The following is a 53,367-nucleotide window of genomic DNA, read 5'->3' as shown; positions in this document are numbered from 1 at the left end:
CGCAAGGGCACTTCTGTATCAAGGGTCCATTCACGGATTGTTTGTGACATCAAAGCAAGGGAAGGCACCAAAAACAACACACGCTTGCCTTTTCCTGCTATGGTCTCTGCTATCTTCAAACTGGTGAAAGTCTTGCCCGTACCACATGCCATAATCAGCTTGCCACGGTCTGTTTCTTGCAAACCTTCACAGACTTTCTCAAGGGCTTCTTTTTGATGATCTAAAAGCTTTTTTTTGGGTTGCTCTTTAAGAACGGCTTGTCCTTGTTCTTTATACGACCCCCAATCTATTTGACTGTTCTCTAAATCAAAAAGGTTTATGCGTTGAATACGAACCTCTTGCCCCTCACAAGTCAGTTCAACATTGTCACTCCAATCTGTTTCAGTGCTATCAACCAGAATACGACGGGTGAAGATCTTTTTGCCAGAAGCTGCTATAAAGCTATCAATATCCTCTTTTTTAATACAATGAGAAGCATCATAGCATTTACATTGAATAGCCGCATATCCTCCTTGATCACGGATTGTAGCGATCAGATCAATACCAATATCCGTTCCATCTTCATTACGCTCTTGCGCCCATTCACAATAGGTTTGAACCTTTTCGTATTCCTGCTTTTGTAAAGGGTCTTCAGATAAATAAGCTTTTACAAGGTTTTCAAACAGCGTTCCCAATTCACGGGGTGATTTTGCTTGTTGACGATAATATTCTAAGAGAGAGCGTAAAGAGACATGTTCATTATCGGAATGATGAGGGCGAAGCATAAAGAATAAACTCCATAACAATATATTCTATTGATTAATTCTCTTCAAAAGAATCGAAATGAAGTTAATTAAATCCATTTAGGACAAATAGCGAGTATCAGAAGAGGTAAAGTTATTCAAAAGCGGATAAATTTTTTTCAAAAGGTTTTTTGAAGGCTGTTTATCCACAGCCCATGAGAGAGGTCAGATCAGCAAAATAGTGAAATTTGCTGTTCGTTTCACGTATTCATCAAGACAAATGCACCATGGGCTTTAAAATATCAGAATGAGTATTTTGATAAGTTTTATGAATTATTTTATAGATAGGTTTTGAAGGTATAAAAATCGTCAAAACCCCCTCAAAACGTATATTATTAGTTGAATTTATAGGTTGTAATGTCAATATAGGTTGTTTTTTGAAGATCTGTAAAATACTAACCACTTGAAATATAAAGTTTTTATTTTTTGCTATTTTTTTATATAAAAGCAGCAACCGTCAAAACTCAAAACCTCTTCAAAACTTATAGAGATTAATTTTGGATAGTGTTGACACAAGGTTTAAACGTTACTTTATAAAACAAAAACCCTCAAAGATCATTCGTGATATGTTGATACGATAAGATCTTTGAAGGTTTTAAGGATAACAAAAAATTATCAGCGTTTCATTGTTTTATGCTGTTGTTTTTAACGAAAGGGTGCCATTCATAGCGTATGGTAGGACGACCGCCTTGAGAGCTATTTTCGCTTGCTATTTGACGAATATGATTGGAGCGACATAAGAGCTCTAAAGCTTGCTTAACGGCTCTATTATCTGTTAAACTGGTCCAACTTCTTTGATGAATATCACGTAAAGTAAAAACATCGGGTAAATGATCACAGCGCTCGACAATCAATTTTGCCCCCTCTGTTGCTAAGCTATCCGCTGCCGCATAGAGCCTTTTGACATGACTTAACAAATATTTTTCCCAACGCAACGCTGTTTGAAGGGCATCTTTATTGATTTCAAAACGCCCCCCTTCGGTCAATTCAAAAATCAACGCAAGACTTACTATGGTTTTGGGCATTTTCAAAAGATGCGCTTGTAAACTTTCAGAAAGGTTATTCTCTTTGGCTTCTTTAAAAATCTTTTGCATCCATTCACGAAAGATCTCTTGCGCTTCAGCAGAAAAGCGCATCACAAGCGGGTGTTCTGGTGAACCAAGGGGTTTATCATAAAGAGAATGAAATACCCCTTCATAAGTTTTCCATGCCTCTTGATTAGGAGGTCTATCAACCCATTTCCAATCTTTTGTCTCATCGGGAAAGACAAGCATTTGAAAGCGTTGTAAGAAACCATCATTGCCTTTGCCATATAAAACATTGCGTATAAAGGGCAGAATGCGAGAGGGTTGAATGCCTCCTATAATTGAAAGAGTTGCATTGGGAATAAAAATGGTTCCCCGCCCGATACGGTCATAAGTAAATTGACCATCTCCATTAAAAGCTTCCAAATAAAAGGCACGGTCTGTTTGATATTCCTTGCGTTCCATATCTGTTAAGAAACCAGATAACTCATCACGCACCATTAAGAGACCACGGGGGGTTTCTTTTAACAATTCCCCAAGCTTTTCAACCGTCACATCATTGACAATAAGACGTCGTTTATGAAGCGTGTCATCTTCATTTTACGAGTAGAAACTAAGCTGTGTGCAAAGTGATTATGCTAATCATATTCGCAATATTAGAAAAATAATAATTTATCATTATTTACTGATACGGAGCGCAGTATTGTAGAAAATAATTTGCTTCAATTACTAAATAAATAAAAATACCGTTGATTAAGGAAATTTTTGCTTTGTATGAAGCACACGTAAAATACGCACAACGCCATTTGAAATATCATAAATCATGATATAATTTGAATGTACAATAAGTTCACGTGTATTTACAATTCGTCCTAAACGACCAAGAGTAGGAAATTTAACAAGTTTTTCTACTTTTTCAGATAAAAGTTGATCAAACTTTAAGGCAGCAGAAGGATTATCTTGTGATATGTATTCACGGATCTTTTTGCGGTCAACGTGTGCTACTTGTGTCCAAATTAGCTTCATAAAGTTGATCTATCGAGTTTACTTTGTGTTTTTAAGCGCCATTCCTTTGCTTCTGCTTCGATTTCTTCAGAAGATATTATATCACCTGCATTAGCAGAATTTATCCCTAATTGAACTTGTTCCCGAAACCATAAATCGTGTGCATTTTTTTCTTTTTGTTCTTTTACGATATCGCGCATATAATCCCGCAATAATTGTGCACCAGATCTATCGCACGCCTTTGCTGCTTTGGAAAATTCATTTTTTAATACATTATCGACGCGAAAGGTAAATGTTGTCTCAGCCATTTTACGACCACTTAATGTGTTACAAAGTAGTTCTAATATAATGCATTTTTACTGTTTCTTCAATAGGTACTATGAGAATAGATATTTTATATCTATTTTGCATTTTCATAGGGTTGAAAGTGACGCCCATAAATCAACGGGCTCTGATAACAACCCAGACAGAAGAGACAGACCCGTTTCAATGCCTTCACAAATGACCAGATGTTTTGGATTGGCTTGACTTAAATGCACCCCACCGCCCATGACAGACCCCAACATGGCTTTTGCTGGTTTTTGATCTGTTTTACAGCCATTGGCTTGTAAAAAGGTTCTATGAATAGCAAAGGAGCCAACACCCTTAACAAGAGCCACCAACGCGGGCAGTGTAATCCCTAATGGGTGTGGACACTTGCTATGAAAGCGTAAATCAGCAGGCAAATCACATGTAATACCCCGCATACGTAAATAGGTTTCTGCTAAAGTATTTTTGATTGGTTGGCATTGTTGCCAAATTGCTTTTGCTCTCTCTGTTTTCTGTTTGGATAAAGAAAGCGTCTGATCATAAGCTTTATCAAAAAAGGCTTGTTTTCCAAGCAAGCCAATTCTGATGAGCGCTTGTATGATCTCTCTAAAAGAGCAGCCAGCATAACAAGTGAGTAAGAGACGCCCATCATGTCCATGAGAAAGGGATAAGCTAGGCAGCCTATCATCATGAGCAGGACAACGGGCTATCCCATAATATCCATGCCAAACTCCACGTAATGCACAAGTAATTTTTTGAGCTGTTGTATGCAATGCATAAGCATTGCTTGTTGTAGCATTTGTAAAATGCATAAAATCCCTTCCTGCTACTTGCATTACAGGACAGATTCTGTTATTTCGGGATTTGCGAAAGTCGAAATACTTTGTCTGTCCTATAAGGCGAAGTTTTCTTTAGGCGGTGTCGTTGCCACGTTGGTTTTTTGCTTTTTCGATTACATCGCAAAGGTCAGATTGTAACCAGCGCGCTAAGGAACCAATCTTTAAAGGCTTTGGTACCGAGCCATCAGCGACCCGCCGCCAAAGTGTTGAAACGCTTATATTAAGTAGTTTTGCACTCTCACGTACTGTGAGGAGTGGTTCATTTGGAATCATGAAATCCCCTCTATATTAAATGATAGAATCACTGTTTATTAACTATATATAAATAGCAATTCGTAGCAAACTTTTCCAGCAAAAAAACAATATCTTGTGATTTTTTATCAAGATAAGCAATAATTTGTGATTGTATTATCCGTTATGGATAAAACAAGGAAAATGGAGACATAGAGCTATCCACAACTTTTATTGTTTTGACCAGTGATATAAGAAGCCCATCTATCCATAAAAATACGACGCTGTTCTAAATAGTCTGTACGACGATAAGCACGCTCCACTTTTCCCCCTACCGTATGACCTAGAATGGTTTCAGCGACCTCATAAGGGGCATTGGTTGTTTCTGCGAGCCAATCACGTAAACTAGAGCGAAAACCATGGGGGCAAGCTTCCAGAGCAGTTTTTTTCATGTATTGTAGCATGCTGTTTTGTGCAAGAGGACCGCGACCGGTTGCAGAAAAAAGAAATCCATTGCGAGATAAAAGGCGTGCTTGTTTAATCACTTCTAGTGCTTCTGATGATAAAGGAACGCGAAATTCTTCTGTAGCATCGCGTCGTCCTTTCATACTTTCAGCAGGGATAGTCCATATATCCCCATCAATCTGATCTTCACGCATATAACGCAAAGGGCGTGTACGAACACCTGTCAAAATAAGTAAACGCAAAGCCAGTTGTGTCATGGTTGTTGTTTTGCAGAGTGACTGATAAAAGGAAGGCACATCTTTCCAATCCATTGCAGGTAAATTTTGTGCTTTATGGCGTTGCTTCCCTAAAAGAGCGCGTGCTTTTATTGTTGCTTGTAAATCAACATCCAATCCTAATGCAGCCGCATGTTTAAGACAAAGATTAAGACGATTTATTGCTTTCTCTGCTGTTGCAGCTTTTGTATGCCATATGGGAGCAAGAACATTACGTATCTCTGTTTGTGTAATTTCTGAAATAGGAATACAGCCTAATTTGGGGAGAATATAAAGTTGTAAAGGTAGAAACCAATTCCCAGCCTTGCCATCTCCTTTTAATTCAGCTTTACGACTTTCAAAAGCATCTAAGGCAATGTCTTTTAGGTAATGGAGATTACTTATTGCCTCACGCTTTTGTTTCTCACGTTCTTTAATGGGGTCACGCCCCTCATGCAAAACAGAACGCCATTGATTTGCTAATTCACGGGCTTTTTTTAAAGAAACATTTCGCAACGCACCCAAGCCCATTTCGCGGCGCCGACCATGAATGGTATAACGATAAAGCCATTGAGCACCACCATCTTTACGCTTATGGAGAAGCAAGCCGGCACCATCATTATATTTGCCAGCCCCCAATGTTGCGACAGCCCTTGCATTAAGACGGTTCATAAGAGGCATTTTTACTCCTTTCTTTCCTCATTTTTACCCACACACCAGCCCCGCTTTTGACGTGCAAGCAAGTGATATTAATTGATTCAATCTGAGAGGGTTTGTGATGAGAAAATCTTACTATATTCGGAGTTATGATTCAAGTTGAAAAAGGATGATTTATTATTATAAATCAATGTGTTGCCAGACACCGGAATACTAATGCGAGGGCGCTCGCAACCGGAGGGGGCATCAAGTGCAAGCCAAAAATCTACATTTTTACGACATTTCTTTAGGCAAAAAAATTCGCTTTAGAAGAAACGTCATGGTTTTTTCTCAAAAACAATTAGGGAGTCATTTGGGCGTAACGTTTCAACAAATTCAAAAGTATGAAAAAGGCTTAAATCGCGTAAGTGCAAGACGTTTACAAGAAATTGCTCATATATTAGATGTTCCCGTTTTCTTCTTTTATGCTGATAACACGAAAAAAGAAGGCACCCTCTATCATTGTAATGACAGAATAGAAAGCAAAGCAGAATATTTACTTTTGAAAAGTTTCAGAATGCTGACCCGCAAAAAACAAAGAGCTATTTTGCAGTTGATTTCTGGTGAAAAAAATGATCCCTTATTTTCATAAATTCACTGCAAATATAATAAAAGTCCTCAATAATATTGACAAGAACATTGACAAGAATTGTAACTGTCTTCCCACACCTCATGAGAACGAAAGTTCTTAAATCTAATCTGGTCTGTAAATAGTCCGAATTCTAACAAGTTTAACTTAGCAATAGCGCGTTGATTTATAATGATAATCTAACCGTTATATATATATATTGAATAAGTATCCAAAATATCGTAAATCTCTTTCATTTCAAACTTGTTCTATATTGAATCAATCAAAATCACTTGTTTGCACATTACAAGCAGAGTTGGCGTATGAGTAAAAATGTACAAAAAGGCATACTCTTATTGAATTATCTCACATACCAAGAGCTGTAGCAACATTGGGTACTGGAAAAATGTATGATGGTGCTAACTTTCTCTTTTATTAAACATAAATATGGGGATGTTCAACGGCTTTCCACTCATATGATTCACTTGAAGCCAAAGGCTCACCAAACAAGTCTACGAATATTCCCACACACTAAAAAACACTTAAATATATCAAGAAAGCTTAAAGATCTTATACCACCATACTTCAAATGAAGATATTTTATAGCATAACAGGATTAAAGTAAAAAACAGACACGAAAAAACTATATGTATAACTTTCATAAGAATTTATTTATATAATGGATACTTAAGTTTATCTTGTTATGCCATAAATTCTATCATTTAAGGTATAAGGATATGAAGCACGCATACCTCCTTGAAACATTCAAATGTTTTTAGATGTTAAATGTCTTTTTTAATATTTTTAGGCTTGCTTGTTAAGCCTTAAGTTTCAAGTGAAAAATGGGAAGCCGCTAAAAGTAACCGCTAGAATCTGGCTGTTTACAGACTGAATAGGAAGCTTCGCTTTTAAAGGCGTAGGGAGAAGATCAAATAATTCAACACTTAACAGATAAAGTATTAAAAGATTCCACCAACGCGATACATCATATTATCCTTAAAAAATTCAAAAGTGTGAAGGTAAACATTGACAGAAGATAAGGAATTCACTTAATGAAAGTGCTCTCTAACGAGCTAATAGTTTAGCGTACAATATTCAATTTTTCAATTCTGAAAGATTAAAAAAACGTATCATTTGAAATAAAACAATTTATTGTGCTGACGATGATGATTGGTGTACACAAAATTGAGTTGTTGAAAATCAAAAATATAATTTAATGATGTTCCTTGACCAACTCACTCTCTCCTGAGTATAGCACGAGGAATAAAAGTGGAGAGACATGAGGAGTATATAGAAAATGAGTTTTAAAGTTGCAATTGTCGGCGCAACCGGAAATGTTGGTCGTGAAATGCTTACAATTTTAGAGGAACGTGGTTTTCCTGCGCATGAAATTGTCCCTCTAGCATCACGACGCTCATTAGGACAAGAAGTTTCTTATGGAGATAAAACTTTAAAAGTAAAAGCATTGGATACTTACGATTTTTCTGACACAGATTTTTGTCTTATGTCTGCGGGAGGAAGCATTTCCAAAGAATACGCCCCTAAAATCGCTGCTGCCGGCTGTGTTGTCATCGATAATTCCTCCACGTGGCGCTATGATGCCAATGTTCCGTTGATCGTCCCTGAAGTCAATGCCGAAGCTATAAATGCCTTTTCTAAACGTAACATTATAGCAAATCCTAATTGTTCGACAATTCAACTGGTCTTAGCTTTAAAACCACTCCATGATGCTGCAATCATTAAACGTGTTGTTGTCTCTACATATCAATCTGTTTCTGGAGCTGGTAAAGAAGGAATGGATGAACTTTTCGAACAATCACGTGCAGTTTTTGTTGCTGACCCAATTACATCAAAAAAATTCACTAAACGCATTGCCTTTAATGTCATTCCTCATATCGATGTTTTCATGGAAGATGGTTATACAAAAGAAGAATGGAAAATGACTGCTGAGACGAAGAAAATTCTCGATCCGAAGATTAAGTTAACGGCCACTGCTGTTCGGGTCCCTGTCTTTATCGGTCATGCCGAAGCTGTTCATGTTGAATTTGAAAAACCACTAAGCGTATCTGAAGCACAAGCGCTTCTGCGCGATGCTCCCGGTTGTCAGCTTATCGATAAACACGAAGATGGTGGCTATACCACACCTTATGAATGTACAGGAGAAGATGATACCTTTATTAGCCGTGTTCGTGAAGATATCACCGTTGAAAATGGTTTAGCTTTCTGGGTTGTCGCCGATAATTTAAGAAAAGGAGCAGCATTGAATGCCGTTCAAATTGCTGAATTGCTCATTTCTCGCAATTTGATAAAGCCTAAGTCCGTAAATTAATGCCCTATCTGAAAGGATGAAGAGCCCTAGCCGGTCTGTCAAAAGTCCGGCTTCTCTTCAGTAAAATCTTCCCTGCTGAGGATTCATATCGCCCTTTTAAAGGACTGTAATTCGGGGTATTGACAATACTCTGAATATCCATGAATACCTCGCTGCCTTAAGTTAAGCATTGCCGCCTTAATGCCATTTTACGGTACAATAGGATCAGCAGCATAAGCATTTTTTGCTTCATGTTGCTAATCCTTTTTGTCATTCCGGTTGTGAAATTAACTCTACCCTTATCGAGCAGGATAGGTCACAACACGGTAACGCGTTTCATTGCGTTCAAAATTTTTGTAATTGACATTATCCGGAAACAAGGGGTTATAAGCATTCACGCGCTTTACAGAGACTTCTTGTGCTTTTGGCGACGGATTTAAAATTGTTCGTTCATCCCTTTTTTTGACACCTGTAGAATCGATAATCACATCTGTTCTGTAAAATTTTTGCATATTGTTCCGTGTTTTTTGAATCGCCGGAAGAGCTCTAAAATCGGAAACAACTTGTTTTACTTTTTCTTTTTTTACTTTTGGCGATTTTATCCTAGCATTTGGCTTTACTGGCATCTTTTTAAAAGCAATGGTAGGAACATCGTTGACATTGACATAACGTGCCGATGCCCAACCAACTTTTCCATGATAACCAAGAGAACACCAAGTTTTATTGGATAGGCAGCCATAAATTTGCACTTTTGCTCCCATTGGAACCATTGTGATAACTTTATAAGCTGTCGCAGGACCTGTGCGTAAAGATACCTGACCTGATGCAACACGAGCAACTGTTCCTGCAATGGTTCCAGCTTCCGCGTGAAAAGCAGTCACTGCCACCCCTGACGCTCCTAAAGCCCATAAAATCATTGTTGTTGATAAAAATTTCTTTCTTAACATTATTTTTCTTCCTCTCTAAAATATGTGAAGGGCAAAATTTCGCCTTTGCAAAAATTTGCCGCGTTTAAATCCAGTGATCAGCAACCTTTATTTCCCACCAAAAAGACCACACAACCTTGCAACAAAATCTCTCTTTATCGCCTACACGAACACGAATTTTTGATCTTGATTGCGCAGTATGTTCCTCATGAATTTACGGCTCAAGCATCATCTGATTGTCCGGTTCTTCAACCAATCGTCTCTTAAAGAAGTTTTTTAAGTGTCATTGGTTCCCTAAACAAATGATTGCAATAGAAGAATTGATTGCCTGAATTTCTGAGAATGAATGATGATAAGCCCCCAAAACTACTAAAAATAGAAAGAAAAATAATACTCTTTTAAAATAAAAGTGATTGAATATTCTATAAAGCTTGTATAACTTTAAATCTGCCTAAAAAATACAGAGCATATTGAAACTTTCCTCAAAAAATCTCCTAGAAAAGAAAGTTAAAAGTACATGACATTAAAAATTTTTTCTCGTAGTCGGATTATAGGATTATTCCTCTCTCTCTTTGCACTTTTTTTATCTACGGTTTTTGTCATGGCTACAGACAAATCAAAAATCAAACTTGGTATTATGGAAGGGCGGGATGCGATTATTTGGAAAACTGCTGCTGAACAGGCTAAAAAAGCCGGTTTAGATATTGAACTCGTTTATTTTTCTGATTACGCTTTGCCTAATGACGCTGTTAACGCAGGAGAGATCGATGCGAATGCTTTTCAGCACGCCCCTTATCTTAATGAACAAATGAAACAACGTGGCTATAAACTTTCAATTGTCGGCTATACATTTATTGCTCCAATCGGTGTTTATTCACACAAAATAAAAGACTTAAAAGATCTTCGTGATGGTGCACATGTTGGTATTCCGAATGACCCATCTAATGGTGGAAGAGCCTTACTTCTTCTCAATTCTTTAGGTCTCATTAAGTTAAAAGATCCTCATAATATTCTTGCATCTCCACTTGATATTATCGAAAATCCTAAAAATCTGCAAATTCGTGAGCTCGATGCCGGCATGTTAGGGCGAGCTATTGACGATTTTGATCTTGCAATTATAAACACAAACTGGGCTATTGTTTCTGGATTAAACTTCGAAAAAGATGTGGTCGCATGGGAGAGCGCAAAAAATAATCCTTATGATAATATCATCGTTGTACGCACGAGCGAAAAAGATGAGCCATGGGTAAAAAAATTAGTCGCCGCTTACAACAACGATCTTATCCGCGCAAAAATCAAAGAGATTTTTGGCAAAACCGCCCAAACATCTTGGTAATTGTGCCAAATATCCGAGTAATTGTGAATGGAAAAACCTACTCTTATCTCCTTAAAAAACATCAGCCGTTGTTTTAACAAAACGGCTGGTGTTCCGGTAATTAATAATCTCTCTTTAAATATCCATGCTGGTGAAATCCTTGGCATTATTGGGCGCAGTGGAGCAGGAAAATCAACACTTATCCGCTGCTTAAATGGGTTAGAGAAGATTGATGCAGGGTCCATTTTTTTTGAAGGTGTTGATATTTCAAATCTATCAGAGATAGAATGGGCGCCTTACCGTCAACGAATTGGGATGATTTTTCAACATTTCAATCTTCTCTCATCGCAAAATATTCTTGATAACATTGCATTGCCGCTTAAATTAAGTGGTGTAAGTAAAAAACAACGCCACAAACGTGCCCTTGAACTGATTGAATTGGTTGGGTTATCTGGGAAAGAATATTGCTATCCGGCACAATTGTCTGGGGGGCAGAAACAACGCGTTGGCATTGCTCGTGCGCTCGCGGCTAATCCTAAAATATTGTTATCAGATGAAGCCACCTCTGCTCTTGATCCTGAAACAACACAATCTATTCTAGAGCTCCTTGCCGATATTAATAAACACCTCAATCTTACGATTGTGCTCATCACTCATGAAATGGAAGTTGTGCGCACCATAGCGCATCGCGTTGTTGTTCTTAATCAGGGGAACATTGTGGAAGAAGGACGTGTGAAAGACATCTTTACATCACCGCAAGACGATACAACCATAGCCATGCTCAAGCTTGTCACCCCGCAACTTCCTGAAAAATTTGCGAAAAATCTCAAACCAATCGGGCGAGAAGCTGTCATTGAAATCAATATTGCCGGTGAAATTGCTCAGCAACCTTTTCTTCATCTTCTAGAAAATGAGAGTGGTTTAAAAGCACGTATTTTGCATGGTGGCATTGATACAGTTCAGGATGAAACCATCGGGCGACTCTTCTTGGCTCTTCCTGGAGAAGATAAAGAAGCTTTAGAAAAAGCTGTTCAATGGTTAACGAAAAAAGGACGATATTGTGAGGTCTTAGGCTATGTTTAATGTTTTGTCTCATGAACTTCCCCAAGCTGTTATTGATACAATATTGATGACACTTAGTGCTTCTTTTATGGCATTTATTATAGGGCTTCCCCTTGGTCTTCTTCTTCACACAACAGCACGTGGAGGAATTTTTGCTTCATCTCTCATCAATCGCCCTTTAAGCATCATCATTGACAGTATTCGTGCCATTCCCTTTATTATTCTTGCATTTTATCTTCTTCCCGTTACGCGTATCGTTGTAGGAAGAGGGATAGGAATGCCTGCTGTAATTTTTATACTGACCATTTCAGCTATTCCCTTTTATGCACGCATGGCGGAACTCTCTTTTAAAACAGTTGAAAACGGTCTCATTGAAGCGATCCGCTCTATGGGTGCAAGCCGTCTTCAAATTATCAGACATGTTCTTATTCCTGAAGCTCTCCCTAGCCTGATTACAGGTTTTACAGTCATGGTTATTTCTCTCATAGGAGCCACCTCACTTGCTGGATATCTTGGTGGAGGCGGTTTAGGGGATATGGCAATCCGCTATGGCTATCAACGCTATAATACCTTCATCATGACCATTGTCATCATTCTTTTGATCATGCTCAATATTATAACCCAATGGACTTCTGATAAAATCGTACACAAACTTGATAAAACAAAACATTAAAAGATTTAGAATTTCACATGCCGGTACAATCATCCTCTTTGCCACTTTCCAAAGTACTCCCCCCTTGCCTATCGAAAACGCTCATAGAGAAATTAGGAACTTTTTTCTTAAACAGTTTCTATCTCTCCCCATCCGCTTGTAACATGAAAGAAAATAGTTTTAATGGCTTTAATATAAAAGGGGTAAAATAAGAGATCTCACAGCATGTGAGACTCTCTCTTAACATAAAAATGATAAACTATTATGTTAAAATAAGACATTGGTCACGACCTTTCCCAGTCTCAGATAACATATTGAATTTATAATGATAATATGGCGTTATTCATATTGAATGAGAACTCTGAATACCGTACGATCCTCTCATTCCAAATTTGTTCCATATCAAATCAACCAAAACCTCTCGCTTGCGCGTTACAAGCGGGAAGAGCCGTATGAGTAAAAACGATACAAACAAACAAACAAGCAAGCAAGGAAGGCATGCCCTCTTATGAATTATCTCAAACGCCAAGACCTGTCTTAGCATTGGGGCTAGTATAATATGATGGTATCGGCTTTCTTCTTCACAAGCATAAGATAGGGGTGCTCAATGGTTTTATCATTATACCATTCACAAGGCGCCATTGCGAAATGGGTGTAACGAGCGTTGAGAGATGTTGCGTTAAAATAAGCCCGTGAATTTGCAACGCAAGTATATTCCATTTGAAGCATTCTGTTTTATGTAAGGACTGTGATCCCATAAAAAAACGCTATCAACAAAAGCGTGAAGCAATGCACAATCTTCATTAGAAAACTCCTCTTCAAAACGATCTAGGAAAGATAGCAATTTGCTATGGCTATCAACGCTATGATAGCTCCACTACATCTATCATCCTATAGATTATTCTCAATATTACCATTGAAAAAACTTCTCATAAAATTGTATAAAAATTTTATAAAATAAAGTACTCAAATAATCTAGATATTGGAAGGTTTTTCTTCCACAACAGCAACAATAAGCCATTGAGCTGTAAGAGCTGGTTTTTTTAACTTTTCAATTTCCACCGTAACCCCATAATGGAAAACCACTCGACCAGAAGGGCGAATTTCTGCGTCGTCTAACACAAAACGCGCACGTATCCGTACCCCTGTTTTCACAGGACTCATGAAGCGTACTTTATCAAAACCATAATTAATCCCCATTGTGCTTCCCTCCAACTCTGGAAGAGCCTCATAAGCGAGCGTAGACAAAAGCGATAATGTCAAAAACCCATGAGCAATTGTGCCCCCAAAAGACGTCTTTTTAGCCTTTTCCTCATCAACGTGTATCCATTGATGATCATCTGTAGCACATGCAAACTGATTAATCATATCCTGTGTAACAAGACGCCACTCCGATAATCCCACTTCTTTCCCAATAAAACTGGTGACATCTTGTACTGTTATTTTTTTCTGCATAACACTATTCCTATTTTATTTGATAAAAGCAACCACCCCTCTTGCTTTTATAAAATCCATTGATTAGAGCATCAAGAATAAAAGATTAATTGTCTTAAAAACAAATGCACCTTATGAATGAGAAAGATTTTTAAGCAGAATATTTTTCAAATGGGAAAAAAGAATGGCAAGCAATGTGAACCTAACAGGTTTAGCGCATGATTTGAAACAACGTGCAGAAAAACATCCCCCCATCCGTATTGGATTGATTGGTTGTGGTGAAATGGGCACAGATTTATTATCAAGTATTGCGCATATGGACGGTATAACAGTCGCCGCAGTAGCCACTAGGACGCCCTCACGTATTTTTGATGCCGCTACAATAGCCTATGGCGAGGATGGACATGTCTGTGAAGTTGAAAATACTTATGCTCTCACGCGAAGCATTGAAAAAAATTTGATTGCAGCAACAGATGATATTAACCTTGTTTTACGTCATGAACAAATTGATATTATCGTTGACGCAACAGGCTATCCCGAAGCAGGAGCAGAAATTGGTATCAAAGCGCTTAAGAATAACAAACATCTTGTCATGATGAATGTTGAAGCAGATGTTACAATTGGCGCTTATCTCAAACATGAAGCAGAAAAACGAGGGCTCATTTATACACTTGGTGCTGGAGATGAACCAACTTCTTGTATGGAACTCATAGAATTTGTTTCAGCCCTTGGACATAAGATTGTCGCAGCGGGTAAAGGAAAAAATAATCCTCTGCTCTTTGATGCTACACCTGATGCTTACGAAGAAGAAGCATTCCGGCGTAATATGAATGTGCGCATGTTGGTTGAATTTATTGATGGTTCCAAAACGATGGTTGAAATGGCCGCTATTGCCAATGCCACTGGACTTCTCCCCGATTGCCCAGGAATGCATGGACCACAAGCGACGTTACAAGATTTAAACAAAGTGCTTATCCCCAAACAAGATGGAGGCATTTTGCAGCAATATGGTGTTGTGGATTATTCAACAGGTCAAGGTGTTTCCCCAGGTGTCTTTGTCATTGCAGAAATAGCACACCCACGTTTACGCGAACGTATGGAAGATTTAAAAATTGGTCAGGGGCCTTACTTCACCTTTCACCGCCCCTATCATTTAACAGCAATGGAAGTTCCCCTCACCTGCGCACGCGTTATGCTTTATGGCAAAAAAGATATGGCTCCTCTTAGCCATCCCGTAGTAGAAGTCTGTGCTGTTGCTAAAAAAGATTTACATCCAGGTGATCAGCTAGACTTTATCGGTCTTTATACTTATCGCGCTTGGATAATGAACATCGCAGAAGCACGCACTCACCATGCCATTCCTTGTGGTCTTTTAGAAAAAGCAACAGTCACAGCTGAAATTAAAAAAAACGAACTCATTACACTACATAATACTGCTATTCGTGAAGATCAATGGATTGCACGTCTTCGTGCTAAACAAGACCTTTTACTTCATTGCCCTTCTTCCGCTAAGCTATAAACACTCCTTAATTACCTTACTTAACAATATCCCTTCCTGACACGACAGAACAACCAGAATACACTTGTATGACAAATTCAGGTTTGCTGTTTTAATAAAGGCATTTTCCAACGATGCATATCACCACTTCTCTCTCACAATATGGCCCGTAAATGCTACAATATAAACCGCCCCATGAGATGGTATAAGCTTCATTGTGTATCACTATCTTTACTCTATAAGGATACAAACCGGATCATCATTTTATTTGCCAATATTACAACAGCCCTTGAGCCTTAGAGATAATTCATTGAGAAGAATTTTTACTCTTTTTTAAATAATTTTATCCATACACGAACACAACTTGTTATACGTAAAAAATACTTTTAATGGATTTAACATCAACAAATTTGAAATGATAAATAATAATTTCTCATTTTTCTTATTGCATGAGAGCCATGAATACAGGGATATTTTTATTTTATCCCCTTATGAAAGATAAAAAAATTTAAAAAGGATCAAAGATACCTTTGATGAATAATCTTCATATGAGAGAAGGTAGACAATATTAAAAGGCTGATAAAAATAATGAGTATACTAGCCTTATTACTAGGAAATAACCATAAACTGTAAAAAAATCTGGTTACACTACTTTGTAAAAAAACATAAACGTATAATCTTAAAATTTAATAATGCTAATAAAAGCTACATTGAGTATTAAGAATAGTGATTTTATCATCAAATACAGTATAAATGATTTCAAGTATTTATTTTTTCAATATAATGAAATGAACAAAAAAGTCATCGACTTTATCGATGATCTTTCTACTAAAGTGTAACGAATATTCCCCAAAGAGATAAAATAGCACCTAATACATCCCCAGTACATAAAGAAGTAAGAAGTGATAAAATACCTATTCCCCCCCAAAAAGCGGAACCTGAAAAAGCAGAAGCTTTTTCAGCTTTCCCTAAAGCAATACCATCTTGTTCCTCAACGCCTTTAATAATAACTCTATCCACAGCTTTAATAGCTACATTTTTTTCTAGTGTAGAAATAGTAATTTCCACTCTCTCTTGAAATTTATTTTTTACAAAACTTGTATTTCCTTCTATAGTTTGTACAAAAAAAAGAATAAATAGTGTAAAAGTGAATGAACATATACGATTTTTAAATATTTTAAACATAGCTTTCTTTGCTCCTCTTTTTCTTCACTGAAAAAATGAAGGAATATTCACATATATAAAAAACAAAACTTATATTTAATCATTTATATAATCAGACATAATAAAATATTATATGTAATTTTGTTATTACAATATAACACATTATGTATTACATGTAAAGATGCAAAAACAATAAATGATAAAAATATTCCTTTTACACTATAATATCTCAAGATATCAGTAGTAATATTTTGTCATTGTTATTAATATACTTAAAAATAATAAGAATTTGTTAAATTTATTATTATAATAAATATTAAAAAACAAATTAATTTAAAAATCATATAATAGATATTTTATAAATAATTTAAAATGTAATTAAATTTTAAATAACTACAACATTAAAAACTGTCAACATAATAATATATACTTATATATTATTTAAATAAACATAAAAATTAAATATTCCTTACCGGATTTTTATTATATCTCTCATAAATAAACTTGAAAAATAAAATTGGTAGCGAATAAAAACATCGATCTAAAATAAATCTATCCTAATAAATAAACCATAAAATAGTGTATTATTTTTCTATAAAACAGCTATAAGGTATAAAAAAGCAATTAAGATCTCTATTTTCAAATGGAAGAGACGTTAATAAAATGATTCTCAACTTTTACTGATATATAAAGAAAAAATGCTGCATAGCATCTTCAAAAAGGTACTTCAGCCCCCTTTATCTTATATAGCATAAAGAACACAAAATATTGACTTTCAAACCTAATAAAACAAACGCATAAAATAAGTAAATCTATCATATTTACAAAAAAAATTATAAGTAACTCTAGAACACCAACAAATTACCTAAAGTTAAATAAAAAGAGAGTCATGGAAATAATATAATCCTCCAAAATACTGAAAAACAATTTTATTTCTTAATTTTCATAAAAGTTATTCCATATTTTTCGTCAATATTGTATCTTACAGCCATATTTCTATTTTGAGTAATTATATTTACTCTGTATTAGTAACAAATAATTATCTTTGAAATAATTTTGGGGAAGTATTCACATAACTGTCTACAATTTGTGCAAAATAAATAATTGATCAAATGCTTGAAAGAAAAGTGATAGAGAAACTTACTAAAAAATTGCATTTTTTAAATATCAACTTAAGTAAGCACATTAAAAAAATAATGCCATGAAAACTGATATTGAATAATAAATTTATCAACCAATCATTTTAATAGAAGGATACCGATCTACAATAATAATTTATTTTTTTGCATATTGAATGAGAGAGCTGACTATTATAAGGTTTTCTTAATTTTAACTCTGTTTATATTGAATCAATCAAAATTCTTCGCTGGCAAATCACAAACGAAATCGATGTATGTGTAAACACACCTGAAGGAAGGAAAATATCACTTATGAGATATTTTAACTATCAAGCGCTGTTAACACAATATTGAAAACTGGCAAAGTGAATGGTGGAGCCACTTTTTACTTTAAAAATGTAAGGATAGTGAAGTACAATAGATTTTATATTATGAGGCTTTACCATTATACCACTCACAAACGCCCCGTAAAATGGGATTGGGTGCGTTGCGAGATGTTTCTTTAAAATAAGCGTGTCAATGTGCAACACAATGGCGTTCTGTTTATCATGTATCCAACGGTATTTCTTCTTGAATCATTTTCTAAACTCATCGAGCTCTCTGAGATCGCAAGTTCATCTTACGTAAATTCTTCTCTTTATATTCATTTTTTCTCATGAACACTAAAGTCTGTTAAGACACTATCCAAAATAAAATCAATCAACAAACATTTCTATTCTTTTGTAATATACAGATACTTTAATTAAGATTTTAGAGATCCTGATTGAAAACAAAGTCTGTACTATCGCAACAAATGAAATACTTTGATTATACTTGCTCTATAGTAAAAAGAAGAATATGCAACTTACAGAAAAAATTGCGTTGGTTTTGCTCAATAAAAGCTTCTCTATTTTTAACAAAGCTCTCATTTTTATGCATCCATATGTGATGTAAAAAGACGCCTATTTGCGTTTCTCTTATAGATAGATTAAATAGTGACAGCACCTTTGATCGCTTTGTCAGTGTTAACTTCTCTTTTGGGCAATAATTTATGGTATCTAACACGCCTTTTCTCGCTCTTTTACCTTTGGGCGCACACGAATATCACGGAGAGCACCTTCCCTTCGAAACCGACTGGATTATTGCTGAAGCTTTTGCAAAAACCCTCACTTTACAAACAAAAGAGCAGTTTCATATTGCACTTTTACCAGTTGAAAAGATTGGCTATTCAATAGAACATATGGATGTTACAGGCACACAAACCCTTACCTTTTCCGACGCTATCGAGCGATGGATAAAGATTGGTGAAAACTGTTATCACAAAGGGATCAACCGTCTTCTTCTTCTCAATGCTCACGGAGGCAATTCACCTTTAATGAGCATTGTTATCACCGAATTACGAAGGCGCCTTTCCATGCTCGCTGTAGCAACAAGCTGGAGCCGTTTTGGTTTGCCACAAGGTCTCATGGACCCGTCTCAGCAACATCTTGATATCCATGGAGGTTTTATCGAAACCTCTCTTATGCTCTATTTAGCACCAGAAAAAGTCCATATGGAAAAGGCAACAAATTTTCATAATAAACAGGCGGATATGATTGCCAATTATCGGTATTTACGCGCTTATGGTCCTCATGCCTTTGGCTGGACAATGCGAGATCTAAATACGCAAGGTGCGGCAGGAAACGCAAGCAAAGCAACACCACAAGCCGGTGAAGCAATCTTTTCTCATGTTCTGTCTCAGCTTCGTGATTTACTTGATGATATCAATCGATTTAACATAAACACATGGCAATAAAGAACAATAAAAGGTCTCTCCATGGAAACGACACAACCAAAAAAACTTCCCGTTACGGTTCTCACAGGCTATCTTGGTGCAGGAAAAACTACCCTTCTCAACCGCATTCTCAGTGAAAATCATGGCAAACGTTATGCCGTCATTGTCAATGAATTTGGTGAAATTGGTATTGATAATGACCTGATCATTGAATCAGATGAAGAAATTTATGAAATGAATAATGGCTGTGTTTGTTGCACCGTGCGTGGTGATCTCATTCGCATTCTGGAAAGTCTGATGCAACGTTCTCATCGATTTGATGCGATCATTATAGAAACAACAGGGCTTGCAGATCCCGTTCCCGTAGCACAGACCTTTTTCATGGATGATACGGTCCATGAAAAAACCGCTCTCGACAGTGTCATAGCGATCGTTGATGCAAAGCATTTGCCCTCTCAACTGAAAAAAAGCCGTGAAGTTGAAGAGCAAATTGCCTTCTCTGACATCGTTCTTTTAAACAAAATTGATCTTGTCAGCGAAGAAGAACGTGCACACGCGCAATCGCTCATTCTTGCAATTAATCCTCGCGCTATACTCTATACAACACAGCGCGCCAATATCCCTCTTGAGACACTCCTCAATCGTGGTTTCTTTGATCTCCAACGGACTCTCGATCATGAACCTCATTTTCTCGATCACGAACATACACACCAACATGCCCCCCATGTGTGTGGTCCCGATTGTAATCATGATCATCATCATGCATCCCCCATTCATGATATTACCATCACTTCTGTAAGTTTAAAAACAGGTGCTCTGCAACCAGAAAAGTTTTTCCCTTGGATCCAACAGATTACGCAGCAACAAGGGCCTGATATCTTGCGTCTCAAAGGCATTATCGCCTTTCAAAGAGATGATGATCGTTACGTCATTCAAGGGATACACATGCTTCTTGAGGGACAACATCAACGCCCATGGCGTGAAGGTGAAAAACGAGAAAGTCGCCTTGTTTTTATAGGACGCTCTCTTGATGCTGAAAAATTAAAAACAGGTTTTGAAAATTGCGCCTAAGTGAATGATAATGCCAAACATTACCCATTATGATCTCAAAAGTTATTGCCTTTCCTGCGGTTTTATAGACAATAAACCAGCTTTTGTTTCCGTAGAAGGTTTCATTGTTTTTTTAAATCCAACCCCACAAGTCTTTGAAGTTCACAAAGGAATAATTTCAAGTCATTTTTCCCATGACAATACCGCGATCATCACAGGTGGAGAAGATGGAAAAGTCTGTCAAACAACCGCAGCGGGACATACAGAAGTGCTAAACCAAAAAGAACGCAAATGGATAAACAACGTTGCTTTTGGTCCACAAAAAGCTTTTGCTTTTTCCTCCTCACGTTTTGCATTTGTGCATGTTGGAAAAGAACGACAAGAACTCACACATGAACGCAGTGTAGAAGGACTCGCTTTTGCCCCAAAAGGTTTACGACTTGCTGTTGCCCATTACAATGGTGTTACTCTTCATTGGTTATCAACGCAAATATCTCCCACCACATTGGTCTGGAAAGGAGCTCATTGTGGTGTCACCTTTTCACCAGACAACCGCTATGTCATTTCCACAATGCAAGAAAACGCCTTACACGGCTGGCGTCTCACTGATAATCAGCATCTCCGCATGAGTGGCTACCCAAGCAAAGTCAAAAGCTGGTCTTGGAGTGCAAAAGGAAAATGGCTAGCAACATCAGGTGCCTCTGCCGCAATTGTTTGGCCCTTTCATACAAAAGATGGCCCCATGGGAAAAACACCATTAGAACTGGGCACACGAGCAAATGCGCTTGTTAGCACCGTTTCATGCCACCCAAGAAAAGAAATTGTAGCAATAGGCTTCAACGATGGAATGATTTTAGCGGCATATTTTCACGATGGAAAAGAGGTTTTTCTAAAAGGTTATGGGAAAAGTGCTATCTCAGCACTCAACTGGGATCAAGCAGGGCAAAACCTCACCTTTGGTAGCGAAAATGGTGAATGTGGTATAATCAATATCACTGATTAAACTAAGCACCACCAAGCACAACCATCGCTGATAAAAATGCCTATACAATCCTCCAGAAATCCTAATTCCCCTTGCATCTTTAGAGCTCTCAGAAATCCTACCTCTCTAGTCTCCCCCCAAAGTCTCCTAAATCTTCATAATCATTAAATCTTTCCTCCCCCCTTCAGACAAGAAAATACCTTAAACATGTGTTTTAACCTTTTAACATTTCTACCCTTATACAAGAGTAAAAACATCACCCCTAAGACCGAAAACCCCATCTCCCTATACACACCTATATAGGCTACATACTTCCACAAAAATATTTTTCTTAAAAATTCGGAAAAAAATAGCTTATACCATCATTGAGACAACTATTTATTCCTACGATCAGAAGAATGGAATACAACACTATTTTCCTAAATAAATTTTTTTGATTTCCCCCTCTAAAGAGCAAAGTTTCCTACTAGCAGTCTTCTACACTTCAGTTTCTTGCCTAGAAAATTCCATTGAATAATCATTTCATGCAGTTTCTATCACCGCCCTCTGTTCCGGCATCTCCTTCATCTCCGGATTCTGGTCCTTCTGCTTCTGCCCCTATTGAACCAAAGCCTTCTGAGGCTTCTGACTCTTTAGATTCTTCGTCTCATCTTCCTATATCGCTTGATGTTCAGTCTAATCTTCCAATTAGAGCTGTGGTTCCGCAAGTGTCAACTTATCTTCTTTTGCCAAATGCTTTATTTCATGCTGGTTTAGTGGATATGATCACGCAAAATAAGACGTTAGAGACAATGCGGAATGCTTTTCATTCCTCTTGGAAAGATGATGAAAAGACGGTCTTTTTTCTGCATGCTTATGGTGGTAGCCATCATTATACTTCCAATTTATCTGCTTTTGAATATGGCTATGGCGCTGAGCTCGATTATAATGCATTCGAAGCAGGTGTTTTGTTAAAGGACGATTGAGAATTTATACAGTCGTACATTCTTTGGGGCTTTGGGGAACTATGGAAATCTTTCTCTAACCCCTCAGGATGTTAAACAAAGTAGAAAAAGCGCATTTGATAAATGGTCTGTTGCTGCCTATGGAAGTTTCCAGCATGATACGGGTTTTTATATAGACGGGGTGTTATCGTATGGACTTTTTAAGGGAGATGTTTTGACCCTAGCACGAGGCAAGGTTGTAGCGTTAAAGGGTAAACAGTTTAGTGGTTCTTTAACAAGTGGCAAAACGTTTGCAACAGGGTATAAAAGTGTTGTTTTTGATCCGCAGATTCAGATTGTTTATCAGCATCTTCAGTTTAATCCGGCATATGATGTTGATAATATTGATGTTGGTTTAGGAAAATTTCATCAATGATTTAGAGTGCTCATTCATCAGTCTACATATTGAATAAAAACTGAATATTATAAATTTCTTTCATTTCAAACCTGTTTATATTTCATCAATTAATTCCTTGTCCATCACAAACGAAGCTAGCATGTAAAGAAGGACTTTTGAAAAAAGTAGGATTGCTTCTTATGAACATTCTCGAGCGCTAAAATCTGTAAAGTATTGAATGCTGAAAAAAAAATGATGACATCCGTTTATTACAGTAATGAAAATAATACACTGTATCTTATCAAAATTTCTCTGGAACCTATCATATACAAAAAAACAACCGTAAAAACACGATAAGCATACTTTACTTTTTATTATAACTTGACTTCAAACTCCCTCTGTTTGTTCTAAAAACAATTATTTATCCAAAATTCTTAAGTAAATATCCTAAAAAAGGGAACAAATAGCATATTAAATGATATAAACGTGCATAAATTTCTAAAACAAAATTCAAAACAATGCATAAAGCTCATAAAGACTAAACCTGTTATCTATAAAAATTAATAAAGAAATAGACAAAAATAACTATCTCATCTTAAGAAAAATGCCTAAAATCAATCCTCATATACTTTATATTTAAAAAACAACCATCAATATCGTCTTTTCTGAAAGATTATGCCACAAGTATTCAGCATTCAAGCTTCTCACATTCACAATGAAATTTGTCCCCATATCATAACATCAAAAATTTTAGAAAAATTCCTCATCGCATAGAAGAAAGTATATAATGGGCATCCTCAATCATAAATCAAAGAAAGAATCTATTGTAATCTTTTATATCAAAAGTAACTATATTGATTGAAGCAAAACAAATTTTAATACATTGAAAGGCAGAAAAATCTTCTGCCTTTCATATAAAAATACATATTGTACCTATTTTAAAAAAGATGGCGCAATCCAGCAGAGAAACTCGCTCCAGAAAAACCAACTTTCTTAAATTTATGCTGATAAGTTACATCTCCATGAAGAGAAAGTTTTGAAGAAAGACGCGCATTAAAACCAAGACCTGCTTCTAAAGAAGAACCAAAAAAACCTAACTGAAAATCGTTTTTAAAAGAAACAAATTGCTTATCTTCAAAACTATGCAAATAAGAAAGCTTACTATAAAAAGAAACGACACGTCCCTCTTCAGAAACATTAAGTGTCTTGCTTAAACGCCCACCAACACGCCCCACCCATTGATGAAATTTTCCTAAATCAACATCAAGATTATCAACATCATATGCCGGATTAAACTGAAGATGTTGATAAACAATCTGAATCTGCGGATCAAAAACAACACCTTTATACCTTGTTGCAAACGTTTTGCCACTTGTTAAAGAACCACTAAACTGTTTTCCCTTTAACGCCACAACCTTGCCCCGTGCTAGGGTCAAAACATCTCCCTTAAAAAGTCCATACGATAATACCCCGTCTATATAAAAACCCGTGTCATGCTGTAAACTTCCATAAGCAGCAACAGACCATTTATCAAATGCGCTTTTTCTACTTTGTTCAACATCCTGAGGGGCTAGAGAAAGGTTTCCATAAGACCCCAAAGCCCCAAAGAATGTACGACTGTATAAATTCTCAATCTCGTTTAACAAAACACCTGCTTCGAATGCATTATAATCGAGCTCAGCGCCATAGCCATATTCAAAAGCAGATAAATTGGAAGTATAATGATGGCTACCACCATAAGCATGCAGAAAAAAGACCGTCTTTTCATCACTTTTCAAAGAACCTCTAGAAGAGCTTCGTATTGCCCTCAATTTTTTATTTTGAGAGGCAAGATCCATCAAGCCAGTATGGAATAAAGCATTTGGTAAGAGGAGATAAGTTGGCACTTGCGGAACCACAGCCCTCATTCCCAGTTCGGGCTGAATATCAGGCTTAACAGGAACAGGCGGAGTAGGAGAAGGTGTTGGTGTAACAGGCACAGAGGAAGAAGAGGAAGGATCTGTAGGTACAGGATCACTTGGCTCAGAGGGCGCTGACGGAGAAGGTGTTGGTGTAACAGGCACAGAGGAAGAAGAGGAAGGATCTGTAGGTACAGGATCACTTGGCTCAGAGGGCGCAGACGGAGAAGGTGTTGGTGTAATAGGTGTAGGTAATGGAGTGGGAACAGGGTCTGTAGGTATAGGATCTACCGGCGCAAAAGGTGAAGGTGGAATAGGTAAAATCGTAGAAGAATCTTGTTTAGGACTAATATAAATACCCTCGAGACGAAAATCCCAAAAATCCCGATCTCCTGCAACTAATCTATTCCTAGGATCAGCTTTTCCAAAAGAAGAACTTGGGCCATAAGCACGAAGACGATATTGATAAGGCAAACCATTTATTGCAGTATAATCGCCCATTAGTTTAAAAGAATCTTCACGCGCATATCCAGAAACTTGGATAAGTGAAATACTGTTTCTTCCTTCACCACTCGCTTCCTTTTCTGAAGTTTTGGAAAAATTTTCCATCACGAGCAGTGTAGTGCCGGAAACATCCCCATCGATCAAAATACGATCGGTTTTTTGAGAATCAAACAAACCATCATCATTCAAAAACGTACTGAGCTTAATCTGAACATTACCCTCCGCATTATATGCCTCCTTGTATCGTTTATTCCCGATACGCAATGTTTGATAACCGCTGGATACATCCCGATTGAAAATAAATGTACTATCAGAAAGACTCACAGATGAAAGTGATGAATCTGTAAAAAAAGAACCCTGCAAACCTTTGTATTTGCTTTTTGTGAGATACCAAGTCGAACCACGCGTTAAGACTAATCTAGCAGTAGAAGTATCTTCAACGTGCGCACCCCCTGTAAGGGAAGAAGCGCTTGCTTTAATAGATATAGAAGAGTTCTTTTCAGCTTTTAATAACAAATCACCAGAGATCTTTGTTGCTTCTGATAAATCAAGAGAAACACTAGCTCCATAACCGCCCTGCCCAGTAACATAAATAGCTGTACCATCTGGAACTGTGAAAATTGTCTTTTTTAAACGAACAGATGCGTTTCCCAGAGTGATTCTTGGCTCTTTTGAAACACCTTTTTGTCCATAATATTCGGCCACTGTGTTTGGATCTAATAGATTAAAATACAGACCATACCCCCCCTTTCCCTGCACAGAAATATTTGAGTTCTCAATCTCAATATTTGTCTTCTTTAAAATGTCTGATAGAGCATAATTTTGAATAGGCTGGCCTCTACTATTTACAAAAGCTGAAAAATTTTTAATCAAAAAGCCATGCATATCATTGAGTACAATAGAACTATTCCTCAATTGAACAGCACCACCTTGAAATATGTCAAAAGCCTCTGGTAATTTATCGACACTTTCATTATCAACTATAGCAGTGTATTTTTTTCCTTTTCCCTCAATCGTCATGGTATCGAGAAGATATCTCCCCCCAAACTTTGTTGAAAACGCGCCAATCTCATTAAAAGTAACAGTGCTACCTGACATCCTAACAAATGCATCAAGACCACTTACAATCCCTATACCATTCGCATTCAAATTGTCTGGTTTAATCTCAACATTGACACGAACTAAAGCAACATCCGTCTCTTTGCCTGATGCATAAATAGCGTGCGAAGTTCCCTCAATCTTCCCGTCATTCATCTGAATAACTCCATTTAGAACTCGAAGACCGGGGATATCCTTAAAATTTGAATCCGTTAGAATAAGCTTTCCGCTATCTTGTACGAATGCACCATATTGAGATATTTCATCTGGATTATCACCCGTAACAGTTATACGAGACGCATTAACAATTGTGCCTTGCTTTCCTACATATATAGCTGCAATAGGCGCAGCCTCCTGAGATTTTTTTAAGTAATAAACTTTATCTGTGAGAAAGTGTGTTTTTCTATCATCGCATTTATAAAATGGAGCCTCTGGATCACATAAACTTCCAGCAGCTTCAAAATGGGAAATTTGCAAAAAATAAAGAATAGCTGTTGTAAAAATGCATAAAAATGTATGATTATAAAATACATTTATCATCATTCTTCCTACCCCACATTTATTAACAAAGAAAAATCAAATAATGTATATTGTAAAATACATAATATAAAATAAATAGTTAATTTAATTATTAATATACTTATATATAAATTATTCTATACTTCATAGATAACTAAAAATGATAGTGTAAGCTACCAGAAAAACTTTCTCCAGAAAACCCTGCTTTGTCAGTCTATGCTGATAATTTATATCTCCACCCAGTGCAAATTTCTAAGATAATTTGGCATTAAATCCCATCCCAGCTTCTAAAGAAGAACCAAAAGCCCCTAATTGGAATTCATCTCCAAACTGTACACGTTGTTTTCCTCCAAAACTATTGGCAAGATGAAGCTTTCCATTGAAAGAAACAACAGGAGCCTCTTCAGAAGCAGCAAGCGTCTTTCTTAAAGAGCCGCCAACACGCATCACCCACAAATCAAATTTTCCTATTTCAATATCAAAACCATCAATATCAGACGCCTTATCAAACCACACCTTTTGATAAATAACCTAAACCTGCGGATCAAAAACAACCCCTTTATGCCCTGTCATAAATGACTTACCCGCAATCAATGAAGCACTCAAAGGTACTCCCTTTAATGTTGTTGTCTTGCTTCTTGCTTGCGTGAAAACATCTCCTTTAAATAAACCATAGAGAAAAAGGCCATCTATATAAAAGCCTGTATCATACTGCATGCTGCCATATTCTGTAATAGACCATTTATCAAATATACTTTTTTCTTTCTTTAACATCTTGAGATTGTAGAGAAATTTTTCCATCATTCCCCATTATTCCAAAGCTCAAAGTGTGATGTGTACCCTAAACCGCATTGAGCAGAACTCCTGCCTCTATACCATGAACAGCAGAAACCTGAATCTTACCTTCATTAAAGGAAAAAACCGCCCTGCTTCACACCAAAAACAGATTGAGATAACGTGGCATTTCTACCACTTTTCGTTTCGCCATTCCCTGTAATAGAACTCTTTTTAAAAGAAGTTTTATTGTCTTTTGACACAATCACTACTGATATCATCTTCTCAGATTTATTTAATTCTAAAATTCCACCAGTTCCTGAAACACCTTTTTCCTTGTACTTTTTTCAGGCTTAATAACTATGTTATGAGATTGTATTGTAAAAATAACATCTGTAGTGCTCCTATCCAATCCACTCAATTATATAACTTATCACAACTTCCAAAAGTACGAGCAACATCAACTGTATCATACGAATACGATTTAAAAAAAGAATTACATGAGGGTTTCTAATCTTCCGCACTCACATCTATATTGTGCACGAAGAAAAAAATAGAGCTCATAAGAGAACACACACATGGCGCTTTAATACTTTAATCATAATTTAGTCTAAACTTTCTTTATTTTCTCCTCATAAAAAACTGAAAAGACACATCTAGTTTATCTACTTATTATTCTTATTACGTATCGCCACATATGATTCGTTTTGTGTTATATGTAAAGTCAAAAATCAGAAAAATAACACAATAAAACCATGCTTTGTGCTCACGATTTTCACAAAGGATGTATTAAAGAAAGATACAATTAAAAGTGATAGCTTAATCCACCAGAAAAATGCGTTCCAGAAAAGCCGGTATTCGTAAATTTATGCTGATAAATCAGATCGCTATGAAAAATAATTTTTGGAGATAATTGCGAAAAAACACCAAATCCAGCTTCTAAAGAAGACCCAAAGGAACCAAGCTGGAAGGCATCTTTAAAATATACAAATTGTTTATCATCAAAACTACGAATGAAATGAAGCTTACCATAGAATGAAAGAACATGTGCATCTTTATCTTTAGTAAATGTAAGTGTCTTCGTTAAATACCCACCAATACGCATCCCCCAATGATCTGGGCTTCGCATATCGATATCAAAATTATCCATATCACGAGTCTTATGAAACTGGAGATTTTGATAAACAAACTGAACCTGTGGTTCAAAAATAAAATATCGGCTGCCTATCATAAACGTTTTACCAGCAGTTAAGGAAACACTTAGGGGCTTACCTCTCAATGCAGCCGTTTTACCTCGCTCAAGTGTGAGAACATTTCCATTAAACAAACCATAAGAAAAGAGACCATCCATATAAAGACCCGTATCATGCTGCATGCTTCCATATGCTGTGATTGTCCATTTATCAAATATACTTTCTTGGCTTTGTTTAACCTTTCGTGGCAGCAAAGAAAGCTTGCCATAATTTCCCATAATCCCAAAGGATGTCGTACTGTATGCACTTTCGATTTTCTTGAGTAAAATACTTGCCTCTAGTGCATTATAATCAAGCTCACCGCCATAATCACCATATTTAAGTGCAGATAAATTTGAAGTATAATAATGATGTCCACCGTAACCGCGCAAAAACACAGCGGAATTTTCATCATTTTTCAATAACCGACCAGAAACAGTTCGCAGCGCTTGCAACTGCTTGTTTTGATTACTGATATCCATCAATCCAGCATAAAATAAGGTATTTGGCACAAGAATATAAGTCAGAACCTGTGGAACAACGACTCTCACATTTGGCTCAAAATGAGAAGAAGGCTCAAAAACAGATGCCGGAACAGGTGAACCGGTTGCAACTGGGGCAACAACAGAAGGAGTGGGTAAAACATGCGGCGGAACAAGCGAACCAGATGCAACTGGGGCAACAACAGAAGGAGTGGGTGAAACATGCGGCGGAACAGGCAAACCAGATGCAACTGGGGTAACAACAGAAGGAGTGGGTAAAACAAGCGGCGGAACAGGCAAACCAGATGCAGGTGGTACAACCGGATTAGATTCAGAAATAGCAGGATCAACAGGTGCAAGAGAGGAAGGAGAATTGGGGATCTCAAGCACAACAACATCAGGTACATTGGGTGTGGTCGTAAGATGGAAATCCCTATCAGGAGAATCTACAGGAGAAGAAAGACTTGGCTCCTGAGGTTTTTGCTGAGAGTTAGAATCAATAGAACTATCCTCACCTCCAGTAATATTAGGATGAATTTTAGGAAAAGAAGGAATATCATCAGAAGAAGGAGGGACAACGACATCAAGAACAGGAAAAACTTTAGTAGAATCAACAAATTGACTTTCGAGGCGGAAATCCCAAAATGTTCCAGTATTTTTAAGCACTCTTTGATTGGAATCTGCCGCCCCTAAAGAAGAGCTTGGACCATAACTCTTAAGATGATACTGATAGGGAGAAGCTTCAAGTGTGACATACCCCCCATTTAACTGAAAAGAATCTTCAGCGGCTTTTCCATAAACCTGAATAATGGAAATCCCCTGATCGTTACCACCATCTCCCGTCAAAGCCCCTGGGCTTCCAGGAACACTATACACATGGACTGTCGTTTTTCCTTCAAGATCACCATTGATTAAAAGCCTATCCGTTTTTTGCTCTTGCAAAGCTCCCCCTTTATCCAAATATGCATTAAGATAAAGACGCGCATCGCCTTGTGTACGATAGACAGTCCCTGATCCTTTTCCGATAAGAAGTGCCTGATAACCATCTGTCGTTTTGGATTTTAGTTCTTCAAAAATAAGAGAACTATCCGTAAGACTGACTGATGAAATAAAGGAATAGTCCCCTAAATTAGAACCAGAAGCAGCAGAATTTTGCAATTTGTCAACTTTTGGTCGCGATAAAATCCACTTTGAACCATTTTTTAACTCTATCTTAGCTGTAGAACTGTCATCAACATGTGCGCCTCCTACAAGGGTAGAAGCATCGGCCTCAATCTTTACATTGGAGCGCTCAACAGCTTTCAAGAGCAAATCTCCAGAAACTTTTGAATTTTGTAAGAGTTTAATAGAACTTTCAAATTGGCGACTATAAATAGCCGTACTTTCTGGAGCCATAAAAGTTGTCTTTGTCAAATGGACAGCCCCTTTTCCAGGTATAATTGTTTTTTTATCATTTAAGACAGCTTCCCAAAAAAAGCGCATGCCATTAAATGCATTCCCTCTCACAAAAATATTGGAATATTTGATATGAGCAGCATTATTATTATTCCCCTGCAATACAATGCCATGAGCATGGTTAACATTAACGTTTCCCTTCTGGAAATTAAGAGAGCCTTCCCCCTGAAGCATACTAAAAGCAGAACTTTCACGATGATTATCTGTATTTGTCCCCTGTTTCCCCCTCCCAGTAATAGAAACACCCTCTAAATTAATTTCTCCTTCTCCTCCTGTTTGAACAGCAATACCATCAGCAAAGTTAATTTTACCTCCTTTCATATAAATTTTTGCACCATTATAACTCAAAAGACCTATCGCATCAGAGGATGTCTTAATCTCTGTCTTGGTCAAAGCAACAAACGCCCCTTTACCAGCAACACTGATCCCCATTCTGGTTGCTTTAATCACCCCATCCTGCATCTCAAAAGCTCCCTCATCATTAACATCGGCCCCTATCGACACGTCATTTAACATGGAATCAAATAGAGCAACGCCTCCCCCATTTGAGGACTTTACAGCTGTTGTCCAAGCGTTTGTTTCTGAAGGGCCATTTGCATTCGAAACACCATTAATAATTATAGCCTCTCCCTCAATGACTGTATCTTCCCCTGATGCCTCTATGGCAGCATCAGAACTTTCACCCATAAGTTGATAAGTTTTCTTGGAAATTTCATGCATTTTACCATCATTACAGCGATAAAATGAAGCACTTTCGTTACATGAATATAGCTTCTTCTCAGAAGAAATCTCACCTGCATCAGCATTATATACAATGAAAAAAATAACCGTTGTAAAACGACATAAAGAGAAATGATTTTTAAGCATAATTTTCTACAAACTTTCTTCCCCTTCTCTAAAAACACAAAACACGCGTTCTGTTTAATAATTTTAGCTACGCGTGATAATTTAAAATACGTTTTGTGTTTTATATATCCACTAAATGTTTTATGTAAAGCCAGAATACCAAAATATCACAATTTAAAATTGTATTATTTATAAAAACGCGTAAAAATATAGATAAAAATGAAAATTCCACCCCCAAAGCGGTGATTTCAAGAGAATTTAATAAAAATACACTAAGGAGAAAAACAACATAAGAAGTAAAAACAGCAAACCAGAAAGCCTTATCTCGTTTCTAAAAAGAAACAAACTTGCTCATGCAAAAAACATTTTTTAAAAAAGCTTATTTTAAAAAGTTTCAAACAAATAATAAAAAACCACAAGCTATGCTTGTGGCTTTTTAAACAACTTACCCCAAGATGATCATCCTAAAAACGATAGCGCACTCCACCAGAAAAACTGATTCCGGAAAAACCACCTTTGCTCAACTTATGCTGATAAACCAAATCACCATGAAGCACAAATTTTTGAGACAAGCGAGCATTAAGACCTAATCCAGCCTCTAGAGAAGAACCAAAATCCCCTAACTGGAAAGAATCTTTAAAGCGCACAGACCTTTCTTTGCCAAAATCATGAGCAAAATGAATCTTTCCATAGAAAGAAACATCACGATCTTTTTCAGGTGCAGTAAGAGTCTTTATCAAACGACCACCCACACGCACCATCAATTGATCAAGTTTATCCATCTCAATATTAAAATTATCAATATCACGAGCCGCATTAAATTGAATATGTTGATAAACAACCTGAACCTGTGGATCAAAAACAACACCTTCATACCCTGTGGCAATTTTCTGACCACTCATCAAAGAAACACTTAAAGGGTTACCCTTCAATGTTGCCGTCTTACCCCGTGCAGCAGTCAGAACATCTCCCTTAAACAGACCATAAGATAACAAACCATCAACATAGAAGCCTACATCATGCTGCATACTACCATAAACTGTAGCAGTCCATTTATCAAATGTACTTTTTTGGCTTTGTGCAACATCTCGAGGCTGTAGAGAAAGCTTTCCATAAGATCCCATAACCCCAAAGGATATAGTACTATCAACATTTTCAACAGTTTGTAGCAAAACACCTGTCTCTAGCGCATAGTACCCTAGATCCCCCCCATAACCATATTCAAGCGCAGATAAATCTGAAACATAACGATAACTCCCACCATAGCCACGCAAAAATGAAGCAGGATTTTCACGAATTTCCAACATTCCACCCAAATTGGTCCGTACTGTCTCCAACTGCTTGTTTTGATTGCTGATATCTACCAAACCAGCATGGAACAAACTATTGGGCAAAAGCAGATAAGTTGGCACCTGAGGAACAACTGATCTTACACCTCGTCGAGACGGAGAAACATTTTCAATTTTAGAAAGACTATCCGCAGAAGGCACTGGAACAACCTCTGCAGAAGATGCTGGAACAACATCCGCAGAAGATGCTGGAACAATATCCGCAGAAGATGCTGGAACAACATCCTCAAAAGAAGCACGTGCAGGAGGTGTACGTTTAGAAACCATAGGAGTTGCTCTATAATCAGCAGATGTTTGAACATATTCATTTTCTAAACGAAAATTCCAAAATGCTCCTCCGTTCAAAGCAAATCTCTGTCTAACATGCTCCTCCTCTCCAGTAGCACTTGGGCCATAAGAACGAAGAACATATTTATAAGGCGCACCATCCAATGCAACATACTGCCCATTCAGTTGAAAAGAGTCAGACGATGCATCTCCATAAACTTGAATAATTGAAACACTATGCGCTTTTTCGTTTTTTTCTTCTAAACCTCCCGCAACCCCTTGTATATGGACTATAGTTTTTCCCCAAACATCACCATGAATGAGAAGCCGATCCGTTACTTGATGACCACTTGTATCACTAGGATTTAAACATGCATTCAAATGAATCCAAGCATCACCAAACGCCTGATACACAATACCTTTTCCTTTTCCAATATAAAGCGTTTGATATGCATGATCAGTACTGGACTTTGGTTTTTCAAAAGTAATGGAACTATTAAAAAGACTTACCGATGAAATAAACGAAACACCTCTATAACTAGGATCTTGTAATTTTTTATGTCTTGGGTGCAATAAAGCCCACTGTGAATTATTTTTCAATTCAAGGTCAGCTGTAGAACTATTATCAACCTGAGTTTGACCAACAAGTGCAGAAGCATCAGCAACAACCTTTATAGAAGAGTTACTATCAACCTTCAGCAACAAATCTCCAAAAAGCTTTGTTTCCTTTAAAGATATAAAAGACTTTCCAGATTTACTGCTGTAAAGAGCTATACTATCTGGAACGACAAAATGCGTCTTTTTCAAATTAACACGCGATAATTCTTTCTCTAACGAACCACCTGATGCTGCTTTACCTTCAAAATGCATACCATAAAATGTATTACCTTTTACTGTAATATTGGAATCTCCAATATCAATCTGAGAACCTTTATCTCCCTGCAAGAAAAGCCCATGAGCATCAGTAACATCAACAGACCCTTTCATAAACTCAACATAACCATCTTCAGATATATGAAAAGCTGCCTGACGACCTGCATCCAGCCCTTGATCATCCTTGCCAGTACGACCCTTGCCGGCAATAGAGACCCCCTCTAAAATAAAAAGTCCTTTTTCTCCTGCTTTAACCCCAACACTCCCTAGCCTAATTTGCGTATTCGTTAAATCAACCCTACTTTGAGATTTTCCTTCTGCAACAGCCGCCGTTTTGATTGCATCAATCGATCCACCAGACATTTTGATGTTGCCACCATGAGCTTCCACCCCCACTAAAACGCCACTCAACGTGGAATCGCTCAGAAAGACATCCGCCTGTTCTGATGCCTTTACTCCATATTTCCAAAAATTCTTTTCCGAATTATTCTTTTCATCCCTAATACTCTTAACAGTTATATTCTTGCCACTAATAAATGTATCTTTCTTAGAAATCTCCATGGCTCCATAGACACCATTAACATTTTTATTCGTTAGTGAATAAACTTTATTATTAATTTCATGCTCTCCACCATCAGAACACTGATAAAATGCTGCATTCTGATTACATGAAGACTGCTTTTTTCCAGAGGAAACTTGAGATTCAGCATTGTGTGCAAAAACATCAACACTGTGTGTCAAAAATAGGAATGCCGTTGTAAAAGTACATAAGGAGAAACGTTTTTTAAATAGATTGATCATAATCACACCATAATTCTGCCCCATTACAGAGCAACACATAACGTATTAAAAAACTTAACTAGAAAAATTTAATACATTTTGATTTAAATACAAGAGGTTTATTAAATATTTTTGTGTTTTATGTAAATATGAAATTAAAAAACTACTCAAAAATATAACTGAAGAACAACAGAAAAATCACCTTTAAAGTTGTTATTCAAAAATATCCTTAATCGGTTGACATGCATTAAAACGCCTACTTTAACAGCTGTTTAATCCCCCCAGAGCTGGTATAAATCAACATCCTAACGATAGATATTATATTGAAACAATCTGTACTTTGTAAGCAGACAAAACCATCTGTCCAAATTGGGAAAACAAGAGGAAAACGCACATCTGTTTTTAGGTAATCTTCGTAGTAAGACAGCCTAATAAAGAGCAGGAACGTATAAAAATCAGTTCCTATTTTTACTATATTATTTTAATTCAACTTGACAATATTCAAAAGCATTCAGAACTGGATATTTAAAAAGTAAAGATTATACATAACCTCATCCTGTTATTTATCGCATTCCTTTTAAGAAAACATATTTTCCAAAAACAATATGTCATTATTGTTTTTTCATTCATCAATTTTTTCAGATATCTCTCATTTTTCTATCCCCATTTCACACCGACAGCGGATATAATATAAAATTCATCGGATATAGCCCTCATTGCACTTGAGTAACATCTTTTTCTTTGCCAATTTCTAATATTTTCAATCCTCTCCTCTTAAGGTAATTCGCAAAATTATATTGCCTCCTTTCTTAAACACTTATCCACTTGCCAATCTGACATATAATATTGCAAAGGAATTTTTTTATGGATTCATCATAAGAGCATTGAAAATATTTCAGCATCATGAATTAAAAAATATCTTTATCAATCGGCATATTATAAATAATATAACAATCACTCTAAAATACGCGTTTTGAAACGATAACGTACAAACTCTTCAAACTTTTCAAAAAATGAATAGAGAATGAGAAAAAGCCACAAGTATAACTTGTGGCTTTTTGAAAGATTAATCAAAAACAGGAACAACACTAGAAATGATAACGCAAACCACCCGAGAAACTCGCTCCAGAAAAACCAGCTTTCGTTAGCTTGTGCTGATAAACCAAATCACCGTAAAGTGCAAAGTTTTGAGACAATTGGGCATTAAAACCTAATCCAGTTTCTAACGAAGAACCAAAAGAGCCTAGCTGAAAAGCATCTTTAAAATGCACAAATTGTTTTCCTTCAAAACCGTGAGTAAGATGAAGCTTGCCATAAAAGGAAACAACTTGAGCCTTATCAGTTGCGACCAGCCTCTTTGTTAAACGCCCTCCAACACGCCCTATCCACTGATGAAGCTTTCCAAGCTCAATATCAAAGCCATCCACATCACGCACTTTATTAAATTGAAGATATTGATAAACAACTTGAACTTGCGGATCAAAAACAAAACCATCCTCCCCCACTATAAACGTTTTACCAGCAGTCAATGAAGCACTTAAAGGGTTTCCCTTTAATGTTGCTGTCTTGCCACGTGCAGTTGTGAGAACATCACCTTTAAACAAACCGTAAGACGCAAGACCATCAACGTAAAAACCCGCATCATGCTGCATACCACCGTATGCCGTAACGGACCATTTATCAAATGTACTTTTTTGACTCTGTTCAACATTCAAAGGTTGCAAAGAAAATCTCTCGTAAGCCCCGATAATTCCAAAAGAAGTGGAACCATACATATTTTCGATTGCTTTCAGCACAACACCTGCCTCTATGGCATTATAACCAAGCTCGCCGCCATAACCATATTCAAGCGCGGAAAGATTTGAGGTATAACGATGATTGCCGCCATAACCGCTCACAAAAAAGATAGGCTTTTCACGACTTTCTAATAAATCCCCAGAAGCAATTCGCAAAGCTTCTAATCGCTTATTTTGATTGTTAACATTCATCAAACCAATATGACGTAAGGCATTAGGTAAAAGCAGATAAGTTGGAACCTGTGGAACAACAGCCTTAACACCCGGCTTAGGACGAGGGTGAGGCTCTGGAGCTGGTGCTGGAGAAGGTTCTGGTCCTGGAATTGGATCAGGATCTGGTCTAGGTTTAATATCAGAATCTATAGACCTACTTTCAAGGCGGAAATCCCAAAACTCTCCGTTCCCTTCAACTAATCTTTGATTTGCGCTTGCTTTTCCTAAATGAGACCTTGGACCATAACTATAAAGCTTATACTGATAAGGTAATTTATCTAATGCTACATAACCACCTTCCAACTGAAAAGAATCTTGCTCTGCTTGTCCAGAAACCTGAATGATTGAAATACCTTCATCATTTCCTCCCCTTCCCGTGTATCCTCCTGGACTTCCTGAAACTCCATGCACCTGGAGCTTTGTTTTTCCTGAAACATCACCATGAATTAAAACACGATCAGTCTTTTGATGATCAAGAGCACCACCACTATTCAGATAGCTATTAAGGGAAATAGAGGCACCGTCCCGCGCTCTATAAACTTCACCCTTTCCCTTTCCAATACGAAGGGTTTGATAATCATCAGCAGAAGAAGATTCATATCTTTTAAAATTAATGGAGCTCTCACCCATAAGACTAACGAGTGAAATAGAAGAATCATGTGCAGCCCCATGTTGATCTTTTTGCAACGGTTGTTGTAAAATCCATTTAGAACGGCCTCCCAAATAAAGTTCGGCATTAGAATTTTTATCAACGTGTGTGCGACCTTCAAGAGTAGAAGCATCAGCCAAAACTGTTATAGAGGCACCTTCCTCAGCTTTTAATAAAAAATTCCCTGAACGAAGAGTACTGTGCACCAACCCCACCGCACCAGAAATAACGTTTCTACCATAAAGAGCCGCATCATCTAAAACAGAAAACTCTGTTTTATCCAAATTAACAACTTCTAATCGTGGTAAAACTTCTTCTTCCTCTGATGAAATTTCTTCTTTTTTATCCCCACCTTCACTCCATGGCTTCTCTCCCCGCAAATAGATACCATAAGATCCCTTACCCTTTACAGTAATAGAAGAGGATTTCATATTAACTTCAGTCACAGGAATCTTTGAACCAGAATCTTCATTTGATAAATCTTTAACTTCCTGCAGAGGAATAGAATCGACTGTATTTTCTAATAATATGCCATGGACACCACCACCAGTACTAACAGTAGTCCCCTCTAAATTAACAGCCCCCCCTAAATCCGTATGCACAACCGCACGATCCTTACCTTTGTCACCTTTCCCAGTAATTTTAACATTCTCGAGATTTACTTTTCCACCTAACATCGAAGAAATCCCATGGCTGTTCATAAAATCAACTGATCCACCTGACATCCAAACTTCTGAATGATCATAACTTAAAAGGCTTGCGTTCCCATTAGCGGTCTTAATTTCTGTATCTTCTAAAAGAACAAACGAGTTCTCTGCTGCATCAACACCCTCATGACTTTCCTTAATCTTTCCATTTTTTACCTCAATCACTCCATTACTCGCACGAAGGGCTATAACTGTATTTTTGATAATCGGATCTTTCAAAACAATCTTACCGTCCTCTAATACGTGCACCCCCATTAGAAAAGTTTTATCAGCAACTTGACTACTAACCTCTACATCCTTCCCACTAACCCTTGTGCCTATTCCTTTTACCGTTATAGCAGTAGCGCTCGGCGGTTCCCCCCCACGTACAGCTTTATAAGACCGATTATCAATTTTGTCTTTTTCACAATTATCGCATATATAATATGCACCATCATGTAATATAAGCTTATTATTTTCATATATTTCACGGCCGTATGCACCTTCTTTTTCCTCACTGTATCCACTGAAAAAGTTAGAAAAATTATCCCTAATAGGATATCCATCAACACTACTGATAAAATAACTGCTGTTTGGAACAGTGGGGGCAATTGGGACGACATAAACATCGGTCTCGATATTGCTAATACCATAAGAAGACGTACTATAATGCCCTTTAACACTTGCTCCAACCATTGCTCCATTTGGGAGCAAAGAAAGGATAGCTGTTGTACAAGCACATAAACATACATGATTTCTAAAAACTTTAATCATAGTTCCCTCGAAACTTTCCTTCCCCTCTCATTAAAAATAAAAGCACCTGCAAAACATCCCCTTGCACACCTCAAAATACGAAAAGTGTAACAAAAAGAACATGCCTCATGCTCATCTGAACTGTGCAATGAACTACCCCAATAAATTTGGCAAAAACTCTACGCCTAAACCACCTATAAGAGAATAGTTAAATAGCACACTTTATAAGTGTATAATGCATTCTGTATTTCGTGTAAAGAAAAAATAAAACCAGTGCGTGTAATTAATTAAAAACACAATCAAACCTTGTGAACTTTAAAAATTAATCCACAAGGAGATGAATGAAACAATGATTTAAATCAGTAGAAAACAAACGCTCAAAAACGAGCTTTAGAAAACATCAAATATTATATTAGATAACATCAATACAGTAGCAAAAAGGATAACGTAACGTATACTGGACTGCTGAACGCTTAAAAAGCCGATAAAAGCGAGGCACTCTATCGCACCAGTAGCAGCATAAATTTTAAGAAAATTCGCTTTAGCAGAGAAAAGTGCTCTCATACATAAAACAAACTATGTCTTTTTTGCTCAATTAAGAAGACGAAAATCTTTTAAAGACAACACAAGTTGTTACAAAGAAAAAAGGCAGCACAATGTGCTGCCTTTTCTAAAAAGGTACATAGTGTACCTTTTATTAAAACTGATAACGTACTCCTCCGGAAAAACTTGTTCCCGAAAAACCAGCCTTATTAAGCTTATGTTGATAAAGAATATCAGCATGCAGAGAGAACTGTGGCAACAATTTGGCATTAAAACCTAATCCAGCCTCTAGAGAAGAACCAAAAGCTCCTAACTTGAAAGCATCATTGAAATGCACAGACTGTTTTCCTTCAAAACCATGAGCAAGATAAAGCTTACCATAGAAAGCAATAGCATTCACACCTTCAGAGCCTGTAGGAATCTTGGTTAAGCGTCCACCAACACGTGCTACCCACTGATTAAGGTTACCCATTTCAATATCAAAATTGTCAATATCACGGGCCTTATTAAACTGGAGATGTTGATACACAACCTGAACCTGCGGATCAAAGACAAAACCCTTATATCCTGTCGCAATTGTCTGACCACCAGCTAAAGAAACACTCAAAGGATTACCTTTTAATGTTGCTGTTTTACCCCGTGCAAGGGTGAGAACATCACCTTTGAACAGACCATAGGATAAAAGACCGTCAACATAGAAGCCAGCATTATGCTGCATGCTACCATATACCGTAGCAGTCCATTTATCAAATGCACTCTTCTGGCTTTGCTCAACATTCAAAGGCTGCAGAGAAAGTTTTCCATAAGTTCCCATAACACCAAATGATAGAGAACTATCAGAGCTTTCAATAGTTTGCAGCAGAACACCTGCCTCTACACCATGATAGTCAAGATCACCTCCGTAACCATATTCAAGTGCGGACAGATCTGAAGCATAACGGTAACTTCCACCATAGCCACGCAAGTATAAAGCAGGATTTTCACGAACCTCTGCCATTCCTGTAGAAGTCATCCGCAATGTCTCCAACTGCTTGTTTTGATTACTGATATCCATCAAACCAGCATGGAATACGCTATTAGGCAAGACAAGATAAGTTGGAACCTGTGGAACAACAGACCTTACAAACTGTTCAGGAAGAGCAGAAACCCCCATAGACTTAACATACTGATTTTCTAGACGGAAGTTCCAAAACTCTCCACCATCCTTAACAAACTTCTGCTGAACATGCTCCTGTTTTGAAGTCACTTCTGGAGCATAAGCACGAAGGGTGTATTTGTAAGGTGAATTCCTCAGCACAACATAATTGCCATCGAGTTGGAAAGAGTCTTTCTTCGCTTGACCATAAACCTGAATAACTGAAACACTGTGAGCAATCTTTCCATTCGCTCTAGCATCTCCTACATTGCCCGCATCACCTCGTACATGTATTTTTGTTTTTCCAAAAACATCACCATGAATGACAAGTCGATCCGTCACTTGTTGATCACTCGGATCATGGGGATTCAAACGTGCATTGAGATGAATTACAGCATCACCCTGTGCCTCATAAACTGTGCCGTTCCCATTTCCAATATGGAGAGTCTGATATCTCCCTTCAGATTCGGAAGGTCTAAAATCAATAGCACTATTTACAAGTCTCACAGAAGAAACGCATGAATTCACACATCCTGAATCTAAAGTACCCAAATTCTTCTGCGCACTTCTTTTTAGAACCCACTGTGAACTATTAGCCAAGTCTAATTTTGCATAAGAACTTCTATCAACGCGAACATCGCCTGTAACAACAGATCTATCAACCGTAACTGATATATTAGAATCATTCTCGGCTTTTAATAATAAGTCACCAGCAAGAGCTGTTTTATTTTCTAATGAAACATGACCACCAGAATTATTACCATAGATCGCTATACCATTTGCAACTTCAAAAGCCGTTTTTTTCAACGAAACTGTTCCTGTTATGCCTATAGGTGTTCTCTCCTGTTTAGATACAGCGCTCCGCTTAGCAACAATTGCTTTCTCAGTTGCTAAATTCTTGCTCCGATTTTGTTGACTCTCTTCTTCCTGTGTTACTCCATCAAAATATATACCATAGGTTTCATCACCTTCTACTTTAACAGTAGAAGATTCGATATTTGCGTGATTCATAGCAGGACGAACCTCAGAAGATCTCCTTCTTCTAGAAGAACCGGTCTCAACCACATTATCACCAGAGTTCATAATCCACAAAGCACGAGAATCAGTAACAACATTTCCATTCTTAAAATCAATAGAAGCATTATCACTCAACAGAAAAGCTGCATGCTCTAAATTCTCTGTAGAATCTAACTTCCCTGTCGTTTTTTTCGCATTAATGTTAACTTTGTCTAATGCAACACTCCCCCCAGATTCTGACCTCACAGCCACTCCCTTTGCCAAAGTAATAGCTCCAGAGTCCATGCTTATCTTACCGCCTGTACTTGCCAGACCAACCGCCGAATCCCCAGTCACGTTAATTTTTGTATCCTTTAAATTAACAGATGATCCAGAACCAGCCAAAGCACCCACATAAAGCGCATCGACTGTCCCATCATTCATCGTAACCTTCCCGCCACTTTGCGCCTCAAGCCCAATCACAGAAGATTGAATTACTGATTTATTCTCTAAAACGACTTCTGCATTTTCTTCTGCAAGCACAGCACTCACAGAACTCACTTTAGCAAGATCAACAGCATTTCCATTACCAGAATTCGGGCCAATAATGGTAGCAGCGTTTAGCTTAATATTCGTACCACTTTTTACATGCATAGAATGTTGTGTCGAATTATTTGCTTTCAGTGTAAGCTGCTGGACTGTGTATGATTTGCCATCACTGCATAAAATAGAGCTTTGCGATTGCCCCACACCATTACACCCAACAGGAGTAACTTTCTTATCTGCACTGCTAACATCTGCAACAGCGGGTACCCTAGATTCCTTATAAGCCACAGTCTGTACAGAAATAGGTTGCTTGGAACCTGCCGTAGACTTCGTGGAATCAGTAGACTTCACAACAGAAGGCAATGAAACTTTAGATACTGTCTTTTTAGATTCTGTAACAGTAACAGTTTCAGACGGTTTAGAGCCTACAGAAGCAGTTAGAACAGGCTTCACGAGTACAGATTCCTTTTTCCCAGACACGATAGAGACAGAAGGAGTTTCTCCTGCTTCAGATACTCCAGTTCCCTCATGCGTAATAGTCCTTACATTTTCAGATCTTTCATTAGGTTGAGAAGAAGTAGTTACATCTGTCGTCGCAGGTATACTAAGTGGAGTTACAGTAGATGCATTTTCTATAACACTAACGCTATCAGAACTACTATCAAATGTTATAGAGTCACCATTTTCACCTGTTATATTATGCTCTACCGTATCAGGTCCTAGCTCATAGGAATCATTATCCATCTGACCCAAAAGTACAATATCTACACCGTCTTCTGTCGTTACTAGATCTCCATACCCCCCTTCGTTAGATGTGATAGTTTCAGACGAGAGAGATAGCGTGTGTCCAGAAGATCCACCTACCTCAGGTGCGGGGCTACCAAACTCAGATGGGGGAGCAGTAATCTCAGATGTAGGGGTATCAACCTCATATGTGAAACTACTAAACTCAGATGTGGAACTGCCACCCTGAGACGCTGGGTCACCATCCTGAGGTGCGAGGCTACCAGCATCAAACTCAGGTGTGGAGATACCAGATGCACTTTCTTCAGGTACTTCAGTTCCCTCATGTGTAATGGTTCTTACATCTTCAGATCCTTCATTAGATTGAGAAGGAGTCGTTACATCTGTCCCCGCAGGCGTACTAAGTGGACCTACAGTAGATGCATTTTTTATAACACTAATGCTATCATAACTACTATCAAATGTTATAGGGTCACCATTTTCATCTGTTATACTATACTCTAGCATATCAGTTCCTAGCTCATAAGAAGAGTAATCCGTCTGCCCCAAAAGTACAATACCCACACCGTCTTTTGTCACTACCATATTTCCATATTTCTCTTCGTCAGATGTGGGAGTTCCAGACGAGAGAGATAGAGTATGTCCAGAAAGTCCATGTGTCCTAGATACAACCAAAGTAGAAAGATCTACACTATCTTTTTCAAGCGAACCAGTCTGAGATAATGAAGGATCACTTACCTGAGATGCGAGGCTACCAGCCTGAGGTGTAGGGACACTAGGTTCAGATACAGGGGTACCAAGCTCAGACGCAGAGCGACCACGATCAGATGTGGGACTACCATCTTGAGGTACTGGATTACCATCCTGAGATGCTGGGCGATCAGAATCAGGCGCGGGAGTACCAGACTCAGGTGTGGGAACACCAGATGCATTAGGTTGAACCTTCGATACCGGAGAATTAACAGATCTGTCAGCTCCACCTTCCAATTTACTTGCTAAGTTGAAATTCCACAGCTTTTCTGTTTTCCCCGATGAAAGGCTATATTGTAATGGATCAGCACGAAGGACGTACTGATAAGGCGAACCCTGCAGTGTAACATATGTAGTAGCAAGCTCAAAGGAATCACTGTTTGCTTCTCCAAAAACCTGGACAATTGGAATAGATTCAGGAACACTGTTATTTTCCCCTCGGTCAGCCTGATTTTGTATACTTTGACGCTGAACCCTTTCTCCATTTCTTAATTTCTCATTTAGAGTGTTGATGACAGACGAGTCGTTCACATAAACCTTAGTTTTTCCAGTAACATTACCATAAATCAAAAGTTGATCAGACAAAAGTCTAACGTTATCAGAATCGCCAGAAACAAAACTCGCATTGACATAAATCTTGGAATCTCCACTAGCACTGTAAACTACACCTTGCTCTTCTCCAATATGCAGCGTTTGATAACCTTCGTTTTCATTTCTTGGAGGTAAAAATGCAATCGTACTATTTGCAAGACTTACAAATGAAATACACGAACCTATACAACCCTTATCTACCACCCACCCCGTATTTACTTCCCCCCCCGTATTTACCTGTCTCAGATTCCTATTATTACTTTTTGCTAAATACCATCCTGATTCATCAGACAAATAAAGTTTAGCATAAGCATCTTTACCAATTTTAGAATCACCCACAATCGAAGATTTTAAAGCGTACACCGCCAGATTAGAAGTAGTTTCGGCCTTCAAGAATGTATCACCCGAAAGAACTGTCCCCTCTTTTAAAAAGAGAACACCATCCACATCATCACCATGAACAGCTACACCTTCTGGAACCGAAAGAGAAGTATTTGTCAAAGAAACAACCAGCCCTTTGTCATTAGCCGCACTCACTTTCCTAAGTTTCTTACCATTGTTATTTAATTTATCATAAGGTATCCCAAAAGAAATAATCAGCTTGTTATCATTTTTTTCATATTTCTCACCATTTGAGTCCAGTTCACCCATTATACCAAAAGATATTCCATAAGAATCTCTCCCACCAATTTTAATGTTTGAGTCCCTGATCTCAGCTCTAAGTTTCAAAGTATCCGAAAGCTTCCCAGAATTACTTAGATAGCGCGAGAGATTTACATTACCTGTAATAGTCGAACGAATATCAGTATAAGCTTTATCCATAACGTGCTGAACGTCATCGACTGGATTCTGCGGTTGGATCTCATGTCCTTCACCAACAACCAAAGAACGCTGAGACATAAAGCCCTTGAAAGCATCAGATATACCAATAGGCTCAACAGTATCAGTAATATCATTAGCTACCAACAAAGCAACTGCATCAGTCCCCGTAACATCTCCATTATGAACAGAAATAAACCCTCCATGAGAAAGGAATGCAAAACTTTTAACACTAGGAATATCTTTCCCGCTACTTTCTTCTTTAATTTTTATTCTAACCCCATCTAGTTTAACAATTCCTTTACGCTCGGATATGACTCCCACCCCGCCTTTCGCAAAGTTAATCTCCCCAGATTTCATCATTATTCTAGAATCATCAGAACTGTGCAAACCAGTTCTAGCTGCATTAAAAACCACTCCATCCAAAATAACAAACGACCCCTTATCCGCCGCAGCACCTATAGCAGCGTGATAGACACCCCCTCCTTTCATGTAGATTCCACTGTACTGTTGAGCATTAACCCCAACTTCGAACTTCTTAATATGCGAACGTTCTAACTGAACTTTTGAAAAAGACCTTGCTAATACCCCTGCCGCAACACTAGAAGCATCATCTGTATGATCACCTTCTGTTCCTTTAGCCCCATCACCTGAAACATCTTTTATAGGAGGCACCACTGCAATAGATGTAGGAGCCATCCCCGTAATGGACGCATTATTTAACACAATAGTTGTCCCTGTAACTCGAGCTATTACTTCACTCAAACCAGAATTCTGATCACCCCCCCCATCAACACTCCCCTGTACTCCGCTAGAAGGCTTCGATGAAGGCTTGGTCGTTGCATACACAGCATTTTGGTCACTCTTCTTCGTCTGAATAATAGTTCCCTTCATTACATGCTTCCCAGAATCATCACAGAAAATGGAAGCAACGCTTTTATAACTCCCAGCATCGCACGCGGAAGAGGGGTTTGAAGACTCACTCCCCTGAACAGATCCAGCACTTTGTCTAACATCACCACTCCCTTGCGCAGAATCACCGGAGGCAGCACCAGGAGAACCACCAGGAACACCGCCAACGCCAGGGACACCAGCACCGCCAGGGACACCAGCACCGCCAAGTCCACCAGCACCAGGTACACCACCGCCATTGCCGTTGTTTGGGCCAGCGACTTGTGGTAAAGGAGGTGCGGGTAATTCTGCTACTTCAGGTTTAGGAGATTGTGATAAAGCTCCTGGTAGCAGAGAGGAAAATGATAGTTGTGGTAGAGAAAACCAACTAGCCCCCATAGAAGAATCTACACCTTGTAAAAAGAAGAGAGCACTTGTTGTCAGTGCGTACAGACTTGTACGCTTTTTAAATACATTGATCATATGTCAAACTTTCTAAATAATGTTGCAAAAACACTAGAATTAAGTGAAAATGAGGTAAGTGGACAATTTGTAACATACGTTAGTCAATTTTACAACATAGTGTTATTTATTTGCGCTTCATTTTGTGCATAAAAATACCTAAGTTAAGGTTTTTAAATGCACAAACCCTTGTAATATCAGATAAAAGGATAAAATCACGATGATAAAATATATGAAATGGATGACTTCTGTTTTATTGGTTGCAATCAGCTTTGCAACGGTTTTGTGGACTCATACGAGTATTGCAAATACCAGTGTTAAGACAAATGTAACGATTAATCATGTTTCAGGCACAACTTCTGTTCCCGCTTCTCCGCAAAAGGTTGTTGTGTTTGATCTTGCCTCGCTAGATAATATGAATCGCCTTGGTATCCAAGCGGTTATCGGCCTTCCTGAAGGCAAAAAACCTTCCTATCTGCAACAGTTTGATGATGCAAAATATGAAAGAATTGGAACCGTTTTTGAACCAGATTATGAAAAAATTGCCACTCTTCAACCTGATTTGATTATTATTTCCTCCAGAACTCAAGCAAAATATAAAGATTTATCCAAAATAGCCCCAACAATTGATCTAACCGTAGAAAACGAAAATTCTCTTGCAGATATTAAACGAAATGTGTCTATCCTTGGAAAAATTTTTGGCAAAACACAAGAAGCAGAAAAGGAAATTGCAAAAATCGATGAAGCTTTTGCTGAAGTCCGTAAAAATACTAAAGGAAAAGGCACCGGCCTCATACTCATGACCTCTGGTGGAAAAATCAGTGCTTTCGGACCAAAATCACGTTTCGATATTTTTCACTCCGCTTTTGGAATTGCCCCCGCAACCGATAAACTTACCGTGCAAAAACATGGACAACTCATTTCTCCTGAATTCATTCTTGAAACCAATCCTGATTGGTTGTTGGTGATTGATCGTGATGCAGCCATTGGACGAGAAGGACAATCCGCAGCACAATTGCTCAACAATGAGCTTGTTCACCGCACAACAGCGAGCAAACAAAACCAAATTATTTATTTGGACTCTTGGAGCTGGTATCGTGCAAATGGTGGTTTAACGGCACTCATTGAAACCGCTAAGCAGATCAATGAAGCCTTTACAAAGAGCAAATAAGCGTACAAAAGAGCTTGCTTGATATATAAATAAAATTTAAAAGCAGAGGTTGTTTATTAAGCAGTCTTTGCTTTTTGTAGGTTTTGTTAGAAAATGATTTAACGTGAAGAATTACTGGATAACCATAACACTTCTAATTTTCCTGTCTATCCTCAGCATTTTTGTTGGTTATTCTGATGTCACACCTTCTGACCTATTCGCAGCCGATCCTCATGCGTGGCTTATTTTTTGGCAAACACGTCTTCCTCGTACCATTGCAATCCTTTTAGTAGGTGCAGCACTTGCACTTTCAGGCATGATTATGCAACTATTGACACGCAATCGCTTTGTCGAGCCATCAACTGCCGGAACCGTTGAATCTGCTTCCCTTGGCATTCTTTTTATTATGATTTTTTTGCCCGATATTCCTGTTTTAGGAAAAATGGTCGTTGCAACAATTTTTGCCATGGCAGGCACTTTACTTTTTATGTTTTTATTGCGACGCATTCCTCTAAAATCTGCTCTCATTGTACCCCTTACAGGGATTATGCTAAGCTATATTATTGGCTCTTTAACCAATGCCATTGCAGATTATGAAATGTTACTCCCTTCTCTTCAAGCTTACTTATTTGGCAGTTTTGCGATGGTTCTTGAAGGAAAATATGAGCTCTTATGGCTATCTCTTCCCCTTTGTATTCTGGCCTATTGTACTGCTGATCGCTTTACGGTTGCAAGTTTGGGAGAAGATTTAACCAATAACCTTGGATTGAATTATCGTGTTGTCATGTTTTTTGGTCTTTTTATTGTCGCTTCAATCACTGCTGTTGTTGTCTGTACAATTGGCCGTATTCCTTTTGTTGGACTCATTATTCCCAACCTTGTGTCAAATTTCATGGGCGATAATATGCGCCGTACTGCTCCTTGGGTGGCCATCAGCGGTGCAGGATTGGTCTTGATTTGTGATCTTGTAGGACGAATAATTCATCCTTCTCTTGAAATTCCCATCAGCACTATGATGGGTGTAATCGGTAGTTTTGTTTTTATGATACTGCTTTTACGCTGGAGAAAGCGTCTTGGATAGAAGAAGAAAAACAATATGTGTACTAACAACACTTATCATCATAGCATGTACTGTCATTAGTCTTTACATGACGTGGAATATCAATGTGTATACATGGACATTTCGTCTTACAAAACTTTCCTCTCTGCTTCTTATTGCCTATGCAATAAGCGTTTCTACGGTTTTATTTCAAACAATCGTTAGTAACCGTCTTCTTACCCCTTCAATTATGGGATTTGATCAGCTTTATATTTTAATAAAGACTGTCCTAATGTATTTTGTAGGCTCTCTTTCTTTGCCCTTTTTGAATGAAGAAGGACAGCTCGTTCTTGAAGCCCTCATTCTTATTCTTTTTTCAATAAGCCTTTTTCGCTGGCTCTTTTCAGGAAGCCTAAAAGGACTTCACCTAACGCTTTTAATTGGTGTTGTTTTAGGCGGCTTTTTTTTCAGTTTACGGATGTTTATGCAATTGCAACTAAATCCAGACCAAATGATGAATTTAACGGATATTATGTTTGCAAATTTTAATAAATTCAATACACCATTAATAAGCTTTGCCACAATCATTGTCTTCATTGTGAGTCTGATTGGATGGCAGTCCCGTCATCTTCTTGACATTTTGGCTTTGGGACGTGAAAATGCCCTCAATCTTGGCGTTAATTACCACAAAAGTGCGACAGCTGTCCTTATTTTTGTTTCCATTCTCGTTTCCATTTCCACCGCATTAGTAGGGCCCGTCACCTTTTTTGGACTGTTGGTTGCCAACCTTTCCTATGAACTTTCTCCTCAAGCAAAACACAGTGTTGTTCTTCCAATTGCAATATTATTGGCTATTATTTGTTTGGTGGGGGGGCAATTTATTTTAGAACAAATTTTTCATATGGCAGGACGTTTAAGTTTTATCATTGAGTTTTGTGGGGGAATTGTTTTCTTAATGTTGCTGATGAAGGGAAAACTAAAATGATTGAGATCAATCATCTTTCCAAAGCTTACGGAGCACGATTGATTATCGATAATTTATGCCTTCATCTTCCCAAGGGAGGGATTATTTCTCTCATTGGGCCGAATGGTTCGGGAAAATCAACTCTTTTAATGCTGATAAGACGTCTTTTGCCACACCATAATGGTACAATTCATATCGACGGCTTTGATATTGATAAAATGCCCCACGATATTTTGGCTCAAAAGCTCTCAATTCTGCGTCAAGATAATCCTTTATCCTTCCGTTTAACCGTATACGATTTAGTAAGTTTCGGACGCTATCCTTATTCAAAAGGCTGGTATACACATGAAGATAAACAATTTATCGACAGTGCGCTACGCTATCTGGGCTTACAAGATTTAAAAGACCGTTTTTTAGATGAGCTTTCTGGCGGTCAGCGTCAACGTGCTTTTATAGCCATGGTTATCTGCCAAGACACTGATTATCTTCTCTTAGATGAACCATTAAACAATCTGGATATGAAACACGCCGTTTCTATGATGAAGCAGTTACGCCGCACAGCTGATGAACTGAAAAAAACCATTCTTATTGTTATGCACGATGTTAATTTTGCATCATCTTATTCAGATATGATTGTTGCACTGAAAAATGGGAAAGCAGCCTATTGTGGAACTCCCAAAGAAATTATGCAACCAGAAATTCTTAAAGACATTTATGATGTCGATATTCAAATCAAAACAATCAATGACATCCCTATCGCTCTTTATTATCGATAACCATAAAGATTTTTTGCGCTTGCATGCACTATAGAATCTGCTAGGGATAGTAAAATGGGCTTATTGGGGAATAGTTTAATGGTAGAACAGCGGACTTTGACTTCGTCAATCTTGGTTCGAATCCAAGTTCCCCAGCCAGTATTTAATGATTTTAGCTTGCCATCGGGTTTTGTATAATTTGAAAGCAGGTTTTACATCAGTTTATTTTTTTCAAAGGATATTCAAAAACCTTTCAATGGTTATTTAAAACCCCTTTAGTGCATATTTTTCTCTTCCTTTAAAAATTGCAATTTGAGATGATAAGCTCTTGAGCCGGAGTAGTTTCCTTGAACCACATGTATAAGATATGTGCCAACCCCTTTTATCTTAAATTGGCTAAAGATTTTTCGGATTTGAGGCACATCATTGAGAGAGAAGAAACTTCCCTTTAATTGCGCAAGCAGAGCAAACATCGTCTGGTAATCCTCTCGTAAATAAATCCTTTCCATAGTAATACACGTACATCTGGCTCTGTTTATAGCAATGCCAAGGTTTCATATCATGCCAAGATCTGGGATAAAGCCTACGGCAATGCAAAATTAAACAGTTAAAGTAAGTGTTATTCCCCCAAAATGTAAGGTTTATGACAACGATAACATTATCAAGATTATAGATATAAACAAATAAACGACAGGCATGGGGACGCCTTATCTAATAGCTATAAACCTATCTAAAGAGAGAATTTATAAAAGAAAGCCGAACCAAGTAACATGATGCGGCTTTCAGATATTGATTATAAGATTCAAATGAATCATCCACAATGGAGTAATGAATGCATATATACAAAACGTATTATATTGCAAGTGCTCTATTAGAAATATGAAAACTTATCAAAAGAAAATGCATCTTAAATGAATGTCTTCTCAATAAGGCTTTCATAAGTATCTTTTCATTTTGCACTCAAATGTAACTTCTTTGCAAATTAACCAGCTCAAATTTGAGTTGGCAAAATCAACCAATCCAATTTTGGAGGCATTATCTTTAGAGTAGAGCCATCTTTAAACATTATAGCTTTTGACTCAAAATTGAGTAAAATACCATGCCTTAGATGTTACAATGGTTTTGAATTTTGCTGCCTCATTTTTTTTTCAATAGGTGCCCCCAAAATTTGGGAGGAGCTCATTTGGTTTCGTATTTTTAAACTGTAACTTTTAAAACGTTTTTTGCTCGCTTGCTTGCGTTATATCATTAAAAGGCTTTCAATTTCATAAGACATAACATTGTGATTTTCATTCTGTATTGTGATGATAGTATCTATATAATGCCTGCCTATCATTTACTAACTTTTTAGTAAGCATTTTTAAAAACGATCTTGTCTTTAAATCTTTTTATGCAATCTTTATGAACTCAATCTATAAGCTTATGATAGTCTTAAACGATTATTCCTTTTAAGGTTTTGCTTAAATAAAGAGCAAAACACATCCCATTCTTAAACGTATGCAATTTATATTATCGATAATTCCAAACGACTGAAATTTTAAACAATGTGATTTGTGCTGTGATAAAAACGTATCATAAAATTTATGACCTGTTATGAATGATAACCGCTTTTCATTTCATTTGAATGCACATATGCGTTATAATATTTACATCATGATTAGCTTTTTATGGTCTATACATCCATGGCAATCTTATATAAAAAATGATCAATTCAAACATGCATAAAAGTATGGATTCTTAAGTGGATTCATATAAAATAATTTCACTTAATGTATTGACTTTATTAGTTTTTATGAACAATGTCTTTTTAGCTTCAAACGATATCAATTTCCTTGTAAAGAATATTCCTCCCATTACAACAAAAGGCTCAGTATAAGTGCGATGGAGAATAGCTTATATGATTTTACAAGTACTGATCACTGGCCATGCAATAACGCCGACTGATCCCCAAGCCAATTAGACTGCCTGTGGGAACAGGCAGGTTGTGGGGCTGAATATAAATGGAACAGCACCGAACGAATAAGCCACACGTCGAAAGCAAGCCTCTAGCGTGCATAGCTTATAGGTTTTGGAAACAAACAATTATTATAATTCAGGTATTATAATTCAGACGATTAAAGATCGGATCTCAAGCTTTTTAATCTAGTGGACAAACACGAATAATATGTCCGTCTGGATCTTTGATGAGGAAGGTACGTCCAAATACATCAGTATAGGGTTTCTTCAAGACATTTATCTCAACAGTGGTTTGCTCTTTCCATTCCGCATAGAGCTTATCTACGTCCTCTCCCTTAGGCAACTAATGCCGATTTCTGAAAAACGAGGTACATTTTCCTCAAGGCGCATCGCCCCCAGACCAGAGAGCAAAGAGTGCGTCACCCGAAGAAGCAAACGCAACATAGCGTGGCGAGATGAATACAGGTTCTTTCTTGAAGATAAATTTGTAAAAAGCGATAGAATATTCTACGTTTGAGACATATACCAACTGTAGGTTTTGGGTAACAGGATAAGTAGGGATATTACTCATAAATTCTCCATGATTTAGTAGCTGTTGCTTGACAGGCATATACCTATTAGAGAATATTTCAACAAGAGTTTGTAATGCTTCCGTTCACGGTGTGCTCTATTTATATGTTTTTATTCTCTTATTGCTATATGCTAAAATATTGAGACCGCCACTACTGAGATTATAATGACATCCCTATCGCTCTCTATTATCGATAATCTAAAGATTTTTTGCGCTTGCATGCACTATAGAATCTGCTAGAGATGGTAAAATCGGCTTATTGGGGAATAGTTTAATGGTAGAACAGCGGACTCTGACTCCGTCAATCTTGGTTCGAATCCAAGTTCCCCAGCCAGAGTAGCTGTTTGTAGCTTGCCTGTGTAGCTTGCCAGCGGGTTTTGTATATTTTGCCACTAGGTTTTGTAGCAATTTATTTTTTTCAAAGAGTTTTAAAGAGGTTCTCAAAGGGTCTTCAAAGGTCTTTCAAAGATCATTTAAAACCTCTTCCATGAATCTTTTTTTCTTCCTCTAAAAGTCGCAATTTGA

The 53,367-nt window shown here is 37.5% G+C and carries 28 protein-coding genes, 2 tRNA genes and 5 pseudogenes; 17 read left to right on the top strand and 18 right to left on the bottom strand.

Translation table 11 applies throughout. The features are described 5' to 3' along the window. From ACFIK6_RS06890 to ACFIK6_RS06860, 7 genes and pseudogenes are all read right to left on the bottom strand, one after another. Positions 1-764 (bottom strand): DEAD/DEAH box helicase family protein (locus ACFIK6_RS06890; RefSeq protein WP_375677494.1); only part of this gene is annotated, 764 nt, incomplete at its 3' end. 641 nt (positions 765-1,405) lie between these two features. Next, a pseudogene (locus ACFIK6_RS06885) lies at positions 1,406-2,404 on the bottom strand (DUF3987 domain-containing protein); the annotation flags it as partial. 156 nt (positions 2,405-2,560) lie between these two features. Continuing rightward, positions 2,561-2,833, bottom strand: coding sequence for a type II toxin-antitoxin system mRNA interferase toxin, RelE/StbE family (locus ACFIK6_RS06880; protein ID WP_015856212.1), 273 nt, complete (start codon positions 2,831-2,833; stop codon positions 2,561-2,563). Beyond that, the gene (locus tag ACFIK6_RS06875; protein ID WP_375642334.1) at positions 2,830-3,120 is read right to left on the bottom strand and encodes a CopG family ribbon-helix-helix protein; all 291 of its coding nucleotides are present in this window, start codon (positions 3,118-3,120) and stop codon (positions 2,830-2,832) included. Before ACFIK6_RS06875 ends, ACFIK6_RS06880 begins: the two co-directional genes overlap by 4 nt. Positions 3,121-3,231: 111 nt before the next feature. Then, positions 3,232-3,933, bottom strand: a pseudogene (locus tag ACFIK6_RS06870) (virulence-associated protein E); the annotation flags it as partial. Positions 3,934-4,032: 99 nt separating this feature from the next. Continuing rightward, positions 4,033-4,233 (bottom strand): AlpA family transcriptional regulator, encoded by a 201-nt coding sequence (locus tag ACFIK6_RS06865; RefSeq protein ID WP_273719133.1) that lies wholly within the window; start codon positions 4,231-4,233, stop codon positions 4,033-4,035. A gap of 176 nt (positions 4,234-4,409) precedes the next feature. Next, positions 4,410-5,591: a tyrosine-type recombinase/integrase gene (locus tag ACFIK6_RS06860; RefSeq protein WP_375677493.1), complete on the bottom strand. Its 1,182-nt coding sequence runs from the start codon at positions 5,589-5,591 to the stop codon at positions 4,410-4,412. A 226-nt stretch (positions 5,592-5,817) separates the two neighbouring features. On the opposite strand from ACFIK6_RS06860, the gene ACFIK6_RS06855 reads away from it, so the two are divergent. Next, a complete protein-coding gene (locus ACFIK6_RS06855; RefSeq protein ID WP_375677492.1) occupies positions 5,818-6,198 on the top strand; it encodes a helix-turn-helix domain-containing protein in 381 nt (126 codons plus the stop codon). A 1,273-nt stretch (positions 6,199-7,471) separates the two neighbouring features. Then, entirely contained in the window at positions 7,472-8,503 is a 1,032-nt protein-coding gene (locus ACFIK6_RS06850; protein WP_375642332.1) for an aspartate-semialdehyde dehydrogenase, read from the top strand. Positions 8,504-8,781: 278 nt separating this feature from the next. Here the strand turns inward: ACFIK6_RS06850 and ACFIK6_RS06845 are convergent, their stop codons facing one another. Beyond that, a complete protein-coding gene (locus tag ACFIK6_RS06845) occupies positions 8,782-9,429 on the bottom strand; it encodes an SH3 domain-containing protein (RefSeq protein WP_375677491.1) in 648 nt (215 codons plus the stop codon). A 45-nt stretch (positions 9,430-9,474) separates the two neighbouring features. On the opposite strand from ACFIK6_RS06845, the gene ACFIK6_RS06840 reads away from it, so the two are divergent. From ACFIK6_RS06840 to ACFIK6_RS06825, 4 genes are all read left to right on the top strand, one after another. Beyond that, positions 9,475-9,675, top strand: coding sequence for a hypothetical protein (locus ACFIK6_RS06840; protein ID WP_375677490.1), 201 nt, complete (start codon positions 9,475-9,477; stop codon positions 9,673-9,675). Positions 9,676-9,925: 250 nt separating this feature from the next. After that, a complete protein-coding gene (locus ACFIK6_RS06835; protein ID WP_273788251.1) occupies positions 9,926-10,744 on the top strand; it encodes a MetQ/NlpA family ABC transporter substrate-binding protein in 819 nt (272 codons plus the stop codon). Positions 10,745-10,771: 27 nt separating this feature from the next. Beyond that, a complete protein-coding gene (locus ACFIK6_RS06830) occupies positions 10,772-11,806 on the top strand; it encodes a methionine ABC transporter ATP-binding protein (protein ID WP_375612288.1) in 1,035 nt (344 codons plus the stop codon). Next, complete coding sequence (locus tag ACFIK6_RS06825) at positions 11,799-12,458, top strand: methionine ABC transporter permease (protein ID WP_375642328.1); 660 nt, start codon at positions 11,799-11,801, stop codon at positions 12,456-12,458. The genes ACFIK6_RS06830 and ACFIK6_RS06825 overlap by 8 nt, the downstream gene beginning before the upstream one ends. A gap of 528 nt (positions 12,459-12,986) precedes the next feature. Here the strand turns inward: ACFIK6_RS06825 and ACFIK6_RS06820 are convergent. Both ACFIK6_RS06820 and ACFIK6_RS06815 read right to left on the bottom strand, forming a co-directional pair. Continuing rightward, positions 12,987-13,157, bottom strand: a complete 171-nt coding sequence (locus tag ACFIK6_RS06820; protein ID WP_375642327.1) for a hypothetical protein — start codon at positions 13,155-13,157, stop codon at positions 12,987-12,989. A gap of 255 nt (positions 13,158-13,412) precedes the next feature. Then, positions 13,413-13,892, bottom strand: a complete 480-nt coding sequence (locus ACFIK6_RS06815) for a MaoC family dehydratase (protein ID WP_375677489.1) — start codon at positions 13,890-13,892, stop codon at positions 13,413-13,415. Positions 13,893-14,055: 163 nt separating this feature from the next. On the opposite strand from ACFIK6_RS06815, the gene ACFIK6_RS06810 reads away from it, so the two are divergent. Then, positions 14,056-15,390 (top strand): NAD(P)H-dependent oxidoreductase, encoded by a 1,335-nt coding sequence (locus ACFIK6_RS06810; RefSeq protein WP_375677488.1) that lies wholly within the window; start codon positions 14,056-14,058, stop codon positions 15,388-15,390. A gap of 807 nt (positions 15,391-16,197) precedes the next feature. Here ACFIK6_RS06810 and ACFIK6_RS06805 read toward each other — a convergent pair. Beyond that, a complete protein-coding gene (locus tag ACFIK6_RS06805) occupies positions 16,198-16,554 on the bottom strand; it encodes a hypothetical protein (RefSeq protein ID WP_375642324.1) in 357 nt (118 codons plus the stop codon). Positions 16,555-18,681: 2,127 nt separating this feature from the next. Here ACFIK6_RS06805 and ACFIK6_RS06800 point away from each other — a divergent pair. From ACFIK6_RS06800 to ACFIK6_RS06785, 4 genes and pseudogenes are all read left to right on the top strand, one after another. Further along, positions 18,682-19,425, top strand: coding sequence for a creatininase family protein (locus ACFIK6_RS06800; protein WP_375642323.1), 744 nt, complete (start codon positions 18,682-18,684; stop codon positions 19,423-19,425). Between the two features lie 21 nt (positions 19,426-19,446). Continuing rightward, complete coding sequence (locus tag ACFIK6_RS06795; RefSeq protein WP_375642322.1) at positions 19,447-20,475, top strand: CobW family GTP-binding protein; 1,029 nt, start codon at positions 19,447-19,449, stop codon at positions 20,473-20,475. A 10-nt stretch (positions 20,476-20,485) separates the two neighbouring features. Beyond that, complete coding sequence (locus ACFIK6_RS06790) at positions 20,486-21,457, top strand: WD40 repeat domain-containing protein (RefSeq protein WP_375677487.1); 972 nt, start codon at positions 20,486-20,488, stop codon at positions 21,455-21,457. Positions 21,458-21,972: 515 nt separating this feature from the next. Then, positions 21,973-22,792 (top strand): annotated as a pseudogene (locus ACFIK6_RS06785) (autotransporter domain-containing protein); the annotation flags it as partial. Positions 22,793-23,694: 902 nt separating this feature from the next. Here ACFIK6_RS06785 and ACFIK6_RS06780 read toward each other — a convergent pair. The 6 genes and pseudogenes from ACFIK6_RS06780 to ACFIK6_RS06755 form a co-directional block, all read right to left on the bottom strand. Continuing rightward, positions 23,695-26,796, bottom strand: coding sequence for an autotransporter outer membrane beta-barrel domain-containing protein (locus tag ACFIK6_RS06780; RefSeq protein ID WP_375642336.1), 3,102 nt, complete (start codon positions 26,794-26,796; stop codon positions 23,695-23,697). Positions 26,797-26,929: 133 nt separating this feature from the next. Then, positions 26,930-27,655, bottom strand: a pseudogene (locus tag ACFIK6_RS06775) (autotransporter outer membrane beta-barrel domain-containing protein); the annotation flags it as partial. A gap of 699 nt (positions 27,656-28,354) precedes the next feature. Next, the gene (locus ACFIK6_RS06770) at positions 28,355-31,585 is read right to left on the bottom strand and encodes an autotransporter outer membrane beta-barrel domain-containing protein (protein ID WP_375642320.1); all 3,231 of its coding nucleotides are present in this window, start codon (positions 31,583-31,585) and stop codon (positions 28,355-28,357) included. A 443-nt stretch (positions 31,586-32,028) separates the two neighbouring features. Beyond that, on the bottom strand, positions 32,029-34,854 hold the full coding sequence (locus tag ACFIK6_RS06765) for an autotransporter outer membrane beta-barrel domain-containing protein (protein WP_375642319.1): 2,826 nt from the start codon (positions 34,852-34,854) through the stop codon (positions 32,029-32,031). A 1,067-nt stretch (positions 34,855-35,921) separates the two neighbouring features. Then, positions 35,922-38,951 carry an autotransporter outer membrane beta-barrel domain-containing protein gene (locus ACFIK6_RS06760; RefSeq protein WP_375642318.1) on the bottom strand — a complete coding sequence of 1,010 codons (3,030 nt, stop codon included), beginning with the start codon at positions 38,949-38,951 and terminating at the stop codon, positions 35,922-35,924. A 676-nt stretch (positions 38,952-39,627) separates the two neighbouring features. Beyond that, positions 39,628-46,428 (bottom strand): autotransporter outer membrane beta-barrel domain-containing protein, encoded by a 6,801-nt coding sequence (locus tag ACFIK6_RS06755; RefSeq protein WP_375677486.1) that lies wholly within the window; start codon positions 46,426-46,428, stop codon positions 39,628-39,630. A gap of 199 nt (positions 46,429-46,627) precedes the next feature. Here ACFIK6_RS06755 and ACFIK6_RS06750 point away from each other — a divergent pair, with 199 nt between their 5' ends. The 5 genes from ACFIK6_RS06750 to ACFIK6_RS06730 all read left to right on the top strand — a co-directional run bounded on the left by ACFIK6_RS06750 (position 46,628) and on the right by ACFIK6_RS06730 (position 50,474). After that, positions 46,628-47,578 (top strand): siderophore ABC transporter substrate-binding protein, encoded by a 951-nt coding sequence (locus tag ACFIK6_RS06750; protein ID WP_375677485.1) that lies wholly within the window; start codon positions 46,628-46,630, stop codon positions 47,576-47,578. Positions 47,579-47,681: 103 nt separating this feature from the next. Then, positions 47,682-48,638: an ABC transporter permease gene (locus ACFIK6_RS06745; RefSeq protein WP_375677484.1), complete on the top strand. Its 957-nt coding sequence runs from the start codon at positions 47,682-47,684 to the stop codon at positions 48,636-48,638. Beyond that, positions 48,631-49,581 carry an iron chelate uptake ABC transporter family permease subunit gene (locus ACFIK6_RS06740; protein WP_375657061.1) on the top strand — a complete coding sequence of 317 codons (951 nt, stop codon included), beginning with the start codon at positions 48,631-48,633 and terminating at the stop codon, positions 49,579-49,581. The genes ACFIK6_RS06745 and ACFIK6_RS06740 overlap by 8 nt, the downstream gene beginning before the upstream one ends. Continuing rightward, positions 49,578-50,336, top strand: a complete 759-nt coding sequence (locus ACFIK6_RS06735; protein ID WP_375642313.1) for an ABC transporter ATP-binding protein — start codon at positions 49,578-49,580, stop codon at positions 50,334-50,336. The genes ACFIK6_RS06740 and ACFIK6_RS06735 overlap by 4 nt, the downstream gene beginning before the upstream one ends. A 64-nt stretch (positions 50,337-50,400) precedes the next feature. Next, positions 50,401-50,474 (top strand) — tRNA-Gln (locus tag ACFIK6_RS06730). A 139-nt stretch (positions 50,475-50,613) separates the two neighbouring features. Here ACFIK6_RS06730 and ACFIK6_RS06725 read toward each other — a convergent pair. Next, positions 50,614-50,825, bottom strand: a pseudogene (locus ACFIK6_RS06725) (DNA adenine methylase); the annotation flags it as partial. Positions 50,826-53,102: 2,277 nt separating this feature from the next. On the opposite strand from ACFIK6_RS06725, the gene ACFIK6_RS06720 reads away from it, so the two are divergent. Next, positions 53,103-53,176 (top strand) — tRNA-Gln (locus ACFIK6_RS06720). Positions 53,177-53,367: the final 191 nt, after the last annotated feature.

Origin of the sequence: Bartonella sp. AS69XJJH, assembly GCF_042195585.1 — a bacterium.
Classification (GTDB): Bacteria; Pseudomonadota; Alphaproteobacteria; order Rhizobiales; family Rhizobiaceae; genus Bartonella.
This window is presented reverse-complemented; position numbering and strand designations above follow the sequence as displayed.

Bases quoted from the DNA above. Each gene is read 5' to 3' on its own strand.
- ACFIK6_RS06825 (WP_375642328.1), top strand. From the start codon at position 11,799: ATGTTTAATGTTTTGTCTCATGAACTTCCCCAAGCTGTTATTGATACA.
- ACFIK6_RS06845 (WP_375677491.1), bottom strand. From the start codon at position 9,429: ATGTTAAGAAAGAAATTTTTATCAACAACAATGATTTTATGGGCTTTA.
- ACFIK6_RS06850 (WP_375642332.1), top strand. From the start codon at position 7,472: ATGAGTTTTAAAGTTGCAATTGTCGGCGCAACCGGAAATGTTGGTCGT.
- ACFIK6_RS06805 (WP_375642324.1), bottom strand. From the start codon at position 16,554: ATGTTTAAAATATTTAAAAATCGTATATGTTCATTCACTTTTACACTA.
- ACFIK6_RS06820 (WP_375642327.1), bottom strand. From the start codon at position 13,157: ATGGAATATACTTGCGTTGCAAATTCACGGGCTTATTTTAACGCAACA.
- ACFIK6_RS06830 (WP_375612288.1), top strand. From the start codon at position 10,772: ATGGAAAAACCTACTCTTATCTCCTTAAAAAACATCAGCCGTTGTTTT.
- ACFIK6_RS06780 (WP_375642336.1), bottom strand. From the start codon at position 26,796: ATGATAAATGTATTTTATAATCATACATTTTTATGCATTTTTACAACA.
- ACFIK6_RS06880 (WP_015856212.1), bottom strand. From the start codon at position 2,833: ATGAAGCTAATTTGGACACAAGTAGCACACGTTGACCGCAAAAAGATC.
- ACFIK6_RS06810 (WP_375677488.1), top strand. From the start codon at position 14,056: ATGGCAAGCAATGTGAACCTAACAGGTTTAGCGCATGATTTGAAACAA.
- ACFIK6_RS06765 (WP_375642319.1), bottom strand. From the start codon at position 34,854: ATGATCAATCTATTTAAAAAACGTTTCTCCTTATGTACTTTTACAACG.
- ACFIK6_RS06875 (WP_375642334.1), bottom strand. From the start codon at position 3,120: ATGGCTGAGACAACATTTACCTTTCGCGTCGATAATGTATTAAAAAAT.
- ACFIK6_RS06790 (WP_375677487.1), top strand. From the start codon at position 20,486: ATGCCAAACATTACCCATTATGATCTCAAAAGTTATTGCCTTTCCTGC.
- ACFIK6_RS06755 (WP_375677486.1), bottom strand. From the start codon at position 46,428: ATGATCAATGTATTTAAAAAGCGTACAAGTCTGTACGCACTGACAACA.
- ACFIK6_RS06735 (WP_375642313.1), top strand. From the start codon at position 49,578: ATGATTGAGATCAATCATCTTTCCAAAGCTTACGGAGCACGATTGATT.
- ACFIK6_RS06770 (WP_375642320.1), bottom strand. From the start codon at position 31,585: ATGCTTAAAAATCATTTCTCTTTATGTCGTTTTACAACGGTTATTTTT.
- ACFIK6_RS06860 (WP_375677493.1), bottom strand. From the start codon at position 5,591: ATGCCTCTTATGAACCGTCTTAATGCAAGGGCTGTCGCAACATTGGGG.
- ACFIK6_RS06795 (WP_375642322.1), top strand. From the start codon at position 19,447: ATGGAAACGACACAACCAAAAAAACTTCCCGTTACGGTTCTCACAGGC.
- ACFIK6_RS06760 (WP_375642318.1), bottom strand. From the start codon at position 38,951: ATGATTAAAGTTTTTAGAAATCATGTATGTTTATGTGCTTGTACAACA.
- ACFIK6_RS06815 (WP_375677489.1), bottom strand. From the start codon at position 13,892: ATGCAGAAAAAAATAACAGTACAAGATGTCACCAGTTTTATTGGGAAA.
- ACFIK6_RS06865 (WP_273719133.1), bottom strand. From the start codon at position 4,233: ATGATTCCAAATGAACCACTCCTCACAGTACGTGAGAGTGCAAAACTA.
- ACFIK6_RS06750 (WP_375677485.1), top strand. From the start codon at position 46,628: ATGATAAAATATATGAAATGGATGACTTCTGTTTTATTGGTTGCAATC.
- ACFIK6_RS06800 (WP_375642323.1), top strand. From the start codon at position 18,682: ATGGTATCTAACACGCCTTTTCTCGCTCTTTTACCTTTGGGCGCACAC.
- ACFIK6_RS06835 (WP_273788251.1), top strand. From the start codon at position 9,926: ATGACATTAAAAATTTTTTCTCGTAGTCGGATTATAGGATTATTCCTC.